The 57,671-nt window shown below is 60.0% G+C and carries 49 protein-coding genes (2 of these 49 cut by a window edge); 32 read left to right on the top strand and 17 right to left on the bottom strand.

Annotated features, from left to right (window positions below):
• On the top strand, window positions 1-1,648 hold the 3' portion of the coding sequence (locus ACQZ5G_RS22320) for a M14 family metallopeptidase (protein WP_448742681.1). It extends 86 nt beyond the left edge of the window; 1,648 of the gene's 1,734 nt are visible here — the last part of the coding sequence; its start codon lies beyond the left edge, outside the window; it ends in the stop codon at window positions 1,646-1,648.
• A 26-nt stretch (window positions 1,649-1,674) separates the two neighbouring features.
• Here the strand turns inward: ACQZ5G_RS22320 and ACQZ5G_RS22315 are convergent, their stop codons facing one another.
• A complete protein-coding gene (locus ACQZ5G_RS22315; RefSeq protein ID WP_220319315.1) occupies window positions 1,675-2,046 on the bottom strand; it encodes a hypothetical protein in 372 nt (123 codons plus the stop codon).
• Between the two features lie 378 nt (window positions 2,047-2,424).
• Between ACQZ5G_RS22315 and ACQZ5G_RS22310 the strand changes: the two genes are divergently transcribed.
• The 11 genes from ACQZ5G_RS22310 (at window position 2,425) to ACQZ5G_RS22260 (ending at window position 15,338) form a co-directional block, all read left to right on the top strand.
• A complete protein-coding gene (locus tag ACQZ5G_RS22310; RefSeq protein ID WP_448738535.1) occupies window positions 2,425-3,597 on the top strand; it encodes an ABC transporter substrate-binding protein in 1,173 nt (390 codons plus the stop codon).
• Between the two features lie 92 nt (window positions 3,598-3,689).
• A complete protein-coding gene (locus ACQZ5G_RS22305) occupies window positions 3,690-4,553 on the top strand; it encodes a branched-chain amino acid ABC transporter permease (protein WP_448738534.1) in 864 nt (287 codons plus the stop codon).
• Between the two features lies 1 nt (window position 4,554).
• Window positions 4,555-5,562, top strand: coding sequence for a branched-chain amino acid ABC transporter permease (locus ACQZ5G_RS22300; protein ID WP_448738533.1), 1,008 nt, complete (start codon window positions 4,555-4,557; stop codon window positions 5,560-5,562).
• Window positions 5,559-6,323 (top strand): ABC transporter ATP-binding protein, encoded by a 765-nt coding sequence (locus ACQZ5G_RS22295; protein WP_020809643.1) that lies wholly within the window; start codon window positions 5,559-5,561, stop codon window positions 6,321-6,323. The genes ACQZ5G_RS22300 and ACQZ5G_RS22295 overlap by 4 nt, the downstream gene beginning before the upstream one ends.
• The gene (locus tag ACQZ5G_RS22290; RefSeq protein ID WP_448738532.1) at window positions 6,304-7,020 is read left to right on the top strand and encodes an ABC transporter ATP-binding protein; all 717 of its coding nucleotides are present in this window, start codon (window positions 6,304-6,306) and stop codon (window positions 7,018-7,020) included. Before ACQZ5G_RS22295 ends, ACQZ5G_RS22290 begins: the two co-directional genes overlap by 20 nt.
• 274 nt (window positions 7,021-7,294) lie before the next feature.
• Entirely contained in the window at window positions 7,295-8,110 is an 816-nt protein-coding gene (locus ACQZ5G_RS22285) for a MurR/RpiR family transcriptional regulator (RefSeq protein ID WP_003519830.1), read from the top strand.
• A 208-nt stretch (window positions 8,111-8,318) separates the two neighbouring features.
• Window positions 8,319-10,235 carry a bifunctional 5-dehydro-2-deoxygluconokinase/5-dehydro-2-deoxyphosphogluconate aldolase gene (locus ACQZ5G_RS22280; RefSeq protein WP_448738531.1) on the top strand — a complete coding sequence of 639 codons (1,917 nt, stop codon included), beginning with the start codon at window positions 8,319-8,321 and terminating at the stop codon, window positions 10,233-10,235.
• Window positions 10,232-12,058: a 3D-(3,5/4)-trihydroxycyclohexane-1,2-dione acylhydrolase (decyclizing) gene (iolD, locus tag ACQZ5G_RS22275; RefSeq protein ID WP_448738530.1), complete on the top strand. Its 1,827-nt coding sequence runs from the start codon at window positions 10,232-10,234 to the stop codon at window positions 12,056-12,058. Before ACQZ5G_RS22280 ends, iolD begins: the two co-directional genes overlap by 4 nt.
• Before the next feature lies 1 nt (window position 12,059).
• Entirely contained in the window at window positions 12,060-12,968 is a 909-nt protein-coding gene (iolE, locus tag ACQZ5G_RS22270) for a myo-inosose-2 dehydratase (RefSeq protein ID WP_448738529.1), read from the top strand.
• Window positions 12,969-13,159: 191 nt separating this feature from the next.
• On the top strand, window positions 13,160-13,972 hold the full coding sequence (iolB, locus tag ACQZ5G_RS22265; RefSeq protein WP_003519834.1) for a 5-deoxy-glucuronate isomerase: 813 nt from the start codon (window positions 13,160-13,162) through the stop codon (window positions 13,970-13,972).
• 238 nt (window positions 13,973-14,210) lie between these two features.
• The gene (locus ACQZ5G_RS22260; RefSeq protein WP_003519835.1) at window positions 14,211-15,338 is read left to right on the top strand and encodes a Gfo/Idh/MocA family protein; all 1,128 of its coding nucleotides are present in this window, start codon (window positions 14,211-14,213) and stop codon (window positions 15,336-15,338) included.
• A gap of 208 nt (window positions 15,339-15,546) precedes the next feature.
• Here the strand turns inward: ACQZ5G_RS22260 and ACQZ5G_RS22255 are convergent, their stop codons facing one another.
• Window positions 15,547-16,905: an amidase gene (locus tag ACQZ5G_RS22255; RefSeq protein ID WP_003519836.1), complete on the bottom strand. Its 1,359-nt coding sequence runs from the start codon at window positions 16,903-16,905 to the stop codon at window positions 15,547-15,549.
• A gap of 342 nt (window positions 16,906-17,247) precedes the next feature.
• Here ACQZ5G_RS22255 and ACQZ5G_RS22250 point away from each other — a divergent pair, with 342 nt between their 5' ends.
• The 3 genes from ACQZ5G_RS22250 (at window position 17,248) to ACQZ5G_RS22240 (ending at window position 21,464) form a co-directional block, all read left to right on the top strand.
• On the top strand, window positions 17,248-19,566 hold the full coding sequence (locus tag ACQZ5G_RS22250; RefSeq protein WP_448738528.1) for a putative bifunctional diguanylate cyclase/phosphodiesterase: 2,319 nt from the start codon (window positions 17,248-17,250) through the stop codon (window positions 19,564-19,566).
• Window positions 19,567-19,596: 30 nt separating this feature from the next.
• Window positions 19,597-20,490 carry an amino acid ABC transporter substrate-binding protein gene (locus tag ACQZ5G_RS22245; RefSeq protein WP_020809472.1) on the top strand — a complete coding sequence of 298 codons (894 nt, stop codon included), beginning with the start codon at window positions 19,597-19,599 and terminating at the stop codon, window positions 20,488-20,490.
• A gap of 71 nt (window positions 20,491-20,561) precedes the next feature.
• On the top strand, window positions 20,562-21,464 hold the full coding sequence (locus tag ACQZ5G_RS22240; protein WP_142780394.1) for an amino acid ABC transporter substrate-binding protein: 903 nt from the start codon (window positions 20,562-20,564) through the stop codon (window positions 21,462-21,464).
• Window positions 21,465-21,505: 41 nt separating this feature from the next.
• On the opposite strand, the gene minE is transcribed toward ACQZ5G_RS22240, so the two are convergent.
• Genes minE through minC form a run of 3 tightly spaced genes read right to left on the bottom strand, consistent with a single transcriptional unit; the run spans window position 21,506 to window position 23,341 of the window.
• Window positions 21,506-21,766: a cell division topological specificity factor MinE gene (gene minE, locus ACQZ5G_RS22235; RefSeq protein WP_020809474.1), complete on the bottom strand. Its 261-nt coding sequence runs from the start codon at window positions 21,764-21,766 to the stop codon at window positions 21,506-21,508.
• Window positions 21,763-22,578, bottom strand: a complete 816-nt coding sequence (gene minD, locus ACQZ5G_RS22230) for a septum site-determining protein MinD (protein WP_003506498.1) — start codon at window positions 22,576-22,578, stop codon at window positions 21,763-21,765. Before minD ends, minE begins: the two co-directional genes overlap by 4 nt.
• A gap of 34 nt (window positions 22,579-22,612) precedes the next feature.
• The gene (minC, locus tag ACQZ5G_RS22225; RefSeq protein ID WP_448738527.1) at window positions 22,613-23,341 is read right to left on the bottom strand and encodes a septum site-determining protein MinC; all 729 of its coding nucleotides are present in this window, start codon (window positions 23,339-23,341) and stop codon (window positions 22,613-22,615) included.
• 407 nt (window positions 23,342-23,748) lie between these two features.
• On the opposite strand from minC, the gene ACQZ5G_RS22220 reads away from it, so the two are divergent.
• The 7 genes from ACQZ5G_RS22220 to uxuA all read left to right on the top strand — a co-directional run bounded on the left by ACQZ5G_RS22220 (window position 23,749) and on the right by uxuA (window position 30,960).
• Window positions 23,749-24,435, top strand: a complete 687-nt coding sequence (locus ACQZ5G_RS22220) for an HAD family hydrolase (RefSeq protein ID WP_127755856.1) — start codon at window positions 23,749-23,751, stop codon at window positions 24,433-24,435.
• Between the two features lie 385 nt (window positions 24,436-24,820).
• Window positions 24,821-25,537: a FadR/GntR family transcriptional regulator gene (locus ACQZ5G_RS22215; RefSeq protein WP_448735804.1), complete on the top strand. Its 717-nt coding sequence runs from the start codon at window positions 24,821-24,823 to the stop codon at window positions 25,535-25,537.
• Window positions 25,538-25,599: 62 nt separating this feature from the next.
• On the top strand, window positions 25,600-26,574 hold the full coding sequence (locus ACQZ5G_RS22210; protein ID WP_448738526.1) for a sialic acid TRAP transporter substrate-binding protein SiaP: 975 nt from the start codon (window positions 25,600-25,602) through the stop codon (window positions 26,572-26,574).
• A gap of 60 nt (window positions 26,575-26,634) precedes the next feature.
• Window positions 26,635-27,207, top strand: a complete 573-nt coding sequence (locus ACQZ5G_RS22205; RefSeq protein WP_448738525.1) for a TRAP transporter small permease — start codon at window positions 26,635-26,637, stop codon at window positions 27,205-27,207.
• A gap of 4 nt (window positions 27,208-27,211) precedes the next feature.
• Window positions 27,212-28,618, top strand: coding sequence for a TRAP transporter large permease (locus tag ACQZ5G_RS22200; protein ID WP_035220793.1), 1,407 nt, complete (start codon window positions 27,212-27,214; stop codon window positions 28,616-28,618).
• Window positions 28,619-28,688: 70 nt separating this feature from the next.
• Entirely contained in the window at window positions 28,689-29,735 is a 1,047-nt protein-coding gene (locus tag ACQZ5G_RS22195; RefSeq protein WP_448738524.1) for an L-idonate 5-dehydrogenase, read from the top strand.
• Window positions 29,736-29,751: 16 nt separating this feature from the next.
• Window positions 29,752-30,960 (top strand): mannonate dehydratase, encoded by a 1,209-nt coding sequence (uxuA, locus tag ACQZ5G_RS22190; protein WP_448738523.1) that lies wholly within the window; start codon window positions 29,752-29,754, stop codon window positions 30,958-30,960.
• Window positions 30,961-30,987: 27 nt separating this feature from the next.
• Here uxuA and ACQZ5G_RS22185 read toward each other — a convergent pair whose 3' ends face one another.
• Window positions 30,988-31,341 (bottom strand): antibiotic resistance protein VanZ, encoded by a 354-nt coding sequence (locus tag ACQZ5G_RS22185; protein ID WP_448738522.1) that lies wholly within the window; start codon window positions 31,339-31,341, stop codon window positions 30,988-30,990.
• 244 nt (window positions 31,342-31,585) lie between these two features.
• Between ACQZ5G_RS22185 and ACQZ5G_RS22180 the strand changes: the two genes are divergently transcribed.
• Both ACQZ5G_RS22180 and aztD read left to right on the top strand, forming a co-directional pair.
• Entirely contained in the window at window positions 31,586-33,097 is a 1,512-nt protein-coding gene (locus ACQZ5G_RS22180; RefSeq protein ID WP_065655639.1) for an aldehyde dehydrogenase (NADP(+)), read from the top strand.
• A gap of 279 nt (window positions 33,098-33,376) precedes the next feature.
• Window positions 33,377-34,627, top strand: coding sequence for a zinc metallochaperone AztD (gene aztD / locus ACQZ5G_RS22175; protein WP_448738521.1), 1,251 nt, complete (start codon window positions 33,377-33,379; stop codon window positions 34,625-34,627).
• A gap of 67 nt (window positions 34,628-34,694) precedes the next feature.
• Here aztD and ACQZ5G_RS22170 read toward each other — a convergent pair whose 3' ends face one another.
• Genes ACQZ5G_RS22170 through ACQZ5G_RS22155 form a run of 4 tightly spaced genes read right to left on the bottom strand, consistent with a single transcriptional unit; the run spans window position 34,695 to window position 39,547 of the window.
• Window positions 34,695-35,693 (bottom strand): TRAP transporter substrate-binding protein, encoded by a 999-nt coding sequence (locus tag ACQZ5G_RS22170; protein ID WP_448738520.1) that lies wholly within the window; start codon window positions 35,691-35,693, stop codon window positions 34,695-34,697.
• Between the two features lie 16 nt (window positions 35,694-35,709).
• The gene (locus ACQZ5G_RS22165) at window positions 35,710-37,542 is read right to left on the bottom strand and encodes a TRAP transporter large permease (RefSeq protein ID WP_448738519.1); all 1,833 of its coding nucleotides are present in this window, start codon (window positions 37,540-37,542) and stop codon (window positions 35,710-35,712) included.
• Between the two features lie 29 nt (window positions 37,543-37,571).
• Window positions 37,572-38,699 (bottom strand): LLM class flavin-dependent oxidoreductase, encoded by a 1,128-nt coding sequence (locus tag ACQZ5G_RS22160; protein WP_448738518.1) that lies wholly within the window; start codon window positions 38,697-38,699, stop codon window positions 37,572-37,574.
• Window positions 38,696-39,547, bottom strand: coding sequence for an ABC transporter substrate-binding protein (locus tag ACQZ5G_RS22155; RefSeq protein ID WP_448738517.1), 852 nt, complete (start codon window positions 39,545-39,547; stop codon window positions 38,696-38,698). Before ACQZ5G_RS22155 ends, ACQZ5G_RS22160 begins: the two co-directional genes overlap by 4 nt.
• A 211-nt stretch (window positions 39,548-39,758) precedes the next feature.
• On the opposite strand from ACQZ5G_RS22155, the gene ACQZ5G_RS22150 reads away from it, so the two are divergent.
• A complete protein-coding gene (locus ACQZ5G_RS22150; RefSeq protein ID WP_003519863.1) occupies window positions 39,759-40,124 on the top strand; it encodes an ArsR/SmtB family transcription factor in 366 nt (121 codons plus the stop codon).
• Between the two features lies 1 nt (window position 40,125).
• A complete protein-coding gene (locus ACQZ5G_RS22145; RefSeq protein ID WP_448738516.1) occupies window positions 40,126-40,755 on the top strand; it encodes a glutathione S-transferase family protein in 630 nt (209 codons plus the stop codon).
• Here the strand turns inward: ACQZ5G_RS22145 and ACQZ5G_RS22140 are convergent.
• Window positions 40,752-42,587: an ABC transporter ATP-binding protein gene (locus ACQZ5G_RS22140; protein ID WP_448738515.1), complete on the bottom strand. Its 1,836-nt coding sequence runs from the start codon at window positions 42,585-42,587 to the stop codon at window positions 40,752-40,754. The two genes, ACQZ5G_RS22145 and ACQZ5G_RS22140, sit on opposite strands and share 4 nt — an antisense overlap.
• A gap of 217 nt (window positions 42,588-42,804) precedes the next feature.
• On the bottom strand, window positions 42,805-44,001 hold the full coding sequence (locus ACQZ5G_RS22135) for an aminotransferase class V-fold PLP-dependent enzyme (RefSeq protein ID WP_448738514.1): 1,197 nt from the start codon (window positions 43,999-44,001) through the stop codon (window positions 42,805-42,807).
• Window positions 44,002-44,089: 88 nt separating this feature from the next.
• On the opposite strand from ACQZ5G_RS22135, the gene ACQZ5G_RS22130 reads away from it, so the two are divergent.
• Window positions 44,090-44,926, top strand: a complete 837-nt coding sequence (locus ACQZ5G_RS22130) for an IclR family transcriptional regulator (RefSeq protein ID WP_003519867.1) — start codon at window positions 44,090-44,092, stop codon at window positions 44,924-44,926.
• 6 nt (window positions 44,927-44,932) lie between these two features.
• Here ACQZ5G_RS22130 and ACQZ5G_RS22125 read toward each other — a convergent pair whose 3' ends face one another.
• From ACQZ5G_RS22125 to ACQZ5G_RS22105, 5 genes are all read right to left on the bottom strand, one after another.
• The gene (locus tag ACQZ5G_RS22125) at window positions 44,933-45,427 is read right to left on the bottom strand and encodes a RidA family protein (RefSeq protein ID WP_448738513.1); all 495 of its coding nucleotides are present in this window, start codon (window positions 45,425-45,427) and stop codon (window positions 44,933-44,935) included.
• An 82-nt stretch (window positions 45,428-45,509) separates the two neighbouring features.
• Complete coding sequence (locus ACQZ5G_RS22120) at window positions 45,510-46,733, bottom strand: amidohydrolase/deacetylase family metallohydrolase (protein WP_448738512.1); 1,224 nt, start codon at window positions 46,731-46,733, stop codon at window positions 45,510-45,512.
• A gap of 1 nt (window position 46,734) precedes the next feature.
• Window positions 46,735-47,610, bottom strand: a complete 876-nt coding sequence (locus ACQZ5G_RS22115) for an ABC transporter permease (RefSeq protein ID WP_448738511.1) — start codon at window positions 47,608-47,610, stop codon at window positions 46,735-46,737.
• The gene (locus tag ACQZ5G_RS22110) at window positions 47,610-48,551 is read right to left on the bottom strand and encodes an ABC transporter permease (RefSeq protein ID WP_448738510.1); all 942 of its coding nucleotides are present in this window, start codon (window positions 48,549-48,551) and stop codon (window positions 47,610-47,612) included. Before ACQZ5G_RS22110 ends, ACQZ5G_RS22115 begins: the two co-directional genes overlap by 1 nt.
• Window positions 48,552-48,760: 209 nt before the next feature.
• Window positions 48,761-50,287 (bottom strand): ABC transporter substrate-binding protein, encoded by a 1,527-nt coding sequence (locus ACQZ5G_RS22105; RefSeq protein WP_448738509.1) that lies wholly within the window; start codon window positions 50,285-50,287, stop codon window positions 48,761-48,763.
• A gap of 504 nt (window positions 50,288-50,791) precedes the next feature.
• Between ACQZ5G_RS22105 and ACQZ5G_RS22100 the strand changes: the two genes are divergently transcribed.
• The 5 genes from ACQZ5G_RS22100 to ACQZ5G_RS22080 form a co-directional block, all read left to right on the top strand.
• Window positions 50,792-51,916, top strand: a complete 1,125-nt coding sequence (locus tag ACQZ5G_RS22100; protein WP_003519874.1) for a glycosyltransferase family 4 protein — start codon at window positions 50,792-50,794, stop codon at window positions 51,914-51,916.
• A 55-nt stretch (window positions 51,917-51,971) separates the two neighbouring features.
• Window positions 51,972-52,979 carry an acyltransferase family protein gene (locus ACQZ5G_RS22095; protein WP_448738508.1) on the top strand — a complete coding sequence of 336 codons (1,008 nt, stop codon included), beginning with the start codon at window positions 51,972-51,974 and terminating at the stop codon, window positions 52,977-52,979.
• Between the two features lie 522 nt (window positions 52,980-53,501).
• Entirely contained in the window at window positions 53,502-54,698 is a 1,197-nt protein-coding gene (locus tag ACQZ5G_RS22090; RefSeq protein ID WP_448738507.1) for a polysaccharide biosynthesis/export family protein, read from the top strand.
• 289 nt (window positions 54,699-54,987) lie between these two features.
• Window positions 54,988-56,265, top strand: a complete 1,278-nt coding sequence (locus tag ACQZ5G_RS22085) for an efflux RND transporter periplasmic adaptor subunit (protein WP_448738506.1) — start codon at window positions 54,988-54,990, stop codon at window positions 56,263-56,265.
• Window positions 56,262-57,671 carry the beginning of an efflux RND transporter permease subunit gene (locus tag ACQZ5G_RS22080; RefSeq protein WP_448738505.1) on the top strand. Its footprint extends 1,731 nt past the window's final position, so 1,410 of the gene's 3,141 nt are visible here — the first part of the coding sequence; its start codon is at window positions 56,262-56,264; the stop codon falls past the right edge of the window. Before ACQZ5G_RS22085 ends, ACQZ5G_RS22080 begins: the two co-directional genes overlap by 4 nt.

The following is a 57,671-nucleotide window of genomic DNA, read 5'->3' as shown; positions in this document are numbered from 1 at the left end:
GAGCTTCGATGACGCCAAAAGCCGCCGCGAAGCCGAAAACCGGCTGAAGAAAAAAGGCGTCAGCGCCCGCATCCGCAGCGCCTACAAGCCGCTTCTCTTCACCTTTCTGGAAGAGATCAACCTTGATGGCGTCGATACCATCGAGGTGCGTTACCCGGTGCATGCCAACGCACCCGCCAATCGTTTCCGGCTGGAGGCCTATCCGTTGGCGGCGCTGGTGGGCGATGCGAAGCTGGATTTCATCGCCCGCGAGGACGATGCCTTCCACTATGATGTTACGCTGAGCCGCGACGGCAAAACGGAAACTCTCAAGGTTCTCGCTCCAAACCGGGTCCATACCGATATCGTGGGTGAAACCAATGTCTCCCCCACCGGCTGGTTCCGGCTTGCCGGTGATGCCTCGGGCGAGCGGCTGGAGACGGAATACGAGCAGCTTTTCCATGCGGCAATCAACGCCGTCGCCAATCACGGCTGGGGCAATGATGAGCCCTATTTCGAAGAGCTGAACATCCGCGTCGCGCATCCGGCCGAGGACTTGGCCCTCTCCGTTGGCGATGAGGTCGTCAGCCTGCGCGAGGCGCTGCATGAGGATTTTTACTTCTCGCTCCTGGAGTTCTTCCAGAAGAAGTCAGGCCGTCCATTGGGTGACAGGGGCCTGAAACCCGGCCAGATCGTGCCGGAAATCGTGAAAAGTGAAGGCGAAGTCTCCGTTCGCATCGAGACACGTCCGCTCACCACAGCCTTCCTTGATGGCGGCGAACAGCTGATCGATGAGGCACGCGAACCGATCGCTGCGGGCCAGATCGCAAAACTGCTCTCAGGCATCGGCGGCGAGGCTTTCGAGGCGCGTTCCCGCTCCGGCCGCACCCTTGCCGCCCGATATGTTACCGGCAGCGATGCTGCCGTGATGATCAGCGGTGGCCAGCATCCGAACGAAACCACAGGCGTCGTCGGCGCGATCCGCGCGGCCCGCAAACTCGTCGCACGCAAGGGCGCGCATTTCACGATTTCTCCGCTGGAAAACCCTGACGGTTATGCCCTGCACCAGCGCCTGCGCGTCGACAATCCGCGCCATATGCACCATGCCGCGCGCTACACGGCACTCGGCGATGACCTCGAATATCGCACGCTGGAAAATTCAGGCAGCCATCTCAACGAGAAGGAAATCCGCTTCAAGGCGCAGGAGATAAGCGGCGCGAAGCTGCATGTGAACCTGCACGGTTATCCCTCGCATGAATGGACCCGGCCGCTTTCCGGCTATGTCCCGCGCAATTTCGCCATGTGGACGCTACCGAAGGGTTTCTTCCTCATCATCCGCCACCATGCGGACTGGGAAAGGCAGGCCGAAGCCCTGCTCGACCGGGTAACCCGCCATCTCGGCGCCATTCCCGGCCTGCTCGATTACAACAACCGACAGATCGCTCTTTATGAAATCCACGCCGGCGAAACCGGTTTCCGCATCATCAACGGTTTCCCGTGCCTGTCCTCCGTCGACGACCGCCACACCGTGCCGATGACGCTGATCACCGAATATCCGGACGAGACGATCTACGGCAACGACTTCATCACCGGCCACACCGCGCAGATGGAAACGGTTCTCTCCGCCTATGATGCCTGGCAGGAGATTCTCGTCAGGGAAGTGGCCTGATATCGCGGCCGCCCTCGATGGGCGGCCTATTTTCCCGCCGAACCGGCGAGTTTTTGGTCCCGCTGCTTCTGCAAAAGCCTCTTGCCCTTGCTCAGAATATGCAGATTAGCGGCATCAAGCTTGTTGTACCCGGCCTGAATAATATCAAGATCGGCAACGTGACCGATTGCTGCCAGTTCATGCATCACGTCGCCAATAGCGACATCGACACTCGGCTTTTGCAGGTTGACCACATCCTCCACCGCAGCGTGCATGCCTTGCGCGTCTCCGCCCATGACGTGATACAGCGCCAGCGCCTTGCGAAGAAATGCTTCGCGGCGCTCGATCTTGTTGTTGAGTATACTTTCGCCAACGCGATCCCGCATCAACTCAACAACTCTATTTTGATATTCGCCCATCAGACACCAAATAAAGTTCACAATATGCTTCGCGAGGCTACAAACAATCCCCTTAGAACTGGTTAAGGCACGAGGCTTGCGCGGGTATGACCGTCATTTTCGAAACATGTCACAAAAGCTGGTTTTCATGAGGAAGCATTTCGATACCACGTGCCCGCGAAAACACCGGGCGTGATGGCTGCGGCGGCGCTATATAGTGAGAATCACGGGATGATCACTATTGTGCGATCTTATATGAGACAAAGCCGGTGAGACGGGCATTGATAACCGTCAGGTTATTTATCACCCCCCTTATTTCATTTTACTTTGGCCACCGCACTCATCAATCTGGCAGTCTGGATCGGTGGATGGGAGCCACGGATCAATTGGGAGGAAATCATGAAATTACGGATCACCGCCGCCATCGCGGCCATCTGCTTCAGTACTGCCGCTTATGCCGATACAATCAAAGTAGGCGTGGTCGGTCCGTTCTCCGGCCCCTTCGCGCTGCAGGGCAAGAACTTCAAGGCCGGCATTGACGCCTGGTTCGCGCTTCACGGCAACAAGGTCGGCGACGATACGGTGGAGGTCGTCTATCGCGATGTGCCGCAGGCCGATCCGGCGCAGTCCAAGGCGCTGGCGCAGGAACTGGTGGTCAAGGAAGGCGTGCAATATCTCGCCGGCTTCTATTTCACCCCGGATGCGATGGCCGTCACGCCTTTGCTGAAGCAGGGCAATGTGCCGATGGTTATCATGAATGCCGCCACTTCGGCCATCGTGACCAAGAGCCCCTATGTCGTACGCACCTCGTTCACCACCTGGCAGACCTCCACCCCCATCGCCAAGGTGGCCTTTGATGGCGGCGTTAAAAAGGTCATTTCGCTGGTCAGCGATTACGGCCCCGGCGTCGATGCCGAGAACGCCTTCAAGGCGGCCTTCACCGCCGCCGGCGGCGAGGTTGTCGAAAGCATCCGCATGCCGCTTTCCACCAATGATTTCAGCCCGATCATGCAGCGCGTGAAGGATTCCGGCGCGCAGGGCGTTTTCGCCTTCCTGCCGTCGGGCCCAACGACGCTCGGTTTCGTCAAGGCCTTCAACGACAACGGGCTGAAATCATCGGGCATCAAGCTTTTCGCACCGGGTGATCTGACGCAGGAGTCCGATCTGCCGGCGCTCGGTGAAGCGGCGCTTGGCATGCAGACGACCTTCCACTACGCCGTCTCGCATGATTCGCCTGAAAACAAGACTTTCGTGGAAGCCGCGACCAAGGCCATCGGCAACCCCAAGGAACTCTCCTTCCCCGCAGTCGGCGCCTTTGACGGCATGTATGTCATCAGCAAGATGATAGAGGCCACCGGCGGCAAACAGGATGCGGAAAAGGCAGTGGCGGCTGTGAAGGGTCTTTCCTGGACAAGCCCGCGCGGCCCTGTCAGCATCGATCCGGAAAGCCGACACATCACGCAGAACATCTATCTGCGCGAAGTGGCCAAGGCAGATGACGGCAGCTACTACAATAAGGAAGTCCAGACGTTCGAAAAACAGGGCGATCCGGGCCTCGCCGCAGCAAAATAACAGCGGCCATTCAAAGCGGGTCGAACCGTCCTTGCGGCGGTTCGGTTCCGGCCCGGTTCGGGCATTGCAGCACCGGGAGGAGCTTTTTCAGCATGCAGACGGTCTTCAGCATCCTTATCGATGCGCTTGCCTATGGCATGGTCCTGTTCATTATCTCCATCGGCCTTTCGGTGACGATGGGGCTGATGCGGGTGGTCAATCTGGCGCATGGCGCCTTCGCCATGATCGGCGGTTACCTCGCCTCCTATGCCGCCCATGGCCTCGGTCTCGGTTATGCGGCGGCGATCCTCGTCGCCATTGTCGGCACCATCGTCATCGCCATTCCGCTTGAGCGTTTTCTCTATCGCCGCATCTATGGCGCGCCGGAACTGACGCAGGTGCTGATGACCATCGGCATCACCTTCTGCATCATCGGCATCGCCAATTTCGTCTTCGGCCCGACGCTAAAGACCATTCCGCTGCCGCAGCAGCTTGCCGGCCCCACCGATCTCGGCTTCCGCACCATCGCCACGCATCGCATCTTCGCCATTGCCTGCGGTCTGGCTGTTGCCGGCGCATTGTGGTTTACCTTCGAAAAGACCGCCTTCGGCATCAAGCTGCGCGCTGCTGTCGATAATGCCGCCATGGCGGCCGCACTCGGCGTTCGCACCGAGGTTATCTATGCCGTCAGCTTCGCCATCGCCGTCGGCCTTGCCGCCATGGGCGGCGTCATCGGCGCGGAATTGCTGCCGGTCGAACCCTATTATGCGCTGCGCTACATGGTGACCTTCCTCGTGGTGGTCTCGGTCGGCGGCGCGGGCTCCATTCCCGGCGCGCTGATCGCCTGCCTGCTGCTCGGCGCCATCGATACGACCGGGCGCTACCTCGCCCCCGAATATGGCGAATTCTTCTTTTATCTGGCGGTCATCGTGATCATCACGCTGTTCCCGCGCGGCCTTCTCGGAAGGACGAAATGAGATGGCGGTGCTCATGAACGACGTAACCGAAACGGCCAGGATCCCGAAGGCGCGCTCGCCGCTGCGCGCGTTGGGCGGGCCCCTTGTCATCATCGCCGCCGCCATCATCGGTTACTTCCTGTTTCCGGATAATCTGGCGCTTCTGACGCGCATCATCGCAATTGCGCTTCTGGTGCTGTCGATCGATCTCGTCACCGGTTATTGCGGCGTCGCCACGCTCGGCCACGCCGCGCTGTTCGGCGCAGGCGCCTATGCATCCGGTATTGCCGCTGCTCATTTCAACATTACCGATCCGCTGCTGATGACCGCCATCGGCGCGGCTGCGGGCGGCCTGGCCGGGTTGCTGTCAGGCACGGTTCTGCTGCGCGCGCATGGACTGCCGCAACTGGTCCTCTCCATCGCCGTCATCCATCTGTTCCATGAGGCGGCCAACAAGGCGTCGAACTGGACCGGCGGCAGCGACGGCCTGTCAGGCGTGTCGCCCGATGCGCTGTTCGGCACCTTCGAATTCGATCTTTATGGCCGCACCGCCTATATCTATGGCGTCTGCCTGCTGCTTGTCGTTTTTCTGGCGCTTCGGGTCGTTGTCAATTCGCCCTTCGGCATGTTGTGCCGCGGCGTCAAGCAGGACAGCATCCGCATTCAGGCCATGGGCGGCGCGGTCAACGGTACGATTTTGAAGATGTTCGTCATATCAGGCATCGTCGCCGGCATTGGCGGCGCGTTGAACGCCATCTCCACCCAGGTGGTCGGCCTCGACAGCCTCTCCTTCACGCTGTCCGCCGAGGGGCTGGTCATGCTGGTGCTCGGCGGCGCGGGCTCGCTTTACGGCGCGCTAATCGGCACCGTCACCTTCATGTGGTTCGAGGATGTCGTTTCCGCCGCCAATCCGTTTCACTGGCTTACCATTGTCGGCCTGCTGCTGATTGCCGTCGTGCTTTTTGCGCCGCGCGGGCTTTATGGCGCGGGTGAGCAGATCATTGCGCGCATCCGTGGAGGTCGCAAATGAGCGCCATTTTCGAAGTCTCCGGCCTCAAGAAGAATTTCGGCGGCCTCGTCGTCACCAACAATGTCTCGCTGTCGCTTTCGCCGGGAGACCGCACGGTGCTGATCGGCCCCAATGGCGCCGGCAAGACCACCTTCGTCAATCTCGTCACCGGCAATATCAAGCCCTCGGCCGGCACTGTGCGCATTGCCGGCGAGGATGTGACCGGCCTCAGCGCCAGCCAGCGGGTGAAGCGCGGCCTCGTGCGCTCCTTCCAGGTCACAAGGCTGTTTCAGGACATGACGCCGGAGGAACATGTGGCGCTTGCAATTCTCCAGCGCGAAGGCAAGACGGGCCGGATTTTCGGCCGTTACCGCGCCATGCCTGCGGTGATGAGCGAAGCCCGCGATATTCTCGGCACGCTTGGCCTTCTGGCACTTGCCGAAACAAAGGTGCGCGAAATCGCCTATGGCCAGCAGCGGCTGATCGAGATCGCGCTTGCCATGGCGCTTCGCCCGAAAATCCTGCTGCTGGACGAACCGGCCGCCGGCGTGCCTTCCACGGAAACCGCGCGCATCGAACAGGCGCTCGACCGGCTGCCGGCCGATCTCGCGATATTGATGATCGAGCACGACATGGATCTGGTCTTCCGTTTCGCCAAACGTGTGGTGGTGCTCGCCGCAGGCGCGGTCATCTTCGACGGTTCGCCGGAAGACGTCACCAGCAATGCGGAAGTCCGCCAAGCCTATCTGGGAAGTTACGCCGATGCCCGCAGCGCCGCTTGAAATCGTCAACCTCACCGCCGGTTATGGCCCCACCCGCGTCATCGAGGGCCTGTCGCTTTCCGTGCCGTCGGGCTCGCGTTTCGCGGTTCTTGGCCGCAACGGCGTCGGCAAGACCAGCCTCTTCGCCACGCTGACCGGCCAGACGAAACGCTTTGCCGGCGATATCCGCATCGGCGGGCAGGACATCGCCGCCCTGCCGAGTGCCGCCCGCGCCAAGGCCGGCCTCGGCTACGTGCCGCAGACCCGCGATGTGTTTCCCACCCTCACCGTCGAGGAAAACCTGTTCGTCGGCCTCAAGGCCCGCCCGAAATCGGCCATCGAGGAAGCCTACACGCTGTTTCCGCGCCTGAAGGAGCGCCGCCGCAATCTCGGCTCGCAACTTTCCGGCGGCGAACAGCAGATGCTCTCCACCGCCCGCACGATTCTCGGCCAGCCGCGCGTGCTGCTTCTCGACGAACCGCTGGAAGGCCTCGCCCCCGTCATCTGCGAGGAGTTGATGGCGGCCTTCTCCAAACTGGCGCAATCCGGTGAAATGACCATTCTCCTCGTCGAACAGCGCATCCAGATGGCCATCGACTTCGCCGATCATGCCATCATCATGGAACGCGGCCGCATCGTCTGGGAAGGACCGTCGAGCGATCTTGCGGAAAACCCGGATATTATCGATACGCATCTTGGGGTTGGCGGGCTTCACTGAGCCAACATATCGTCGTTGCGCGTTCATATATATAATCTCCTTCATACCGGCCTTGAGCCGGTATCCAGCCACCCCAAGTCCTTGCGGTGAAAAGACTCTTCGCGCCGCGCGGACGCGCGCCTACAGGATTCCGGCTAAAGGCCGCAATGACGGAGGGTGACCGATCACACAAAGCCCCCGCCGTCTCATTTGCCCTTCCTCAAAAAACCCAATGGAATAAAAATTCCACTGCAGTTAAAGTGCACACGATTTCAGTCTGCACAAAGGAACGACAATGACGGCAATCGAGGCGCCAGAATCCGTAAAGGCTTTTGAGGAGCGGCTGCTCCAGGTCGCGGAGGGTTTGCCGAAACGATTGCGGCAATGCGCCGATTATGTCGCCTCCAATCAGGATCGCATCGCCGTTTCCACCGTCGCCGAAATGGCGGAAGGTGCTGGCGTACAGCCTTCTGCCTTCATGCGTTTCTGCCAGATCATGGGCTTTTCCGGCTTTTCGGAAATGCAGCGGCTGTTCCGTGATTCCTATGTCGGCGGTTGGCCGGATTATGCCACGCGACTCGACCATCTGCGGGAGAAGGGCGATGAAAGCGCATCCGGCCTGCTTGCCGAATTCGTGGAGGCTGGCCGTTCCTCGCTGGAAATGCTGCTGAAATCGGTCGATACCCGCCAGCTTGACGAGGCGGTTTCGGCGCTGGCGAAGGCGCGCACCGTGCATATCATCGGTCTGCGACGGTCCTTCCCCATTGCCAGCTATCTCGCCTACGCCTTCGAGAAGATGAAGGTGCCGGCGGTGTTGCACAGTGCGGTCGGCGGGCTCGGCAATATCAGCGCCATTTCCCGTGACGACGCGCTGATCGCGATCACCTTTTCCCCCTATTCCGCAGAAACGCTGGAGCTGGCGGAAAACGCCCGCGCCAACGGTATTCCGGTCGTGGCGCTCTCCGATTCCGCCGTCAATCCGCTGCGCAAATCCGGCGCGACGCTGCTGACCGTCACCGAGATCGATTTCGGCGCGTTCCGCTCGCTTTCCGCCACGCTCTGTCTGGCCATTACGCTGGCCGTGGCTGTGGGAACTCGCAAAACAGCCTGAATATTTTTATTGAAAACGGAAAAAATAGAATTTATGATCCAAATCCATGAAACGGGCATTCCATAATCGTCCGTCTCGTGACGAACGAAAATGAGCGGAGGAGGCTCATCGGAGCGGGATGGCGAAAGATGCGGGCGATCGTCGCCTGAATGCCGCTCCAGACATGTGAGGCAGACCGTACCGAGGTGCGGTGCTAAGGAGGAACCTTTTGAAAAAACTTGATCTCATCACGATCGGGCGCTCGTCTGTCGATCTGTACGGTTCGCAGGTCGGCGGCCGTCTGGAGGACATGGCCTCCTTTGCCAAATATATCGGCGGCTCTCCCACCAATATCGCAGCCGGCGCTGCGCGCCTCGGGCTCAATAGCGCCGTCATCACCCGTGTCGGCGATGAGCATATGGGCCGCTTCATCCGCGAACAGCTGGTGCGTGAAGGCGTCGACGTACGTGGCGTGAAAACCGACCCGGAGCGCCTGACCGCGCTGGTGCTGCTCGGCATTCGCGACCAGAACCAGTTCCCGCTGATTTTCTACCGCGAAAACTGCGCCGACATGGCGCTCAGCGAAGACGATATCGATCCCGCCTTCATTGCCGAGGCCGGCTGCGTCTGCGCCACCGGCACGCATCTGTCGCATCCGAAGACGGAAGCGGCCGTGCTGAAGGCACTGAAACTCGCTCGCGAAAATGGCGCGAAGACCGCGCTCGATATCGATTACCGCCCCAATCTCTGGGGTGTGGCCGGCCATGGCGATGGCGAGAGCCGTTTCGTCGAATCGCAGAAGGTCACCGCCAAGCTGCAATCCACCCTGCATCTCTTCGACCTGATCGTCGGCACGGAAGAGGAGTTCCACATTGCCGGCGGCTCGACCGATACGCTGACCGCACTGAATGCCGTGCGCAAGGTTTCGAATGCGACGCTGGTGTGCAAGCGCGGCCCGATGGGTGCTTCGGTTTTCGCCGGTGAAATTCCTTCCAGCCTCGATGATGGCGAGACTGGCGAGGGTTTCCCGATCGAGGTCTTCAACGTTCTGGGGGCCGGCGATGGCTTCATGGCCGGGCTGTTTCGCGGCTGGCTGCGCGGCGAAGACTGGCCGACGACGCTGAAATACGCCAATGCCTGCGGCGCTTTCGCCGTCTCCCGCCATGGCTGCACGCCCGCCTATCCGAGCTGGGAAGAACTGCAATATTTCTTCAAGGCCGGCATTCGCAACAAGGCGCTGCGCAAGGACGAGGCGCTGGAGCAGGTGCACTGGTCGACCAACCGCAAGGGCGACTGGGACACGATGCGCGTCTTCGCCTTCGACCACCGCATGCAGCTGGAAGCCATCGCCGACGAGCTTGGCGTCAAGCACGAGCAGATCGGCGCCTTCAAGAAACTCTGCCTTCAGGCCGCACAGCATGTTGCCGGCGACAGGCCGGGTTACGGCATTCTCTGCGACGGCCGTCTCGGCCGTGACGCCCTGTTTGCCGCCAGCGGCTCGGGCCTATGGATCGGCCGCCCGGTGGAATGGCCGGGTTCGCGCCCACTGACGCTGGAACCCGATCTCGGCAAGGATTTCGGCGGTCTCTCCGAATGGCCGCTTGAAAATGTCGTCAAGGTTCTGTGTTTTTATCATCCCGACGATACGGATGAGATGCGCACCACGCAGGAAGAGACCGTCATGCGTCTGTTCCAGGCGACACGCCGCAACCGGCTGGAAATGCTGCTCGAGGTCATTCCCTCCAAGGTCGGCCCGACCGACGATTTGACCGCCGCCCGCATCATCGAACGCTTTTACGAAATCGGGGTCTATCCCGACTGGTGGAAGCTGGAGCCGATGAAGACCCGTGCTGCGTGGAAAAACGCCTGCGACGCGGTGCATCGCAACGATCCTTACGTGCGGGGCATCGTCGTTCTCGGTCTCGACGCACCGCAAAGCGAACTGGAGGAGAGCTTCCGCCTTGCCGCCGGTTTCGATCTGGTCAAAGGTTTCGCCGTTGGCCGCACGATTTTCGCGGATGCCGCCCGCAGCTGGCTCGGCGGCAAGATGACCGATGAGGAAGCGGTAAAGGATATGGCGCAGCGCTATACTAGCCTGTGCCGCATTTGGGATGAGGCGCGCGCCAAAAAGGGAGAGGCAGCGTGAAGACAATCAGAATGACGGCTGCGCAGGCCATGGTTCGTTACCTGGCAGCGCAGATGAATGAACATGGCGAAACCTATATCGCCGGCATGTGGGCCATTTTCGGCCATGGCAATGTCGCCGGCATCGGCGAAGCGCTTTATGGTATCCGCGACGAACTGCCGACCTATCGCGGCCAGAACGAGCAATCCATGGCCCATGCGGCTATTGCCTATTCGAAGCAGTTGCGTCGCAGACGCGCCATGGCGGTCACCTCCTCCATCGGCCCCGGTGCCGCCAATATGGTAACGGCGGCAGCCCTTGCGCATGTCAACCGCCTTCCCGTGCTGTTGATCCCCGGCGACGTCTTCGCCAATCGCGGCCCCGATCCCGTGCTGCAGCAGTTGGAAGATTTCGGCGATGGCACGATGACGGTGAATGACTGCTTCCGCCCGGTCAGCCGTTATTTCGACCGCATCATGCGGCCGGAACAATTGCTGACAGCGCTTCCCCGCGCCATGCGCACCATGACGGACCCGGCCGATTGCGGCCCCGTCACGCTCGCCTTCTGCCAGGATGTGCAGGCGGAAGCCTATGATTACCCCGAGAGCTTCTTCGAAAAGCGCGTCTGGCGTCAGCGCCGCCCGGAACCGGACGTTGTGGAATTCGATGAAGCCGTCGCTGCGCTCAAGGCGGCGAAGAACCCCATCATCGTTGCCGGCGGCGGCGTTCATTTTGCCGGCGCAACCGAAACCCTGAAGCGCTTTGCCGAAACCCATTCCATTCCCGTCGTCGAAACGCAGGCCGGTAAATCGGCATTGGCGTGGGATCACGATCTCAATTTCGGTCCTGTCGGCGTCACCGGTGCGGAAAGCGCCAATATCATCAGCGAAAAGGCCGATCTGGTCTTCGGCGTCGGCACCCGTTTTCAGGATTTCACCACCGGCTCCTGGGCGCTGTTCAAGAACCCGAACCGCAAGATCCTGGCGCTGAACGTTCAGCCCTATGACAGCGCCAAACATGATGCGATCAGCCTGACGGCGGATGCGAAGATCGGGCTTGAGAAACTTTCCGCAGCGCTTGGCAGCCACCGTTTTGCGGCGCCGGATGCCGGTCTCAAGGCTGCATGGTTCGAAAAGGCCGATGCCGATACGGCAGCGCCGGGCGAAGACAATGCCAACAGCCTGCCCACCGACATGCAGGTCATCGGCGCGGTGCAGCGCCAGTCGCGTGACAATACCGTCGTCATGTGCGCGGCCGGCACCATGCCGGGCGAGCTTCACCAGCTGTGGAAATCCAAGCTGCCGCTCTCCTATCACATGGAATACGGCTTCTCCTGCATGGGTTATGAAGTGGCCGGCGGCCTCGGCATCAAGATGGCGGAACCGGACCGCGACGTGATCGTCATGGTCGGCGACGGCTCCTACATGATGATGAATTCCGAGCTTGCGACCTCGGTTGCCATGGGCGTGAAGATCACGCTCGTCATCACCGACAACAGGGGTTACGGCTGCATCAACCGCCTTCAGATGGAAACCGGTGGCGCGGAGTTCAACAACCTCTACGCCCACACCAACGTCAACCCGATCGCCATCGATTTCGTGGCCCATGCCGGCTCGATGGGAGCGGATGCACGCAAGGTTTCCACCATTACCGAGCTGGAAGAGGCGCTTGCCGCGGCCCGCGCCTCCAGCCGCACCACTGTCATCGTCATCGATACAGATCCTTACCCGACGCCGCAGGCTGGTGGTCACTGGTGGGATGTCGCGGTGCCTGAAACCTCTGATCGCGCTGAAGTCGCCGATGCGCGCGCCCGTTATGAAAACCATCTCAAGGAAAGACAGTAAGATGATCCGTTACGGAACCAACCCGATTGCCTGGTCCAACGACGACGACCGCACGCTGGGCGCGCATATCAGCCTCGAACAATGCCTCGATGAAACCGCCAAGATCGGTTTCGACGGCATCGAGAAGGGCCACAAGTTCCCGACCGAGCCGGAAGGCCTGAAGGGCGTGCTTTCGCCGCGCGGTCTCTCCTTCGTCTCCGGCTGGCATTCGCTGAACCTTCTGACCGACGACATCGAATCCGAAAAGAAGGCGATGCAGCCGGCGCTTGACCTGCTGAAAGCCATGGGCTCGAAGGTTATCATCGTCTGCGAGACCTCCAATGCCATCCATGGCGATGACAACAAGGCGCTGGTCGACCGTCCGCGCCTTGCGGCCGGGGACTGGGCGAAATTCGGTGCGGGTGTCGAAGCGCTGGCCGCCTTTGCCGCAGAACAGGGCATCACCCTCGTTTATCACCACCACATGGGAACGGTGGTCGAGAGCGAAGAGGAAATCGATCTCCTGATGAAGCATACGGGCCCGAAGACGCATCTGCTGCTCGATACCGGCCATTGCCTGTTCGGCGGCGGTGATCCCGTGCGCGTCGCGCAGAAATATATGGGTCGCGTCGGCCATATCCATGCCAAGAACGTGCGCCCTGCCATTGCCGATCAGGTTCGGGGTGAGCGGCTCTCCTTCCTCGAAGGCGTTCGCCGTGGCGTGTTCACCGTTCCCGGCGACAGCGAAGGCGGCGTGAACTTTCCGCCGGTGCTGAAGGTGGCGGCCGAGCGTGGTTACAGCGGCTGGCTGGTGATCGAGGCCGAACAGGACCCGGATGTCCGCAACCCGTTCGAATATCAGAGCCTCGGGCTGAAATCGCTGAAGGCTTTTGCGCGTGAAGCGGGGCTGGACAAGGCTCAGGCTGCTTGAGCTGGACTGACAGCGGGCGGCACACCCCGCCCGTCATACCGGCCTTGAGCGGGTATCCAGCCAGCCCAAGTCCTTGGGCTGAAAAGAGTTGTCCCCGCCGCGCGAACGCGCGTCGGCTGGACCCCGGCTCAAGGCCGGGGTGACGAGACGGCAAGAACCGACGAACGACTGATCAAAAAAGGAACACCACCATGACCTCACTTCTGCGCAAGCCGGTCGCGACCAGCGGCAAGGTGCACGATATCACGCCCCAAAGCGCGGATTGGGGTTATGTCGGTTTCGGCCTCTACCGCCTGAAGCCGGGCGAGACGGCGGCGGAAAACACCGGCGATACCGAAGTCATCCTCGTACTGGTCGAAGGCAAGGCGACGATTTCCGCAGGCGGTAAGGATTTCGGTGAACTCGGCGACCGCATGAATGTGTTCGAGCGCAAGCCGCCGCATTGCGTCTACGTCCCCGCAGGTTCCGAATGGTCGCTGACCGCCACGACCGATTGCACTGTGGGTGTCTGCACGGCGCCCGGCGAAAAAGGCAGCCGCGAGGCGCAGCAGATCGGCCCGAATGGCGTGCAGCTGACCGAGCGTGGCAAGGGCGCCAATACGCGTTATATCTTCCCGATTGCCATGGAAGAGCGCGATGTGGCCGACAGCCTGCTGGTAACGGAAGTCTTCACGCCATCCGGCAACTGGTCCTCCTATCCGCCGCACCGACATGACGAGGATAACTACCCCGATATGACCTATCTGGAGGAGACCTATTATCATCGCCTCAACCCCGCGCAGGGTTTCGGTTTCCAGCGCGTCTTTACCGAAGACGGTTCGCTGGACGAAACCATGGCGGTGTCGGACGGCGATGTCGTGCTGGTGCCCAAGGGCCACCACCCCTGCGGCGCGCCCTATGGTTATGAGATGTATTATCTGAACGTGATGGCGGGGCCGATGCGCAAATGGCGGTTCAAGAACCACCCGGATCACGACTGGATTTTCAAGCGGGATAATCCGTAAGGCATTTCAGGCAAACACCGCTGCCTCCTCATCCCTGTGCTTGTCACAGGGATCCAGCCAGCCCAAGTCCTTGGGCTGAAAGGAGTCTTTCCGCCGCGCGAGAGCCGCGTCGGCTGGATTCCTGTGACAGGCACAGGAATGAGGGAGTGCGCGAAGATATGTCTCGAGACTGTCTTGGCACACAACAAACGCAATTAACGAATTGAATTAATTCAAATAATTTCGGGAGGAGAATACCATGGCCGCTCTTGGCGTGGGCCTTATCGGCACCGGTTACATGGGCAAATGCCACGCGCTGGCGTGGAACAACGTCACCAGCGTCTTCGGCGATGTGGAACGCCCCCGCCTCGTGACGCTCGCGGAAGTCAATCCCGAGCTTGCCGCGAAGAAAGCCGCCGAGTTCGGCTTTGCCCGCTCGACGGGCAACTGGCGCGACCTGCTGTCCGATCCCGAGATCGACGTCATCTCGGTCACCACGCCCAACGCCTTCCACCCGGAAATGGCGATTGCCGCCCTTGAGGCCGGCAAACATGTCTGGTGTGAAAAGCCGATGGCGCCCGCCTTTGCTGACGCGGTGAAGATGCGCGATGCCGCCCGCCGGTCCGGCAAGGCAGCGGCGATGGGTTACAACTATATCCAGAACCCCGTCATCCGCCACATCCGCCGCCTGATCGACGACGGCGCGATCGGCAAGGTCTATCATGTGCGTGCCGAAATGGACGAGGACTTTATGGCCGATGCCACCCAGCCCTTCTACTGGAAGAGTGAGGCGTCTTCCGGTTACGGCGCACTGGATGATTTCGCCGTGCACCCGCTATCGCTGCTTTACGCCCTCTTCGGCCATGCAGAAAGCGCCATTACCGATATGGTGAAACCTTACGAGACCCGTCCGCTTGCCGGCGGCGGCGAGCGGGCCGTCGAAACGCATGATCTTGCCAGCGTCCTCCTGAAGCTCGAAGGCGGCATTTCCGCGGTGCTCATCGCCAACCGTTCCGCCTGGGGCCGCAAGGGCCGCATCGCCATCCAGATTTATGGCTCCACCGGCTCGATCCTGTTCGATCAGGAGCGGATGAACGAGTTCCAGCTTTACAACACGGATGGACGCCCGGAAGAACAGGGGTTCCGAACCATCCTCACCGCCCCGCACCACAAGCCCTATGACCGCTTCATCCCCGCCCCCGGCCACGGCCTCGGCTTCAACGATTTGAAGGTGATCGAATGCCGGGAACTGATCGCGGCAATCGAGGGGAAAAAGGCCCATATCATCGATTTCGAGGAGGGGCTGAAGATCGAGCGCAGCATCCACGCCATGGCCCGGTCGTTTGCCGAAGGGCGCTGGGTTGGAAGCGCCGAGATCGCGGAATAGGAACAGACGCACGCGCGAGGTTGACCGCCGTCGTCACAAACTTCTCTTCCGTCATGGCGGTCCCCGGAACTAGCCCGAGGATGATCCGCATCCAGCCACGGCGCGTCTGCACCGTGAAGGGAGTCTTTCGTGGTCAAAGACTTGACCACGCCGGCATCCCGGCTCGGGGGGCGGAATGACGGTGTATGGCTGTGCGGGCCGCCTCTCCTCAACCCCGAACGATTTCTTCCGCCGCCATCGCCACGCTGAGAACATGATCGTCCGTGCCGTGCAGGCCGGAAAGCAGCAGGCCGACCGGCATGCCCGTATCGCCCGTTCCGCAGGGGATTGAAACACCGCAGAGATCGAAAAAATTGCCGATCTGGGTGTTGCGCAGGATCTTCGCATTCATGGCGAAAAAGACATCGTCACTCTCGAGAAGCGGCGCGACCTTGGCCGCGACATGCGGCAATGTCGGCGATACCAGCAGCTCTTGCCTGCCAATCATGCCGGAAAACGCCGCCGTCATGCGTTCGCGCGCCTCGATGATGGCGATATAATCAGGCATGGAAATATTCGCGCCGAGCCCTGCTCTGGCCACCACGCGCGGGTCCATGCGGGCGGCGTCGGCACCTTCCAGCCGGGTCTTGTGCAGGGCGAAGGCCTCCGCCGTCACCAGCGCACCCTTTTCCCTGATAAGATCGAACAGTTCCGAAAAAATCGGGAATGCCTGCCGCCGCACCGAAGCGCCGGCGCGGACGAGACGTTCCACCGCCTGCTCGAAAGCATCGGCGACGCCATCCTCGATGCCATCGAAAAAGACCGTTTCCGGCACCACCAGCGACAGGCCGGAAAGGGGTGCGCGCGTGAGATCGGCAGCCGCCTTGCCGCGCATGGCGGCGTCCACCCAGACGGCGTCCTGTACGGTGTGCGTGAGCGGGCCGAGCGAATCGAGGCTTTTCGCCAAGGGATAAACGCCGCGCATCGAATAACGGCCGCGGCTTGCCTTATAGCCCACCACGCCGTTGAAGGCGGCCGGAATACGCACCGATCCGCCGGTATCGGTGCCTATCGCCACCGGCACCAGACCGGCAGCCACGGCGACGCCCGCACCCGACGAAGAGCCGCCCGGCAGACGGTGACCATCCGTAGAAGCAGGATTGCGGGGCGTACCGTAGTGCGGATTGATGCCGAGACCGGAGAACGCGAACTCGCTCATATTGGTGCGGCCGATGCAGATCATGCCCGCCTGTTTCAGCGCCGTCACCACATCTGCGTCGCGAGACGCAGGCTTATCGTTGGCAAGCACCGTCGATCCGGCCGTGGTCGCCATGCCTTCGAGGTCAAACAGGTCCTTCCAGGCCACCGGAATACCATCGAGCACACCACAGGAACGGCCCTCACCAATGCGTTTTGCCGCGGCTTCCGCCTCCGACATCGCCCGCGCTGCCGTCAACTCGACAAAAATCGCCTGATCGTCCTCTCCGCCAACCGCATCCAGCGTCTCTTCCACCAGGGCACGCGGATCGAGATGGCCGCTCTGGAGGAGAACGGAAAGCTGCGCGATGTTTTTGCCTTTATGAGCCATGATATCTTCCCTGAAAGTGGCATGTTGCGCACAACATGCCGTTTATCGGCCAGTTGGCAAGGCCAATCGCCGCGCTATCGATCACCGGCATGCCGGATCGGGAAACATGGCGGAGATCGCAGAATTTTGGAGTTTATCCTGACGATTCATTTCTAACCTCCGATTTTTTCAACCTGAGGTGCAGGAACGCCATCTCTTATATAAGCTACGACTATAAAAAGACGGATTAATTCTTAATCGCATCTAAACTTTGTTGAATTATTTAGCAGACAGCATTGAAATGCATGCCCTATAAAATTCCATAAAACAATTATAACGCGACATCGCGGGGGACTATCGCGAATGGAAGATACTGCCTATCGCGGGACAGATAGACAGGTTGAACCGGGCCACACGCTTCGCTCGCCAACGCAGCCGGAAACAAGCCGGTTTTCGCGGCGGCGCTCGCTCGCCAGCAAGATAACCCTGATATTCCTCGGCGGCGTGATCTTTTCCTACAGCATCGGCGCACTTGTCGGCTGGTATATGTTCGTCGCCGCCGCCAGCGAGCAATGGCTCAATCAGGCGCGCGTCAATTCGCAGATCGCCAGCGCCACGCTTCGCAGCATCTATACCTATGTCAGCGTCACCGCCGATGCCGACGGGCAGGTCAACGGCATATTGACCGACAAACCCATCGGCGACGACGAATCCATTCTCGTTACCGGCTTCAACCCCAGCGACGTTCTCGCGCTTATCGGCGCGCAGACCAAGAATGCCGTCTGGCTTTTCCGTTATGACGAGGCGGATTCCGGCTTCCGGCAGATCGCGGCGGCTTTCGACAACGCCACCGATGACGATGAAAAGCCGCTCGCCACCGATCCAATCTTTTCCCGGGATGCGGTCGCCGCGCGTTTTTCCACCGGTTTTGCGACCATCGGCGAATCCAGCCATTATATCGGCCTGCTGCCGATCATCAGCACGGAAACGAAGAAACCCATCGGCGCGGTCGCCGTCAGCATCGGCGGCTCGGACGCGCTTTATGGCGCGCAGCGCAAGCTCATCTATAATTCGCTCGCCGCGCTGATCGTGGTCTTGACTGTCACCGGCGCGCTTGTGACCGTCATCGCCCGGCATTTCCTGAAACCGGTCCCGGCGCTGGTGCAGGCGACGCTTCGGATCGCCCGCGAGGAAACGGATGTCGCCACGCCGTTTCAGGAGCGGCGGGACGAGATCGGCGACATGGCCACCGCCATCGAGACGTTGCGTGAGGCGGTTCTGGAACGCGGACGCCTGCGGCAGATACGCGATATGGCGCAGCAGCTGGAACATATGGCCCATCACGATGCGCTGACCGGGCTGCCCAATCGCGTATTGCTGATGAAGACGCTGGAAAACCGTCTCGAACAGCTTGCCGCGTCAGGCCAGCCGTTCAATGTCATGCTGCTCGATCTGGACCGCTTCAAGGCCGTCAATGATACACTCGGACACGCCGCCGGCGATGCCCTGCTGGTGGCGGTGGCCTCACGGATTTCCGCCGTGCTGGGTGAAAACGACATGGTGAGCCGTCTCGGCGGCGACGAATTCGCGATCATACAATCGGCAAACGGCGACTGCGAGAGCGATGCGGCGATGCTGGCCGCGCGGGTGGTGCATGCCGTCTCGCGCAGTTTCAGTCTCGAAGGCAGCGATATCAGCATCGACACCAGCATCGGCATTGCCTGCGCGCCGGGCCACGGCACATCCGCAACGCAGCTTCTGCAACATGCCGATCTCGGCCTTTACCGGGCGAAATCCATGGGCTGCGGTTATTTCGTCTTTTATGAGCCCGGCATGGACATGGCGGCGCAACACAAGCATGCGCTGGAAATAGACATGAAATCCGCGCTCGAAAACCAGGAATTCGAGCTGCACTACCAGCCGGTTGTCAATCTGCAGAGCGGTCGCATCGTCGCTTATGAAGCGCTGGCCCGCTGGCGGCACAGCAAGCTTGGCCTCATCGCACCGGACCGCTTCATCGCGCTTGCCGAAGAAAACAACTTCATCAAGCCGTTGGGCGAGTGGGTTCTGGCGCAGGCCTGCAGAGACGCGATGACATGGCCGAAGGATATCAGGCTCGCCGTCAATCTATCCGCCGTTCAGCTCAGCAATGACGACATCGTACCGATAGTGGACCGGGCGCTTGAAACATCCGGCTTCCCGGCGGAACGGCTTGAACTGGAAGTGACGGAAACGGTCATGCTGGAGCGCGACAACAGCGCCCGAGCCCTGAAGCTACTGAAGGAAAGGGGCGTTCGCCTCGCGCTTGACGATTTCGGCACCGGCTATGCGGGCCTCAGCACGCTCACCCATGTCGCCTTCGACAAGATCAAGATCGACCGGGAATTCGTCTCCGGCCTGCCATCCAATCCCATGTGTTCCGCCATCGTCAACACCGTCATCGACATGGCTGAACAGATCGGCCTGAAGGTCACCGCCGAGGGCGTTGAAAACAGGGAGCAGGTCGAAGCGCTCAAGCTTTCCGGCTGCGACGAAGCGCAGGGCTATTATTTTGCCGAGCCCGCGCCGCTTGCCCGCATTCTCAAGAACCGCGCCGTCATCGCGCCGATTGCGAAGGATGAATTCGGCGATATCGTTCGACCGACACAGGAAACCTATTGCCCGCCACAAAAAGCCATTTGAGAAACCGGCCGCCGGCCCAGAGGACATAAAATGCGTCTTTCAGTATTTTGCCTTTTCCTCACATGCCTTGCTCCCATCACGCCTCTCCAGGCTGCCGGCGAAGGCGATACGCTTCAGCAGATCGCCAAAACCGCAAAGATCCGCATCGGCTATCGCGAAGCCGAACCGCCCTTTTCCTATCAATTGCCGAATGGGGAGGTTACCGGTTTCTCGACCGATCTTTGTCGGGCGATCAGCGAAGATATTCGCAGGAAGCTGAAGCTCGACAGGATCGAACTCGAATATGTTAAGGCGACGCCCGCGACCCGTTTCATCCTTGTCCGCGGCGGCCAGATCGACATTGAATGCGCGGCCACGACCAATAATAGCGAACGCCGCAAGATCGTGGATTTCTCCTATCCCAATTTCATGACCGCAACGCAGTTTCTCTCCCGCAAGCAGGACAATCTGAAAAGCCTTGCCGATCTTGCCGGGCGGTCCGTCACATCCGCTTCCGGCACGGTCAATATCGAGCAGCTCAATGCCGTGAACCGGGCAAAGAACCTCAATATCTCTGTGATGCCGACGAAAACCAATGAGGAGGCCTTCGAACTCGTGGTTTCCGGCAAGGCCTCCGCCTTTGTCATGGATGGCATATTGCTCGCAGCGCTGGCGGCGACATCAGAGAATCCGGACCTCTATGCGCTCTCTGAGGAAACGCTGAGCGCCCCCGAACCCTATGGCCTGGTTTTCCGGCGCAACGACCCCGGCTTCAAGGCGGCGGTCAATGAAAGCCTTCGGCATATTTTCACCGGGCCGGTCATTCATGGCCTTTATGAAAAATGGTTCACCAAGCCCATTCCCCCAAACGGCATGAACCTGAACCTGCCGATGGCCGCCTCTCTGAAACAGGCATACGAACATCCGAGCGAATACCAGGACTGAGAGCGCAAGCCGTCCACCCGTATCGATTTTCATGAGAATGTTTTGACAGATTATTTGGCTGGAGATGCGCGATGCAGAGATCGACACTATGGCTTATGCTCGTTTTTTCAAGTCTTCTTCCCGCCCAGGCGGTGAGCGAGGATGCCCAACCGCCGACACTTGAAACCATTGCCAGAACCGGCACCATCAAGCTCGGTTACGCCGATCGCAATATTCCCTTTTCCTATCTCGGCGCCGGGCCGGAGCCTATTGGCTACAGCATCGAGCTATGCCTGAGAGTGGCGGATTCCATCAAGAAAAAGCTCGGCCTGCCGGAACTGAAGGTCGAGTTCGTCAAGCGCACGCCCAGCAACCGCATCATGCTTCTCAATGACGGCACGATGGACATGGAATGCGTGGCGAGCACGAATACGGAAGAGAGACGCAAGGCCGTGTGGTTCTCCTACAGCCACTTCATCACCGGCACCCGTTATGTGGCGCTGAAATCGAGCGGCCTGAACACCGTCGCCGATCTCGCCGGGCGAACGGTGGTGGTGACGACGGGAACCATCAACATCACCCAACTCAACGTGCTCAATCGCAAACTGGGGTTGAACGTCGCGGTTCTGCAAAATGACAGCACCGAGGGCAGTTTCGACATGGTGACGGAAAACCGTGCCTCGGCCTTCGTCATGGACGATATACTTCTGCGATCCTTCGTCGCCGAGACCGGCAAGCCGGAAGACTACGTCATCTCCGATGAATATCTCGCTCCGCCGCAACCCTATGGTTTGATGCTCCGCCACGGCGATACCGGCTTTCGCGACGCCGTCAACGAGGCGCTCGGCCAAATTTATGAGAGCGGCGAAATCGATAAAATCTACGACAAATGGTTCAACGCGCCGATCCCGCCAAACGGCATCAACCTGCAGCGCCCGCTGCCCGGCGATCTGGCCGAGGCATTTCGAAAACCCGTCGATACGACAGCGGAATAAAAACGCCGCCCGGTGGCGGGCGGCGTTTTTCGACACGTATCTTACGCGGCGCGCAGATCGGCACCCAGAGGAATCTCGACATCGATCTCCAAGATGGAGACATGCTCGTCGCGATCCATCTTCACATGCACCCGATCATTGTCGATCTGCACATGTTTGGCGATGACGCCGAGAATTTCTTCCCTGAGGATGGCGACCAGATCGGAGCCGGAGGATGCCCTTTCGTGGGCGAGCAGCACCTGCAGGCGTTCACGCGCAAGCGGTGCCGACTTCTGTTTGCGGAAAAGACTAAAGATGCTCATGCAGCCCTCCTTGCGAAGATCTTGGAGAAGATGCCACGCTTCTCGCCCGGAATGACCACCGGAATATCCTCACCGGACAGGCGGCGGGCGGCGTCGAAATAGGCCATGGCCGGCGCGCAGCGGGCATCCGCCAGCGTAACAGGCGCACCGACGTTCGAGGCCCGCAGCACATCCGTGCTTTCCGGAATGATGCCGAGCAGCGGAATGGAAAGGATTTCCAGAACGTCGTCGACCTTCAGCATGTCGCCACGCTCGGCGCGGGAAGCGTCGTAACGCGTCAGAAGCAGGTGCTTCTCCATGCGCTCGCCGCGTTCCGCCTTCAGCGTCTTGGAATCCAGCAGACCGATGATGCGGTCGCTGTCGCGCACCGAGGAGACTTCCGGATTGGTGACGACGACGGCCACATCCGCATGGCGCATGGCCAGCGTCGCACCGCGTTCGATGCCGGCGGGGCTGTCGCAGATCACCCAATCGAAATGTTTCTTCAGCTCGTTGATGACCCATTCGACACCTTCCGGCGTCAGATTGTCCTTGTCGCGCGTCTGCGAGGCAGGCAGGAGGAACAGCGTCTCGAGGCGCTTGTCGCGGATCAGCGCCTGAGTCAGCTTGGCATCACCCTGGATGACGTTGACGAGATCGTAAACCACGCGGCGTTCAGCACCCATGACGAGATCGAGGTTGCGCAGGCCGACATCGAAATCGACGACCACGACCTTCTCCTTGTTCTGCGCCAGTGCGGCGCCAAGCGCTGCGGTCGAGGTGGTCTTTCCCACCCCGCCCTTGCCGGAAGTTACAACGACTACCTTCCCCATATGGCTCTCCTGTTCCTGTGTTGTTTCTCTGTTATCAGCCAAGCTTTGCGGCCTTGATCGTATCGTTTTCCAGCCAGAGCTGAACGGGCTGGCCGCGCAGCCTGTCGTCAATGTCCTCGGCCACCTTGTAGACGCCGTCGATGGCCAGAAGCTCGGCTTCGAGCTTGCGGCAGAAGATGCGCGCCGAAACATTGCCGAGCGAACCGGCCATGGCGCGACCGCGCAGGGCGCCGTAAATATGCACCGAACCGCCGGCGATGATTTCCGCCCCCGAGGCGACCGAACCGATGACGGTCACGTCACCCTCGGGAAACATGATCGACTGGCCGGAGCGAACCGGCTCGTTGATGACCAGCGACGGCACGACGGCCCTGACCTCACCGGCAGCGCGCGGCTTTTCCTCCGGCAACTCGGCAGCGATGGCGACCGGCTCAACCTCGACATCGGAAGCGGGCTTTCCGCCCTTCAGCGACGGCGGCATGCCCGGCTCGATCATCGAGGGGCGAACGCCCTCGATACCCATGATGCCGACATTGCGCTCCGTCAGCGCCGCCAGCAGCTCCTTCAGCCCCGCCTTGTCGAGCGACAGCTCAGACACATCCAGAACCACCGGACGCGACAGGAAGAAGCCCGCCGAACGGGCGGCGAGATCATCGAGCCTTTCCAGCCATTGATCGACCGGAGATTCGGGGGACAGGACGACTGCGAGGAAGGAGCGGCCTTTGATACGGATCGAACGCTGGTCTGTTAGCACTTTGGTCATCTTGGTAAACAAATCGTTGACAATTAGGTACCTCGAATATGGTTAACAAATGGTTAACGCGACCCCTGAAGCGGCGGATTCGTTAAGAAAATTCCGCCCCAAAAAACTTCATGCGAAGCATTCAAAACCCGTCATTACCTTTTGATTTAACGCGTTTCCGGCACTCGTGAAAACTCACGATAGCAGCTCATCCTTGCTGCAACCTGACGCCCGGCATCGCGCGATGGGCACGCCTTCTCCCCTACCCCAACCCGGCGAGTCGCGGAACACGCGAACGTCCGATTCCGGGACAATATCCGCCTTCGGCCAGATGAGCGCATTATGCCTTCAAGGTGGAAAAGCGATTCCGTTATCTCCGCCGATGCTGTAGAGACAGGCGGTCCCGACAGCTTCAACGGAAGAATGAGATGCACAGCAAAGTCCCGCCGCAGAACCAGATATTTTCGCAAGACTACGCGGCCTTCCTGTTCGACATGGATGGAACATTGCTCAACTCGATTGCGGTGGTGGAGCGGGTCTGGCGCGAATGGGCCGTGGACAACGGCATTGAGCCGAACGCTTTCCTGCAGCGCATCCATGGCATGCGCGCGTCGGAAGTGGTGCGCCGCGAGGCCGTTCCCGGTCTCGATGTCGCGGAACAGGCGGCGATGCTGCTGCAGAAGGAAATGGACGATGTCGACGGCATCCTCCAGATTCCCGAGGCTGCGGCATTTCTCGAAAAATTGCCGGCCGGCAAATGGGCCATCGTCACCTCCGCCGCCCGCGCGCTCGCCGAGCGCCGGCTGGCCGCCGCAGGCCTCACCCCGCCTCCGGTAATGATCTGCGCCGAGGATGTGGTGAACGGCAAGCCTGATCCGGAAGGATATAAAAAGGCGGCAGAAAAGCTCGGCGTCGCGCCTGAAAACTGTGTCGTCTTCGAGGACGCCCCCGCCGGCATTCAGGCAGGGGAAAGCATGGGCGCAACCGTGGTCGTCATCAACGCCACCCACTCCCATCTCATCGAAACGCCGCATCTTTCCATAGGCGGCTATGGTGAGCTGGATGTTGTCATCGGTGAGAATGGCGCTCTGAGGCTCGCGGGCAATAGAGGCTGAAGAAGGCTGCTTGCGTTTAAGGCCTCGGCACTATTTTCAACCTTACAGCGGGTAAGTCAGTCGCTTCAGACTGTCCGGCGCAACCTTTTCCCGTCATTCCGGCCTTGAGCCGGAATCCAGCCGACGCGGCTCGCGCGCGACGAGAAGAGTCCTTTTAGCCCAAGGACTTGGGCTGGCTGGATTCCGGCTCACGGCCGGAGTGACGGGAGTGGTAAAAGCCCCGGAATAAGACAACACCCGGCCTGCTGAACCGCCTCAAACTCCTCCCACACACTTTTCCACCAGCGGCCAATTGACAGCACCGCATAAATGCGTCCTAATAAAATTGGTAAGACCATCTTACCGCTTGCGCGATCGGGGGAGACTTTCGCGCTGGGAGGATATCATGTTTGTGGCTCTGGAGCCGCGCCGCCTTTACCGGCTGGTCGCGGAACAAATTCGTTTGCTCATCGAAAGCGGGGAACTGACCGAAGGCCAGCGCCTGCCGGCGGAACGGGATCTTGCCGAACGCTTCGGCGTATCGCGGCCGACCGTCCGCGAAGCGCTTATCGTTCTGGAAGTGGAAGGCCATATCCATATCCGCATGGGTTCGGGCGTCTATGTCAGCGCAGCCGGCAAGCAGGCCAAGGAAAAGCCGCCGGTGCCGGATGCGCATGGGCCATTCGAAATCCTGCAGGCGCGCTGCATCATCGAAAGCGCGATTGCGGAGGAAGCCGCACGGCTTGCCACGCCGGAATGCATCGCCAAGCTCGATGATATCATCGAACGCATGGCCGGCGCGCTCAACAGCTCGCCACAGGCGCTCAATTTCGACCGGGCCTTCCACACCGCGATTGCCGATATCATCGGTAATTCGGCGCTGAACCGCTTTACCGGCCTGATCTATGACGAGCGCAGCCTGTCACCCTTTTTCGAAAAGCTCGCCAGCTATTTCGAGGGTCCGCATACATGGAACCTTGCCGTTCAGGAACACCGCGCAATCCGTGACGCCATTGCTGCCAACGACCCGGAAGGTGCGCGTGAGGCGATGCGGCAGCATCTGACGCTGTCGCAAAAGAGATTTTCCGAAAGTTTCGGGGAGGAAACGATCGGAGAAGAGTGACCGCGCCGCAACCGGCGACGGGAAAAATGAGAAATCTGGCTTTAATTCGGGAGGAGTTAAGAATGAAAATCAGATTGTCGACTTTGATGGGCGCAACAGCCGCCATCCTGCTTTCCGCCATGGCGGCACAGGCGCAGACCACGCTGAAATGGGCGCATGTTTACGAGACCTCCGAACCTTTCCACACGGATTCGGTCTGGGCCGCGGAAGAAATCGCCAAGCGCACCGACGGCCGTTACAAGGTGGATGTTTTCCCCGCCTCGCAGCTCGGCAAGGAAGCCGATATCAATCAGGGCCTGAAGATCGGCACCGTCGATATCATCATTTCCGGTTCGAGCTTTGCCGCGCGTGACTTCAAGCCGATCGGCGTCACCTATTTCCCTTACATCTTCCGCGATCCGAGCCATCTGATCGCCTATACCAAGAGCGATATCTTCAAGCGTCTCGCCAAGGGTTACGAAGACAAGACCGGCAACCACATCGCCGCCGTCAGCTACTACGGCACGCGTCACACCACGTCGAACAAGCCGATTGCCGCCTGCGCCGACATGACGGGGCTGAAGATGCGCGTTCCTGACGTTCCGGCCTATCTGGCCATGCCGCGCGCCTGCGGCGCCAACACGACCCCGATTGCCTTTGCGGAAGTCTATCTGGCGCTCCAGAACGGCACGGTCGACGCCCAGGAAAACCCGCTGACCACCATCGAGGCGAAGAAGTTCTTCGAAGTGCAGAAGAACATCGTCCTGACCGGCCATATCGTCGACCACCTCAACACGGTGATCTCGAAGAACCTTTGGTCGCAGCTCTCCGATGAAGACAAGAAAATCTTCACCGAAGTCATGCAGCAGGCCGCCGAGCGCACCACCAAGACCATCGAAAGCCGCGAAAAGAGCCTCGTCGAAGACTTCAAGAAGCGCGGTCTCACCGTCGCCGAGGTCGACAAGGCCGACTTCGAGAAGAACGTCCTCGAGAAAGTGAAGTTCGAGGACTTCGGTTACGACAAGGCCGACTGGGAAGCCATTCGCGCCGTCAAGTGAGCCAAGATCCGGTGCGGCCCCGTTGCCGCACCGCCCTTTCTCTCCAGACGGGATATCTCAATGTCGCAGGAAATTCATACTCAGGTCACGCCTGAGGAACTCGCCCATACGTTCGACGAGGCGCCGCCGGAGGTCGATCTCAAGGTCTATTCATTCGAAGACTGGGTCACGCTCGGCCTCTTCTGGCTGATGACGGGCTGCGTGTTCCTTCAGTTCTTCACCCGCTACGTGCTCAACGACAGCTACGCCTGGACGGAAGAAATCGCCGTCAACTGCCTGATCGGCGTCGTCTTTTTAGGCTCGGTCATGTGCGTGCGCATGTCGCGCCACATCCAGGTGGATGTACTTTATCACTATGTCCCGCCGCAGGTGGCCCGTATCATGTCGATCCTTGTCGATGTGCTGCGTATCCTGTTCTTCGCCTACACCTCTTGGCTGATGTGGCGGTATATGGAAATCGTCGCGGATGAGGAGATGGTCACTGTCGCCCTTCCCCGCAGCATCGTTTTCTATACGGTTCTGGCCGCTTTCGTTCTGATGTTCTTCCGCTCGGTGCAGGTCTTCATCGCCAATATGCAGCGCGGTTACTCCGTTCTGGAACGGCCCGAAGAATTCCAGAGCGCGGGGGATTGACCACATGCTGCTTCTTATCGGCTCCTTTCTTCTGCTGATGCTGATCGGCCTGCCCGTCGCCATTTCCATGGCCTCGGCCTCGCTGCTCTATATCGTCTTCTACAATGTCGCGCCTGATATCATCGCGGCGCAGCGCCTGATCGCCGGTGTGGAAAGCTTTCCGCTTCTGGCCGTTCCCTTCTTCATTCTCGCCGGCAACCTGATGAATACGGCGGGTGTGACGGGACGCATCTATTCCTTTGCCGTCGCGCTGGTCGGCTGGATGAAGGGTGGTCTCGCACAGGTCAACATCATCGGCTCGGTGATCTTTTCCGGCATGTCCGGCACCGCACTTGCCGATGCGGCTGGTATCGGCACCATCGAAATCAAGGCCATGAAGGATCACGGCTATCCGGTCGAGGCGGCCGTCGGCGTCACCGCCGCCTCCGCGACGCTCGGGCCGATCTTCCCGCCGTCGCTGCCCTTCGTCATCTACGGCATGATGGCGAATGTCTCCATCGGCGCGCTGTTCATGGCCGGCATCGTGCCCGGCGTCGTGATGACGCTTCTGATGATGATCACGGTTGCGGTCTTCGCCTATATCAAGGGCTGGGGCTCCGATACGCCCTTCAGCCTCAGAACCATCTTCGGCGCATCGATCGAAGTCTTCGTGGTGATGATGGTGCCGCTCGGCATCTATATCCTCACGGCGTTCGGCCTGTCGCTCAATCTGTCGATCCTGATCGTGCTGGTGATATTGCTCGCCTGCGACTGGTATTTCGACTTCTCCGCCGTGATGGCGCTGATGACGCCTGTCATCCTGATCGGCGGCATGACCATGGGCTGGTTCACACCGACGGAGGCGGCTGTCGCGGCCGTGTTGTGGTCGCTGTTCCTCGGGCTCGTCCGTTACCGGACGATGACCTTCAAGACGCTGGCGAAATCGACCTTCGATACGATTGAGACGACCGCTTCGGTTCTCTTCATCGTCGCGGCGGCATCGGTCTTCGCATGGCTTCTGACGGTGAGCCAGGCGGCGCAGCTTCTGTCGGCGGCGATCCTGACGATCACGGACAGCAAGTGGATTTTCCTCGTGCTGGTCAACCTCCTGATGCTGTTCGTCGGCTGCTTCCTCGATACGATCGCGGCGATCACCATCCTCGTGCCGATCCTGCTGCCGCTGGTGCTGCAGTTCAATATCGATCCGGTGCATTTCGGCCTCATCATCACGCTCAACCTGATGATAGGGCTGCTGCATCCGCCGCTCGGCATGGTGCTGTTCGTGCTCTCGCGCGTGGCGAAACTCTCCGTCGAACGCACGACGATGGCCATTCTGCCCTGGCTGGTGCCGTTGTTCGTGGCGCTGCTGCTGATCACCTTCGTTCCGGCCATCACGCTGTGGCTGCCGACCGAAATGGGCCTGATCCGCTGATGCAAACACCATCGCCCGCGCGGTTCCCCGCGCGGGCTTCTTCATCCCATACACATATGAGGGCATCGTCATGCAGACACGCGTGGCACGTCTATACGGCCAGAAGGACATTCGCGTCGAAACGCAGGACCTTCCCGCACCGGGACCCGGCGAAGTGCTGCTCGCCATGGCAGCGGGCGGCATCTGCGGCTCCGATCTGCATTATTATCAGGATGGCGGCTTCGGCCCCGTTCGTGTGCGAGAGCCGATCATCTGCGGACATGAGGCATCCGGCCATGTGCGGGCGCTGGGAGAAGGCGTCAGCGGCCTTGCCGTCGGCCAGCTCGTTGCCGTCAATCCGTCCCAGCCCTGCGGCCATTGCCATTTCTGCCTGAAGGGCCAGCCGATCCATTGCCTTGAAATGCGCTTCATGGGCAGCGCCATGCGCCTGCCGCATGAACAGGGTATGTTCCGCGACCGGCTGGTGGTTCCCGCCAAACAATGCGCGACATTTTCAGAGGATACCTCACCCGCCGAAGCCGCCTGTACCGAGCCGCTCGCCGTCTGCCTGCACGCTGTGGCCCAGGCCGGCGACCTGAAAGGGGCAAACATACTCGTGACGGGCGCTGGCCCCATCGGCCTACTGACCATCGCCGCCGCCCGCCATGCCGGTGCGGCCACCATTGTCGCCACCGACCTCACCGATGCGGCGCTGGAACGCGCTCCCGCCATGGGTGCCGACCGCACTATCAATGTCGCGAAAGACGCCGAGGCGCTTTTGCCCTATCAGGACAATAAGGGTTACTTCGACGTCATTTTCGATTGCTCCGCAGCCGGTCCAGCGCTTCGCACCGCCTTTGCCTGCGTCCGCCCGCGCGGCACCATCGTGCAGGTCGGCGTCACCGGTGACATCACCATTCCGCTCAACGCGCTGGTGGGCAAGGAAATTCTCTGGCGCGGCTCGCAACGCTTTCATGACGAATTCGCCATCGCTGCCGGGCTGATCTCCACCCGCAAGATCGATGTGCGACCGATCATTTCCCACAGCTTCCCGCTCGGCGAGGCGACAGCGGCATTCGAACAGGCCGGAGACCGCTCCGCCGCCTGCAAGGTGCAACTGACATTTTCCGCAGACTGATATTTGAGGATTTAAGATGAGACATACATGGCGCTGGTTCGGCCCGGTCGACAAGGTCACGGTTCAGGATGCGGCTCAGGCGGGCGCGGAAGGCATCGTCAGCGCGCTGCACCACATCGCCACCGGCGATGTCTGGCCGTTGGATGAAATCACCAAACGGCATGAGGCGATCAAGGCCGGCGGGCTTTATTGGGACGTGGTGGAAAGCGTGCCGGTCTCCGAAGATATCAAGACCCAGACCGGTGACTGGAAAACCCACATAACCAACTGGCAGGAAACGCTGCGCCGCCTCTCCGCCTCCGGCATCCGCACCGTCTGCTATAATTTCATGCCCGTGCTGGACTGGACCCGCACCGACCTGCGCTGGGAAACCAGACACGGCGCAAAGGCGATGCGCTTCGACCTTACCGATTTCGCCGCCTTCGACATCCACATCCTGAAACGCCCCGGGGCAAAGGCCGATTATCCGGACTGGCTGGCGGAGGAGGCGGCAAAACGTTTCGCCGACATGCCGGACACGAAAATCGCCGCCCTCGGGCGCAATATCGGCGCGGGCCTGCCCGGTTCGGCGGATGGTTATACACTTGCCCAGCTTCTGGAAAAGCTGCGGTCCTATCACGGCATCAACCGCGAAAGGCTGCAACAGAACCTCATCGACTTCCTCTGCGAGGTGACGCCGGTTGCCGAAGAGGTGGGTATCAACATCTGCGCCCATGGCGACGATCCGCCATGGCCGCTGCTCGGCCTGCCGCGTATTCTCTCCACCGAAGCCGACTACGCCCATATGCTCTCAAACGTCGATAGCCGCGCCAATGGCGTGACGCTCTGCACCGGTTCGCTGGGCGCGCGGGCGGACAATGACCTGCCCTTCATCGCCAGCCGTTTTGCAGATCGCATTCATTTCGTACATCTGCGCAATGTGACGCGCGACACCGACACCGTGCCCTGCTCTTTCTTCGAGGACGAGCATCTGGAAGGCGGAACCGACATGGTCGCCGTCATCGCCGCACTCCTCACCGAAGAGGCGCGCCGCCGGGCCGAGGGCCGTGAAGACCACACCATTCCGATGCGGCCCGATCACGGCCAGGAAATCCTCGACGACCTGACGCGCGGCGCACAACCCGGTTATCCCGCCATCGGCCGGCTGAAGGGGTTGGCTGAGCTGCGTGGCATCGAACGCACGTTATCGCACAGCCGTTTCGGGCTGGCGGGTGGGACGCGCTGAACAATGTTCCCGGCTGCGGGCGTTCCGTCAGCCTGCAGCCAGCCTCGCCCTGAACAGCAGGTAGGAAAAGGTCGTAAGCCCGCCGGCGACGACGCCGGCGGCTTTCACGGCGGCGTCCATCAGATGCGGATGGCGGGTGGGCGACAGGAATTGCAGCGCCTCGATGCCGAAAGCCGCCGCAATGCCTGCCACGATGATCGCCAGCCAGTAACGCGGATAGGCGAGCACGAAGGCGGCCGAGCAAAAGGCGAAGGCCGCGGCGCGGTCCAGGCCCACCGTCGTCAGCGTGTGCGGACGAAAGCCGATAGGGCAAACTGTAACGATCACGATCAGCAGAAAAACCGACCAGGCGACATATTTCGGGAGTCTATTTGTCATCATGGCGTCACAATAGAGCGCCGTGCGCGTAAACGGAAGCGGGTCTTTTTCACGCCTCGCCCAATTAATCACACTTTTCGGTCAGATAGTTGAAAAACCGGCTTTCGCTCAGGCCCCACACGGGCTAAGGCAGAAGGCAACCGGGCGAGGATCGCGGCTGATGGCTTTTGCGCTGTCGCCTTTCGGTGCAACGTCACGGTGTCGGGTGGATTTTCCACACAGGATCAGATTTTCAGGGAAGAGCACAATGAGTTTCAAGCCGCACGGCAAACATCTGGTTGCAGGAGAATGGGTTGCAACGGAAGCAAAATTCCGCAGCGAGCCTGCACATGGCGAAGCTTTCGATTTTTCGGTCGGCACCGTCGATCTGGTAAATGCAGCCTGTGAAGCAGCTGAAGAAGCCTTCTGGAGCTACGGTTACACCACCCGCGAAGAGCGCGCCGCTTTCCTCGACACCATCGCCGATGAGATCGAAGCCCGCGCCGACGCCATCACCGAAATCGGCTCGTCCGAAACCGGCCTGCCCGCAGGACGCCTGCAGGGCGAACGCGGCCGCACCGTTGGCCAGCTGCGCCTTTTCGCCTCGCATATCCGCAAGGGCGACTATCTCGACCGCCGCCATGACGAGGCGCTGCCGGACCGCCAGCCGCTGCCGCGCCCGGATATCCGGCTGATGCAGCGTCCGATCGGCCCCGTCGCGGTCTTCGGCGCCTCCAACTTCCCGCTCGCCTTCTCCACGGCCGGCGGTGATACCGCTGCCGCTCTGGCAGCCGGCTGCCCGGTCGTCGTCAAAGGCCACTCCGCCCATCCCGGCACCGGCGAAATCGTTGCCGAAGCCGTTCTCGCCGCCGTCAAGAAGCACAATCTGCATCCCGGCGTCTTCTCGCTGATCCAGGGCGGCCGCCGCGATGTCGGTTCCGCGCTCGTGCAGCATCCGCGCATCAAGGCAGTTGGTTTCACCGGTTCGCTCGCCGGCGGCCGCGCACTGTTCGATCTCTGCGCCCAGCGCCCCGAGCCGATCCCCTTCTTCGGCGAACTGGGGTCAGTCAACCCGATGTTCCTGCTGCCGGAAGCCGTTGCGGCTCGCGGCGAAGCCATTGCCAAGGGCTGGGCCGGTTCGCTCACCATGGGTGCTGGCCAGTTCTGCACCAACCCCGGCATCGCCGTCATCCTCTCCGAGCAGGCGGATGCGGTTGCTGAAACCGCACGTGCGGCCCTTTCGGAAGTCGGTCCGCAGGTCATGCTGACTGACGGCATCGCCGCTGCCTATCGCGACGGCCGCGACCGTATCGCCGCCGGCAATGGCGTGCGCGACGTTCTGACCACCACCTGCAACTTGCGCAATGCAACGCCTTATCTGTTCCGGGTTTCGGGCAAGGACTGGGTTGCCAACCACGCGCTTGCCGAAGAAGTCTTCGGACCGCTTGGCCTGATCGTGACTGTTGATAGCACCGAGGAAATGCTGGAAGTTGCCAAGAGCTTCGAAGGCCAGCTGACGGCAACCATGCATCTCGATGCCGGCGATGCCGAGCTTGGCCGCAAGCTGCTGCCGATCCTTGAGCGCAAGGCTGGCCGCGTTCTCGCCAATGGTTTCCCGACCGGCGTGGAAGTCTCCGAAGCCATGGTGCATGGCGGCCCTTACCCGGCATCGACGAACTTCGGCGCAACCTCTGTTGGCACCATGTCGATCCGCCGCTTCATGCGTCCGGTTTCCTACCAGAACATCCCTTCGGATGTTCTGCCTGACGATATCCGCTAAAACTGATCGGGGCAGGCGTAGCGCTGCGTCTGCCCTTTTTATTCGGCTTTACCGCCCTTCGGGAAATACGGCCTGACGCTGAAGCGTCGCCAGCCTCCCCTTCTCCCACCTCACGGCCCCCATCCAGATTTTTCCGCGCCAGTACGTCGGCATCGGTTGACATCGCCCCCGCACGTAATGCTAATACGCAATCTCGTAACGTAATAACATTACAATCATCCTTCAGAACCGATACCGGTTCGTATCCGCACGGGGATGATAACGTCTGGAAGGAACACCATGAGATTTTCCCTTCAACAGCACCTTGGCATGAGCGCGCTTGCAACATGCCTTGCCCTCGCCATCCCCCTTGCCCCAGGCATGGCGCTGGCCGAAGAAAGCGGCGACAGCGTCAAGGAATGGCGGCTGTTCGTCGCCGATCACAGCCAGCCGGTGGTGCGCGCAATTGATTTCGAAACCGGCAAGGAACTCGGACGCTACGATCTCAAGGGCTATGCGGCGCTGACCGCCAGCGCCTCCGGCAAGACGGTCTTCGCGACGCAATCGGATGCCGACATGGTGCATGTGATCAAGACCGGCATCGTTTTCTCCGATCATGGCGAACATCGCGATCTGGATGTGGAAGATGCAGCGCTTTTGCCCGTCACCTTCGAAGGCAAGCGCCCTTTCCACGTCGTGCCGCATGACGATCATGCCATTCTTTTTTATGACCGTGGCGGCAAGGCTGAGATCATCGATGAAGCAGCCCTGCTGGACGGCAAGGCCAAGGTCCGCATCGTCGATACAACTGCCCCGCATCACGGCGTGGCGGTGACGATGGGGCGTTACGTTCTGGTTTCCGTACCGAATACCGAGATCGAAACGAAACCCGATACGCTGCCGCCACGCACCGGGCTGCGTGTTCTCGACAGGGAGGGCAAGCAGGTCGGCGAACAGGCGGCATGCACCGATCTGCATGGCGAGGCGACATCCGCGCGGCTTGTCGCTTTTGGCTGCAAGGAAGGCATTCTCGTTGCCCGCCCCGGCGACACGGATGGCCCGAAGCTGGAAATGCTGACCTATCCGGAAGATTTCCCGAAAGCCTATACCGGCACGCTGCTTGGCGGCAAATCCATGCAGTTTTTCCTCGGCAATTACGGTGAGGACAAGGTTGTCCTGATCGATCCGGATAGCAAGGACGCCTTCCGTCTGGTGGAACTGCCGACCCGGCGCGTCGATTTCATTCTCGATCCCGCCAATCCGCGCAACGCCTATATTCTGACGGAAGACGGCGACCTGCATGTGCTTGACGTGCTGGAAGGCGCCATCACCCGCAAGGCGAAGGTGACCGAGCCCTACAGCAAGGACGGCCATTGGCGCGATCCGCGTCCGCGCCTCGCCGTTGCCGATGGGCAGGTCGCGATCTCCGATCCGCGCCATTCGCTGATCCGCGTGGTGGACGCAGAAAGCCTGAAGGAAACCCGCACGGTTGCGGTGGAAGGCCAGCCGTTCTCCATCGTCGCCGTCGGCGGTTCCGGCGCTTCGCACTGATCCCGAATAAAGAAAACCCCGTGCGCCGACTGGTGCACGGGGTTCTTCAATTTCAAAGACCCTATCCTCAAGCGGACTGGATCGCCTCGATCTTGTCGATGCCGCCGACGATGCCGGCAAAATCCTGCCAGACGCCCTGAGCCCCCTTGCGCCATTCATCCAGCGCTTCTGGCTGCAACACCTTGCCGCCCTTGGAGAGCGCGAGCTCAACAGACTTCGTTTCGTCTTCGACGATCAGCTGGTTGAAATATTGTGCGCCCTCGCTGGAAGCTTCCGAAAGAACCTTCTTTTCTTCGTCGTCCAGCTGGTTCCAGAAGGTCGCCCCGTAATAGACGACGCCCGAGGCCCATATATGGCCGGTCTCGGTCATATAGGGCACGACCTCGTAAAGCTTGAAGCCGGCATAGGCGGACTTGGTCAGGTCCATGGCGTCGGCCACGCCGGTCGCCAGCGCATTATAAGTCTCTGTGATCGGAATACCGACCGGCGTGGTGCCGAAGGCGCTCCAGAGCTTGGTGTGCAGCGGGCTCTGGATAACGCGGATCTTCTTGCCCTCCAGCTCAGCCGGCTTGGTCACCGGTTCCTTGGTCAGAAGATGACGTGCGCCGTAATTGATGAAATCGGCGGCGACGAATTGCTGCGCACCGAGTTTCGTCTTCAGCTCGTTGCCCGTCTCGCCCGTCACCACCTTGCGCACATGCTCGGCATCGCGAAACAGAAAGGGCAGATCGAGGATCTGCAATTCCGGCACCCAGCCGGAAAGCGAGGAGACGGTGGAAAGGCTCGCCTGAACCGATCCCAGACGGATATTTTCCGCCACTTCCTTTTCGCCGCCTAGCGCGCCGCTCTTGACGATGTTGAAGCGGAAGCGGCCGGGCAGCTTCGCCTCCACCAGCTCGCTGATCTTCACCCAGATTTTCGTCTCCGGCTTGTCGTCGGCGAAAAGCGACGCGACGGTGAGGCTGCGGGTTCTGGCATGTGCCGTCCGCACAAAGGCGGGTGCGGCAAGCGTTACCGCGCCAATGGCGGAGAGTTTCAGAAGATTGCGGCGATCGATAATAGTCATGAATAAAACCCCGGATTTAGAAGAAAATGGCCCAGGCGCACAGAATGGCGAGGGAAACGAGAAGAGAGACGAGATAGGGAACGACGGCCCGGAAAAGCGCGGTCGCCGGAATGCGGGTAACGCCGCTGACCACGAAGATCAGCATGCCGAGCGGCGGCGTCAGGCCATGGATCATCAGATTGACCACGAGGATGACGCCGAAATGGATCGGATCGATCCCAGCCGCCACGGCGGCGGGCAGCAGGATCGGCCCGAACAGCAGGATGGCCGCGCCGATATCCAGCACCAGTCCCACCACGAGCAGGATGAGGTTGGAGAGCAGCAACACAGCGATCTTGCTGCCGCCGAGCAAAGTTACGAAGTCGGTGACGAGGCCCGAGACATTGTCGACCGCCAGGAGAAAGGCGAAAGGCCCCGCCGTGCCGATCAGAAGACCAATGGCCGCCGCCTCACCAGCCGATTGCCGGAAGGTCGCGAAAATGCGGCCTGCCCCCAGCCGGTAACCGAAACCGAGAAACAGCGTGTAGAGGGCGGCAAGAGCCGCAGCTTCAGTGGTGGTGACAACGCCGATGCGGATGCCGACCACCACGATGACGCCAAGCCCGAAGGCAGGTATCGCAGCAATAGCCGAACGCCAGCGTTCGCTGCCTGTGGCGCGCGGCAAGGTATCGACGCTGCGCACGCTGAGATGGATCGCCACCGCAAGGCAGATTGCCATAAGCCCACCCGCGAAGAAGCCGCCGACCAGCAACGAGCCCACCGACAGGTTGGTGGCCGTGGCGAGGATGAGAAAGGCGATGGAAGGCGGAATGACATTGTCCAGCACCGAGGTAGCGGCAATGATCGCGCCTGCCTGCGCCGGCGGATAGCCATGTTTCACCAGTTCCGGCTGGAAGGTGGAGGCGCCGAAGGCGGCATTGGCGACCGATGAACCGGACGCGCCGGAAAACAGCACGCTGGTCAACAGCGTCGTCTGCGCCAGACCTGCCCGCCGGTGCCCGACCATGGAGGCGGCGAAACGGACCAACTGGTTGGCGACGCCCGATTCCGTCAGCAGGCTTCCGGCCAGCAGGAAGAAGGGAATGGCAAGCAGCAGGAATTTCGACATGCCTGTCACCGTCGAGGAAACGATGGCCGGTTCCGGCAAAGTGCTGCCGAAGGCAATCGCCACATAGGCGGCGGCAAGGAAAGCATGGGCAAGCGGCGCGGCGAGCACCAGCCCCACGGCGGCCGTCAATGCCAGAAACAGGCTCGGCGGCAGGTTCGTATCGACGAAAATTTCCGGCAGGCCGACATAGGCCACAATGGCGATGGTGAGAGATGCGAGAACGGCAAGCGCCTTGCCTTCACTGACGCGCTGAAGGGCCAGATAAAGAAGGATAAGCGCGCCGCCTGCGCCGAGAAAGCCGAAACGCACCCATTCCGGCAGGCCGAGTGTGGGCGAGGTGCCGCCCAGCATCGCCGCGATCTCCACTCCGCCGAAAGCGAGGATAAGCGCTGCGACGAAAGAGAAGGCATCGGCCAGAATTTCGGTCGCCGCGTGAAATCGTTGCGGGAGGAACCGCACGAAGACATCGAGCCGCATGGCGAGCGCGCTTTTGAGACTGAGCGGCGCACCGACAGCGATCATGGCCACATGCAGCCAGATGCCGAGGTCTTCCGCGCCGATGAAGCCTGTGTGAAACAGATAACGCAGCGTGACATTGACCAGCACCACCACGAGCAGCGCCGCAAGGATTGCTGCCGCGACCGCGCCGAGCACCGTGTCCAGAACGGCGAGCACCCGCTCGGCCACGCGTTGCGGGCCGATGCGTCTTTGTGCGATTGTCGTTGCCGGACTTGCCGTCATGTCTTTCTTCTCCACTCCCAAAGCCATGCTCAGGAGGCCTTGGCCGAGAGGTCACGGTCGAACAAAGTCGACCATGTGAATTGTTTTGCCGCCGAGACCTCACGCGATACGTCGAGCCGCGGCAGAACCTTTTCCCCGAAGCGGAAAGCCTCTTCCAGCAATGGCATGCCGGAAAGGATGAAGGTATTCACGCCCGCCTTCTTATAGGCCTCCAGCGTGCGGATAACAGTATCCGGCGAACCGACAATCGCGGTTCCCGGGCCCGGCCGCACAAGGCCGATGCCAGCCCAGAGGTTGGGGGCGATTTCAAGATCGCGCAGGTTCTCCGGTTTCTGGCCACCGTGCATCGCCGTCATGCGCTGCTGGCCGACGGAATCGGTCTTGCCTACGAAACGCTGGTTTGCGGCAATGGCCCGCTCATCCATGCGGCCGTATAGATCGGCCGCAGCGGCCCAGGCCTCTTCATCCGTATCGCGCACGATGACATAAAGGCGAATCCCGTATTCCAGCTCGCGACCGAGCTTCTCCGCCCGCGCCTTGACGAGATCGACCTTCGCGCCGATCTGATCCGGGGTTTCCCCCCAGGAAAGATAGGTCTCGACATGTTTGGCCGCGACGTCGATGGCCTTGTCCGAGGAACCGCCGAACCACAATGGCGGCGGCTCTATGCCCTGCCCAACCGGAAGGGCGAGTTTCGCACCGTCCGTCTGGAAATACCGGCCCTTGAAATCGACCGTTTCGCCGGCAAAAAGACGGTGCCAGATCTGCAGATATTCATCCGCCATATCGTAGCGCTCATCATGCGGCATGGTCATGCCGTATGCGCCGAGCATCTTCGCATCGCCCGAGACGACATTGATCAGCAGGCGGCCGCGCGAAAACTCCTGAAGCGTTGCCGCCATCTTGGCAAGCAGCGTCGGCGCCACAAGGCCCGGATGAATGGCGACCAGAAACTTCAGCCGCTCGGTATAGGAAAGCAGCGCGCCCGCCAGAACCCAGACGTCATGCGCACCGGTGGCAAACAGCGCACCGGTATAACCCAGCTGGTCGTAAGCCAGAGCCAGCTGTTTGTAATAACCGAGATCGACCTTGCGGGACCCTTCCGGCTGCCAGGGATAAGCGCCATCGGGCGCGCACATGTACCAGAAAACATTCATCTGCCGCCTCCCGTGCTGGCTGACTGCCCGGTCAGAACCGGTAAAGAGAAATGACCGTGCCTGTAAAGCGTATCGGCCTCCTCCTGCTGTTCGGCAAGGATATTTTTGGCAGCGGCCAAGACCGAAAGGTCACGCGACCTCAGCACCTTGGCCCAGGACTGTGCATCACCTTCGCTGCCCGGTTCCGCAGCGAGAAGGGCGGCGGCTTTGTCGATATCCGCCATCACGGCCCGGCCGACGCGATCCAGTTCGGCCGCAATTGCCTGCCCTGTCTCGCCCCCTATGTTGTGGCGCGCAAGCGTCCAGAATAGCGAACGGTTGGGAATGGTGGAGCCACAGCGAACCAGAAGGCTTATCTCCTCATGGGTCAGAGCCTTTTCCAGTCGCGGCGACATCGTCACCCAGGCATCGACGCGGCCTTCCACGAGATCGCGCAGGCTATCGCTGTCGCCGCTTTCGATACGGGTCACATCCGCAAGGCCAAGCCCCGCCCCTTCCAGGCTGCGGGCCAGAAGATAGGTGTGAAACGATCCATCGATCAGCGAAATGCGCTTTCCCGAGAGATCAGCGGCTGAGCGGATCGGGCTATCGCGCCGCAGGAGGATTGCGCCATTGGCGGGCCTCGGCGCGGAAGCAGCGATATAGACCGCTGAAAGCCCGCGCGCATCCGCTTCTATGGGCGGCGTCGAGCCGGTGCCACCGAAATGGATGTCGCCCTTTTCCAGAAGAGCTGCCGTATCGCGGCCTTCACGATAGGCCACGAATTCCGGATCGAATTCTTCAAAGGCGCCGGGCCAGAGCCGGGCGAGACGTAAATGCAGATTGTTGGGATGAACCCCGATTTTCATGTCGACACCTCATTTCGCAATCAATCTACTTTTTTATAGAATGTTTTCGAGAAACGTTTTGGCGATCCTCGGCCGGAAAATGAAAGAGAAATCTACCAATCCTGTAGATTTTAAAAAATGCCGGATAGAGCTGAGATAAGACTCATCAAGCCATTGAAATTTATCGTCACACAATCTACTTTTTTGTAGTTTGAAAAATGGACCTATAGTCGTGACGAAACCGGTTTCCAATCTCATCTGCCGCAGCGTGGTGGAAGCGAGCGAGCTTTTGAAGCTTGTCGCCAACGCCAATCGTCTGGCCATCGTCTGTTATCTCATGGAAACGGAAGCTTCGGTTTCCGCGCTGGAATATGAACTCGGCATCCAGCAGCCTACACTTTCGCAGCAGCTTGCCGAATTGCGCGACGCCGGTGTGATCGAAGGATCGCGGGAAGGCAAAGCGGTGATCTATCGTGTCACCGATCCGCGCATCGTCCAGCTGGTTCTGACATTACGCGGTCTTTATACGGACCTTTCCGATGTGACCGGCAAGAAAGGCAGACGGGCTTTGCCGCTGGATGAGGCAATGTTCGACTAGCATGATCGACCTTTACACCTGGATCACGCCCAACGGCCTTAAAATCTCGATTGCGCTGGAGGAGTTTGGACTGCCCTATACCAGCCACGCCATCGACATCGAAAAAGGCGAACAATTTGCCGCCGATTACGTCCGCATCAATCCCGGCTCGAAAATCCCTGCGATCGTCGATGATGAAAACGGCACCGTCCTGACGGAATCGAACGCGATCCTCATCTATCTCGCCGAAAAGGCGGGCCGGCTTCTGCCCGCCTCCGCGACCGAGCGACTGGTCGTCACCGAATGGCTGATGTGGCAGGCCGCCAATTTCGGCCCGACACTCGGTTATGCCCATTATTTCCTGACCTACCATGCCGGACAGGCCCCCTTTGCCGAGACACGTTTTGCGACGGATGTGGAGCGCCTCTATCGGACATTGAACGACCGTTTAACGGGGCGGGAATATGTGGCGGGAGATTTTTCAATCGCCGATATCGCCGTCTGGCCATGGGTCTCGCGTTTCGCGCGCCACAAAATCAATCTCGATGATTTTCCGGCGGTACAGCGGTGGTATCGCCAGCTTGGACAGCAGGAGAGTTTTAAGCGCGGTTATCGCGTACCCTTCGCAACGTCGGATGTACCGGGACTTTAACTGGCGACGAGATGGCCGGGTGAAACCTCACGATATTCACGCGGCTTGACGAGATAATCGACCGCGCGGATCGGGCTTTTCAGCTCATCATTCGCAGCATCCCGCCGGGTGTTGCGGCGATCCGGGTCCGGCACCGGAACGGCGGCCATCAGCTTGCGGGTATAGTCGTGCTGCGGATTGTCGAAGACAGCAGCACGCGGACCGATTTCGACGATCTCGCCGAGATACATCACCGCCACCCGATGGCTGACGCGTTCCACCACCGCCATGTCATGGCTGATGAACAGGAAGGCAAGGTCGAGGCTCTGTTGCAGATCCAGCATCAGATTGATGACCTGCGCTTTGATGGAAACATCCAGCGCCGAAACGCTTTCATCCGCGACAATCACCTTGGGCTGGAGCGCCAAAGCACGGGCGATGCAGATGCGCTGGCGCTGACCACCGGAAAATTCATGCGGGTAACGCGACGCCATGTCCGGTGAGAGACCGACCTTTTTGAGCATGTCGGCCACCACATCCTTCGCCTCGCGGGCGCTTCCCATTCGATGCTCCAAAAAAGGTTCGGCAATCGCCGCACCCACCGTCATACGCGGATTGAGCGAGGCGAAAGGGTCCTGAAAGATCATCTGAACCGTCTTGCGCATGTCCCGCATGCCCGTCTTGTCGAGCGCAAGAATGTTCTCGCCGTTGACCACGACCGAACCGGCGTCCGGCTCGATCAGCCGCATGATGGCGCGTCCGGTGGTGGATTTGCCGCAGCCGCTTTCGCCAACCAATGACAATGTTTCGCCGGCCCTCAGATCGAAGGACACGTTTTCCACCGCGTGGACGCGGCCACTGAGACGCCCCAGAAGACCGGAGTGGATATCAAAACGCTTGGTCAGCCCCTCCACCTTGAGCACGGGCTGCGCGGCGGCATTGACGGTATCGGCCGGACGCGCCGGCTCCTGCGTTTCTCCCGTGGTGGTGTTGACGATGGGAAACCGGAACGGTCTTTCCTCGCCCTTCATCGACCCCAGAACCGGAACGGCGGACAAAAGTGCGCGCGTATAGGGATGTCTGCCGCGATGGAAAATATCGGCCGTCGCGCCGACCTCCACCTGCTCGCCGCGATACATGACGACCGTGCGGTCGGCGATTTCGGCGACCACACCCATGTCATGGGTGATGAACAGGACGGACGTGCCCTCCTCTTCCTGAAGCGTCTTGATGAGATCAAGGATCTGGCCCTGAATAGTCACATCGAGCGCCGTCGTTGGTTCGTCCGCGATCAGCAACTTCGGCTTTGAAGCAAGCGCCATGGCGATCATCACGCGCTGGCGCATGCCGCCGGAAAAGCGGTGCGGATATTCATCGAAACGCGAGGCGGCAGACGGAATGCGGACCTTTTCGAGAAGGCGGATCGTCTCTGCGCGCGCATCGGCTTTCGACATCGGCTGATGGCACAGCAGGGCCTCGGAAATCTGGTCGCCAATGGTGAAGAGCGGGTTGAGGCTGGTCATCGGCTCCTGAAAGATCATCGCCACTTCATTGCCCCGCACCCGCCGCATGGCGTCTTCGGAAAGGGACAGCAGGTTGCGACCACCAAGCAGGATTTCACCCTGAACCCTGCTGCTCTCCCGATCCAGCAGCCGCATGATGGAAAGCGAGGTAACGCTCTTGCCGGAGCCGCTTTCGCCGACGATCGCGACCGTCTCTCCCGGTCCAACATCGAAGGAAATATCACGCACCACCGGCTTCCAGCCGCCATCCACGTGAAAGGACGTGGTGAGATTGCGGACGGAAAGCACGGCGTCTTCGGCACCAAACGGTGCTGCCTGCGGCATGGTCATGATCGTTCCCTTTTCTTTATTCTGGTTGCAATGCTTTAGGGCACAGCGTCGCGGCTTGTTTCTTCTCCCCGACCGGGGAGAAGGTGGCCCGAAGGGTCGGATGAGGGGGCTAGCTCTCCGGATATCTCTACCCTTGCCCCCTCATCCCGCTGCCGCGGACTTCTCCCCCTCGGGGAGAAGAAGCTCGCGCACCCGCTCGTTCCATATGCAGTCGTTATTAGTCCGGCCAGCGCAGCATGCCGTCGAAACGGTGGCGGCTGCGGTCTTCGAACGGTGTCGCAATCACCTCGTTGGAGGCGCGCGCCTTGTCCAGTTCCTCGGCAAGCCGGGAGGCAACGATGGTTTCCTGGCCGGGATGAAGATTGCAGGGGTCGAGATAGAAATAGCGGTGCTCCACCTCGTGATCGCGGGCAACGATCGGCGGGTTGCCTTTGGCCAGCGCCGTCGTCAGGTCCCAGGCGGTGATATGCGCTTCCTCGGCATCGATGATGACACGCAGCCGGTCGAGCGGGTTATTGGTCGGGTCGGGCTCGATCAGCGCCGTTACACCCGGGCGTCCATCCAGCGTCTTTTTCCAGAGGTTGAGGTAGCCGGTTTCACGCTCGCGAATGCCGGCATGGTCGCGCTTTTCCCAGGCTTCCAGCGCCGCCATCACGCCGTAGATGCTTTCCTTGCCGACCTTCATGCCGCGGCCGACGCCCATATTCTGCAGGAAGGCGCTGCGCACCAGCTCCTTTTTGCCGGCGACGATGCCGGAAGTCGGGCCACCGAGGAACTTGTGGCCGGAATAAAGCACCACATCCGCGCCCGTTGCCAGAAACAGCTTCAGATCATATTCGGAAGCCGCATCCACGATGACAGGCACGCCCTTGGCATGGGCGATCTCGACGAATTCGGAAAGATGCAGCAGGCCGTAATCCACCACATGGTGCGAGACGACATAGACCGCTGCCACCGTCTTTTCGGTGATGGCGTTTTCCATGTGGAAACGGTGGGTCGATGTCGCCTGCCCGATCAGCACCACCTTGCCGCCGCCGAGGCGGATCGCCTGATCCACCGGCGCGCCGTAGCTTACCACATGGCCCATCTGCACCAGAACCTCGTTCTTTTCCGGGGTCACGTCGGGCAGCTTTTCGATGGCCAGCAAATTGTTGCCGGTGATCGCACCCGCAACCGCAAGGCTGATGCCCGCGGAGCAGGAGGCCGTGACGAAACCGGCCTCGCCGCCCGTCAGCCTTGCAATGATCGCGCTCGCCTTGCGTTGCAGATCGTTGATCTCGACGAATTGCGGCAGGATGGCCGCCATGGCCTCGACCGCTTCCGGAACGACAATGGAAGCACCAAGCGAGGTCATGGTGCCCGAGACGTTGATGACCGGGCGAAGGCCGATCCTGCTTCTGATATCCTCGGTCATGTCTTTCTCCTGTCTTTGCGATGCAACGGGCATCGACATATATGCCATAATAATGTAATAGCTTCTCAAAACCCGTGAGGAGCCAAAATTGGACGCCCATAAACTGGACGAAACGCCTTCAACCGCCCTTTCCGACGCCGCCGAAAACGCGGAGACGAAGGCGGCCAAGCGCTCGCGCGTCAGCGGCATCGACCGCGCCCTTCAGGTTATTGATTATCTTTACGAAACCGGATCGCCTGCCGGCGCTTACGCGATTGCCAAGGCCATCAAGGCGCCGCTTTCCACCGTTTATGTGATCGTCGACGATCTCGTCGAAAAGAACATGCTGGCGCGCAATGCCGATGGCAATATCTGGCTCGGCGCTAGGCTTTACCATTATGGCCTCGCCTATGCCCGCTCGCTGGATTTTATGGGTGTCGCCACCCACGAAATGCACGATCTGTGCCGCCATGCGGGCGAGACCGTGCAGCTTTGCGGCCGCGATGGCGACCATATGCTTGTTCTGGCCATGGCCGATGGTCCGAGCCATTTTCAGGTCGCCTCGCGTGTCGGCACCCGTGTTCCCCTGAACTGGACGGCCTCCGGCCGCCTGCTCGTTGGCCATCTGCCGGAGGCGGAACGCGTCGAGCTTTTCCGGCGCTGCGCCCGCACTTCTCCCACTGGGCGTGCGGAAATCAACCCGGAGACCCTGTCGCAATCGGCAGGTGCGGCCTTCCATGACCGGCTGTCGATACAGGTTGCCGAATCCGATTACGCCGTCGCCTGCATCGCCTCGCCGATCTGCGACAACAGGGGCGAATGCGTTGCGACGATTTCCATCGTGCTGCCGGAGCAGAAGGTGCTGGCGGACGAGAACCATTATACCGAACAGGTCAGGGTTTCGGCGGAACGGATCGAAAAGCTGATGGGCTGGCGCAACCATTGAACGGCCTCAATCCTTCAGCGCGACGATGGCTTCTATCTCAACGGTGATGTTGCCCGGCAGTGAGCCGAAACCAACGGCGGAGCGGGCGTGCTGTCCCGCATCGCCGAACACATCGATGAAGAGATCGGAGCAGCCGTTGATGACGCTCGGGTGATCGCGGAAATCGCTGACGGCATTGACCATGCCGAGCAGCTTGACCACCTTCTTCACCCGCGACAGGTCCCCCAGCGCCTCATGCATGACGGCAAGCAGGTTGATGCCGGTGAGCCGCGCATGGTTATAGGCCTCCTCCAGCCCGATTTCCGCCCCCACCTTGCCGGCATAAAGATGGCCGTTTTCCTCCCGCGGCCCCTGCCCCGAAAGATAAAGCATGTTGCCTTCCACCACATGCGTGACGAAATTGGCAATTGGCGGCGGCGGCGGCGGCAGGGAGATGCCGAGCGCGGCGAGCCGGTCATAGGGCGAAAGATGCCCTTCTGCGTCGAGCGAAGACTGTTTCACGCGAATTCCTCATAATGCCGGGAGGGGTATCCCGTAATGCCTGCGGAAGGCGGAGGACGGACCTCCGCCGTTCCAGTCGAGTTCAGCGCCAGGAATAACCATGGCTGTGGCGCACCAGCTTGCGCGCCCTTGGAATGTAACGGCTGGCAGCAATCGCCTCAGCGCCGATGACCGCGTAACGCGGCTCGAACAGGCGCTTCAGGCGCGAGACGTCGCCATTGGAATCGGTCGCTTCCAGATCGGCATCGACAAGATCGAAAACCGTGAAATCGGCGCGCTGGCCGACATCGAGACGGTTTTCCATATCGAGGCGGATGATGGAGGCCGGATTGCGGGTAACGGCCTCGACGACATTTTCGAAGGGCATATCGACCGACAGCAGCTTCGACATGGTGGTCGCCAAATCCCAAACCGGGAAATTCATCGAATGGCCATGCAAATCCGTGGAAATCGAGAAGGGCAGCAGCCCGCGTGCAATCGCCGCTTCCGCCACCTTGAAGGAGAAGGAGGCGCCGCCATGGCCGATATCCAGTCGGATGCCTTCACCGGCGCAGCGTTCGGCAAGGTTGAACAGGTCCTCGTCTTCCATGATGCTGGAGCCCGACTTGCCGTTGAAGCAATGGGTCACGACATCGCCGGGGCCGAGAATTTCCAGCACCTCATCGTAAAGTGCCGGCGGTTCGCCCACATGCACCATCATCGGCACTTTCAGGATCTTGGCGATCTTCTTGCCGAGCTTGACCGGTGTGACGCCCCAGGAGCCGGTGATGACATGGCTCGCCCGCACCTTGAGGCCGACGATATGTTCGCTGTTTTCGGCATAACATTCGAGGATACGATCGAGATCGATATCCTTGATGTCGCGCAGTTCCGGCACGCGGTTACAGGCGACGAGACCGATGGAGCCGAGATTGAGGAAGGCCTTGATGCGCTCTCTCGAGGGTTCGATGATATATTCGCGGAAACCGTGGAAATTCGCCTCGCCCGCCGAACCGGCATCCACCAGCGTCGTGACGCCGCGTTCCGCCCCGCATTCGGAGGGGCGGATGGAGATATCGGTGCCGCCGTGCCAGATGTGCACGTGCAGATCCACCCAGCCGGGCGAGATGAAGGCACCTTTGGCATCAATTCGCTGCGCATCCGCAGGCGCCTGCAGGGCAGAGCCTACCGCGGCAATCTTGCCGTCGCCGCCGATCAGAATATCGGTCGAGGCCTGGGACGCCCCCTTTCCGAAACCGATAGGTTTGACATTGGTGAGGAGAATGGGAGCTTGAAGAGGCGCTTTCGCCTGTTCGCCGGATGTCATCTTACAAATCCCTTCGCAGTCTTGGGTCGAGCATGTCCCGCAGCCCGTCGCCGACCATTTGCAGCGACAGCACGGAAAGAATGATGGCAAAGCCGGGGAAATAGGTCATCCAGTCGGCCTGACCGATATATTGGCGGCCGGCGGAGATCATGGTTCCCCAGGTGGGTATCTCGGGGCTGACACCGAGACCCAGAAAGGAAAGGCCCGCCTCTGCCAGCATGGCGCTGGCGAAAAGGAAAGTGCATTGCACGAGGATGGGCGAGACCAGATTGCGAAGCACATGCCGCGTCATGATGTGGAAGGTGGAAATGCCGAGCGCCTTCGCCGCCTCCACATAGGGCAATTCGCGGATCACCAGCGTCGAGGCGCGCACGATGCGGGCAAGGCGCGGCGAATAAACCACGGCAAGCGCGATGATGACTGTCGTCAGCGACGGGCCAAGCGCGGCTACCAGCGCGATGGCCAGCAGAATATCCGGAAAGGCCATCATGGCATCGATCAACCGCGCAATCGGCGTATCCAGTTTCTGGAAGAAACCGGCGAGCAAACCGAGCGTGATGCCGATCAGCGCCGAAAGCGCTACTACGGCGGCACCGACCAGAAGTGACAGTCTTCCGGCATAGATGGTGCGCGAGAAGACGTCGCGACCGAACTCGTCGGTGCCGAACGAGTAAAGCTCGCTTGGCGGCTTCAGGCGGTTCACGATCGACAGTTTCGACGGCGAATAAGGCGCGATCATCGGCGCGAAAACCGCGAGCAGCACAAAGACGAGCAGCACGATGAGACCGGCAGCGACCGTCTTGCGCTTCAACAGGCGCCGAATGAACAGGATGGTCGGGTTGCGCGCCGGCGGGGTGGTGGAAACAATATCGGCCATCAGTAACGAACCCTCGGATCGACCAGCAGGTAAAGCATGTCGATTGCAAAATTGATGAGCACGTAAAGCCCGGCGATGATGAGAAGCGCGCCTTGAATGACCGGATAATCCCGCCGCAGCACGGCTGAGACGACAAGATTGCCGACCCCCGGCAGGCCGAAGACGGTTTCCGTTACCACTGCACCGGAAATCAGCACGGCGGCGGTGAGGCCAAGCACGGTGAGGATGGGAATGAGCGCATTCTTCAGCGCATGTTTCATCACCACCCGGCGCTCCTTGACGCCCTTGGCTCTGGCGGTGCGGACATAATCGTCACCGAGAACATCCAGCATCGAGGCGCGGGTGAAGCGCAGGATAAGGGCTGAGGAGACAAGCCCGAGCGCGATGGCCGGCAAGGTCAGGTGATACATGCGCTCCATGAAGCTCGCACCCGGCCCGCCATAACCCGACACCGGAAACATATCGAGCCGCACGGCGAAGACCTGCATGAGGATGAGGCCGAGCCAGAAACTCGGAATGCTCGCCGCCAGCATCGCAATGGTGGTCGCGGCCTGATCCACGAAGGAACCACGCCGGTAAGCGGCGTAGATGCCGATGGGAAGTGCGATGACACTGGCGATCAAAAGCGAAAAGATCGTCAGGAAGAAAGTCGGTTCCGCCCGGTCCAGCAGGGCTGATCCAACAGGCATGTTGAGAAAGATCGACTGCCCGAGATCACCCTTCAGCAATTGGCCGATATAATAGACATATTGCACGCCGAGCGACTGATCGAGACCGAGCCGGCTGCGCAGCTCAGCAATATCCTGCGCCGTGGCATCTGGCCCAAGCATCACGGCGGCCGGGTCTCCGGGAGTGACGCGCAGGATGACGAAAACGATGGTGACGACGAGGAACATCACCACGATCATTCCTGCAAGTCTTTGGAAAATATACCGTATCACGTATCAAGGCTCCGAAGCGGGTGATAGGCCGCGACCAGGCGACGGTTGAACTGAGTTGCTTAAAGATCGACTGCTCACTTCCGTCATGCCGGACTTGATCCGGCATCCAGCCACCACGCGTCCGCGTGGTGAGAGAATCTTTTGCGATCAAGGACTTGATCGCGCTGGACCCCGGCTCAAGGCCGGGGTGACGGCGTGCGGTGCCGGCCTTATTTCGTGACCGAAGCGTTCCAGAAGTAAGGCCATGGAGCCGGATCGACGCCTTCCAGCTTGTTGGACTTGGCCGCCACGGCATTGAAGTCGCCGATCTTGATGAGCGGCAGCTCGGCATAGATCGTTTTCTGCACATTGGCCCAAAGCGCGATACGCTTCTCCGGATCGGCTTCCGAGGTGAAGGCGTCAACCGCCGCCTTGCGCGCCGGCGTATCCCACCAGCCCGGCGACCCGGTGGAGAGCGCGCCGATCAGCGCCGGCTCCGGCAGGAAGGGGCTGTGAGTGATGTAGATATCCCAGAGCTTCGGGTCGGCGCGGCGCTGCGTCAGCGTCGCCCAGTCCACCACCTGCATATCCACCTTGAAACCGGCAAGCTTCAGATATTCCGCCGCGACCTGCGCCATCTTGTAATGGAACTCATACTGGCGGCTGGTGAGGATGCGCAGCGGCTCGCCGTTGTAGCCGGCCGCCTTCAGCTTTTCGGCGGCGGCTTCCGGGTTGCCGAGATTGTAATTGCCCTCGACGCCCTCTTCCGAATGCCAGGAGAAATTATCGGGATAATAGGCGCCATCGAGCGCATAGAAATCCGTGCTGCCGAAAGCGGCCGCCAGCATATCCTCCATGTTCAGCGCTTCGGTCACCGCCTTGCGGACCTCCAGCTTGGAAGAAAGCCCCTCCTTCGTGTTGAACACGAAGACCGGATAACCGAAAGGCTTCAGCATCAAAGGCTGGGAGGCAGACGACGACTTCACCTTGTCGAAGGATTCCACCGGAATGGAATCGACGTAATCATATTGCCCGGAAACGGCGGCTTCGACGCGGGTATTCGGATCGGGCACCGGAACGAAGCGGATTTCATCGAGATACTGATGGCGTGCACCGCCATAACCGTCGCTTTCGCCATCGCGGGACTTGTAGCCATCGAAACGGACGAGCTGGATATACTGGTCGGCCTTGCGTTCCTTCAGCATATAGGGCCCGGTGCCGATGAATTCGGCCATCGGCTCCGCCTGCTTTTCGGCCGGCAGGATGATGGCTGCGGAATTGTTGAAGGCGAGCAGCGAAGCAAGCGGCGCATAGGGCTGCTTGAGGGCGATCGTGACCGTTCCGGCATCCGGCGCGGAGATATTCTCGATAAAGCCGGCTGCCTGTTTGCCGCGCGAGGCGATCTTCATCCAGCGGCCGAGCGAGGCGACGACATCTTCGGATGTCATGTCGCTGCCGTCATGGAACTTGATGCCCTGCCTGAGCTTGATCGTGTAGGTTTTGCCGTCCGCACTGATCTCGGGCAGGCTTTCCGCCAGAAGCGGTGTCACCTTCCAGCCCTTGTCGAAGGTATAGAGCGTTTCGAAAATATGCTGCGTGACGATGCCGACGAGATCGGCAGTAGACGCCATGGGATCGAGGGTCGGCGGCTCGCCGATGGTGGCGACATTGATGACGCCGCCCTTCTCCGCAGCCATCATTACACCCGGCGCAAGCAGCAAAGCGGCGGTGGCGAGAAATGCAAGTTTACGTCTCATGGTCAAGCTCCCAGCTCTTATGTGTTCCATTATTATGTTATATGCATCTTTATAACAGAATATCTCGATAAGACGCCTTGTCAATGACAATGCGGCACGATGATGGGTCTCCATGATCGGCGAAACGCAAGAGAAGTCTTCGGGAGAGGTGGCAGCACCGTTTAAGGCAATGAAAAAACGGGAGTTTCGCCAAAAAAGCGGTGTGCCGTGATATCCATCTCTTCCGGCTGGGAAAGCGGGAATGACGACCGGCGTTTGACTGCACAGGAAGAAAAGGGAATTAAGAAGGTTGGATATTTCGCATTTGCGAACAAAGTGCTATTAAAGAGCGGACTAACGCTAGGCCACCCCAGACATACCCGCATATTCTTATTAATCGTTACGCTATTTGACGCCGCCAGCCGTATTTTCAAGGGCTGCAGACAGACCTGATATTCTACACCGCCAAACTTTATTCCATGGCGGAACATTAATTTTTATTACGTTGAAATTATTGAGGAAATTATGAAGACGGCAATCGTGCATGACTGGCTCACCGACAGAGGCGGGGCCGAAAAAGTGCTTCACAACCTTCTTGAGATTTACCCTCACGCGGATCTGTACTGCCTTGTCGATTTCATGAGCGAGCGCGACCGGGGATTTCTCGGCGGCCGCCCCGTCAACACCTCCTTCATCCAGAAGCTGCCTTTCGCCCGGAAAAAATACCGCTCCTATCTGCCGCTAATGCCGCTCGCCATCGAACAGTTCGATCTGAGCGGCTACGATCTCGTTATTTCCTCGAGCTATGCGGTCGCCAAGGGTGTCATCACCGGCCCGGGCCAATTTCACGTCTCCTATATCCATAGCCCCATCCGCTACGCCTGGGACCTGCAGCACCAGTATCTCAAGGAAACAAGACTGACGCGCGGCTTTACCTCATGGATCGCGCGCGCCATTCTTCACTATATCCGCATGTGGGACATCCGCACCGCCAACGGTGTCGACCTGATGACGGTCAACTCCAAATTCATCCGTAACCGGGTGCGCAAGTGTTATGGCCGCGATTCCACCGTGATCTATCCGCCGGTGGACACATCCCATCTTTCCCCGTCCGAGCTTAAGGGTGACTATTTCGTCACGGCATCGCGGCTCGTGCCCTACAAGAAGGTGCACCTGATCGTGGAAGCCTTTGCAAAGATGCCCGACAAACGGCTGGTCGTCATCGGCGACGGGCCGGACATGAAACGCATCCGCGAAATCGCCACGCCGAATGTCGAAATCCTCGGTTTCGTCGGCAATGACGAGCTTCACAAATACATGGCCGAGGCCAAGGCCTTTGTTTTTGCAGCGGAAGACGATTTCGGCATCGTGCCCGTCGAATCCCAGGCGCTCGGCACACCGGTCATCGCCTATGGCAAGGGCGGCGTGCTGGAAACCGTCGTTCCGCTCGGCGCCTCCAACCATCCGACCGGCCTTTATTTCGGTGAGCAGACACCGGAGGCGATCTGTGCCGCCGTACAGGAGTTCGTCGACAATTCCGACCGCTTCGACAAGAACGCCTGCATCAACAATGCCGCCCGCTTCTCACGCGAGCGTTTCCTGCGGGAATTCGCGGATACCGTGAATTTCGCACTGGCTGAGCGGGCGTAATAAAGAAATGCCTTCGGCCAACATCTACGCAAGAAAACTTCCATTGAGTGCTTGGATGAAACCTAAGAATCCGCGTGACTATAGTTATGATGTCGCCAAAGGCCTGTGTATATTCCTTGTTGTTTTCGGCCATGCGGAAAGAGGCCTAAATGGTTCTGTCGCGCCGCCGCACTTCGGCCTTATGGGCTTCGCCGACTATGCAATTTACACCTTCCATATGCCGTTTTTTTTCTTCGTGTCGGGACTGTTCTTCTCTGGACAAGATACCGCACCTAGAGATTTTTTCGCCAAGCTCGTAAGAAATATCGCTTATCCCTATCTATTCTGGTCAGTCCTGCATGGCAGCCTGATGGTGGTGATGGGGCGTTTGGGTCTTACAAACACGACCATTGATTTTACCAGAGTCCTGGAAATTCTATGGAGCCCGATCAGCCCCTTCTGGTTTCTTTACTCACTATTTTTTTGCCAACTTGCCTCTCATGTACTCGTTCGGGTGCCTGCCCTCGTCCGAGCGGCATTCGCGCTTATTCTGTTCATTTTCTTTTATCTGCAGGGCCAGCAGGTCCCATGGGACATTACGTACGGCTTGATCTATTTCACACTCGGCATTGTCGCAAAACAATACGGCTTTCAGCAGAAGCGATACACTATGCCCTCATTTCTCGCGCTTCTGGCAGCCTTTACGATTTCCACCTATGTCTCGTGGCAAATTGAAATCCCCGAACGGTTTCCTTTCTTATCGGCGGGTCTCGGCATAGTCTTGATGATCGCAATTTCGCAGGCACTAGTTATTCGTGAAAGCCCTATTTCATTGATGTTCAAGACACTCGGCCAGTTGTCCGTTGGAATTTATGTGATGCATATCATCGCCATCGGTTTTGGCCGGGCTGTCGCGGTCAAGTTGTTTCATGTAACGGACATAGCGAGCCTGTTGGTAATCACGACAATCATTGGCGTTGCCCTGCCGGCCATTGTTCAGATGGCCGCAATACGTTTCGGGATACATGAATGGATGGCTCTGCCCGCTTCGGCATATCGCCGACATAATGCCAGTGCTGCATAGCAATCGAAGGGTCTGACGAATAGCGTGGACGCGAACCTAGCGATTCCGGGAGTTAAAGAACGACTTGAAGTCGCGGGCAGGCTCTTTATTTCAGAAGCATTTATACTGAAATAGGAAAAATTATTTTACAAAACAATTGATTAGTCTTCACGTCAGTCAACAGCAAAAGAAACCGCGCAAGCGTGACAAAACTGCACTAGCGCAATGCAGCAATCAAAGAGATTATGGCATCCAACTGAATATTGAAGCGCAACAATACTGACACCATTAGTGGACTCGAACATCGTGCCTCGCCCGGAAATTTTCGGCGCAGTTGAGCGATGATGAACTTGAAGCATCGTCTGAAATTGGGCATATGCCTGATAGGGGACGTAAACATCCCGGGATGCGATTCCGCTGAACGGATGTAATGCCGGTTTGGATTTCCTTTACCGGTGTCATTTATGAAGTGCTTATTTTTAAAAACTTATACGATGTCCGGATTATTTCAGCTTTTCGGACGGCATTCATTTTGAGGACCAAATGCGTTTATTGAATGTTTCGATTCTGCTTGCCTCCGCAGCACTGGCGGGTTGCACGGTGACTTCGGCCTCCGGCCCCGATGCAGCCTCGATCGAATCTAACGCTTCGGTGAAATTCGCCTCCAAGGACAAGCAGAAAACCGCCGGTGTCGACTACGCGCTGCTCGACATCAACAGCTCCGTCCTCAATTACGTCGGCGACACCACAACCACCACCCTGCTCGGCAGTTTCGGCGGCGGCAAGGGCGGCGTCCCGGCGTTGCCGATGGGTGTCGGCGACGTGGTGCAGGTTGCAATCTTTGAAAGCCAGGCCGGCGGCCTGTTCATTCCGAACGACGCGGGCAGCCGTCCCGGCAACTTCATCAGCCTGCCGAACCAGACCGTGGACCGGGAAGGCAATATCAGCGTTCCCTATGCGGGCAAGATTCGCGCCACCGGCCGCAACGTCGAGGATGTACAGAGCGAAATCGAGGAACGGCTCGCCAACCGCGCCATCGAACCGCAGGTTCTCATCACCAAGATTTCCAGCCGCTCCGCACAGGCCTCCGTGCTTGGCGACGTCAAGGAGCCGACAAAGGTTCAGCTTTCGGAAGCGGGCGATCGGGTTCTCGACGTCATCTCCTATGCAAAGGGCCTCAGCGCCCCGAATATCGAATCCTATGTCACGCTGATCCGTCGCGGCAAGACCGCCCGCGTCAACTACAACCACCTCGTCAGCACGCCGTCCGAAAACATCTATGTGGTTCCGGGCGACACGATCATGGTGGAGCGTGAGCGCCGCACCTACCTTGCTTTCGGCGCTTCGGGCCTCAACGGACGTTTCGAGTTCGAGGATGCCGATCTCAAGCTTTCGGACGCACTCGGCAAAGCGGGCGGACTGCTCGATTCCCGTGCCGACCCGGCTCAGGTCTATGTCTATCGTATCGTCAAGCGCGATCTTCTCGTGAAGCTCGGTATCAATACGTCGAAGTTCCCCGGACAGGACGTTCCGGTCATCTTCCGCGCCAATCTGCGCGATCCGTCGACCTTCTTCGCCGCCACGAAGTTCCCGATGCAGGATCGCGACATCATCTATGTCACCAACTCGCAGGCCACCGAACTTTACAAGTTCCTGGATCTCGTCGGCTCCGTACCGGCGACGACGGGCAATGTCGCCGAGGACGTGCTTGCGACCCGCAACGCCATCCGGGCCTTCTAATCGGCGGCTTCTCGCCGTTCATGACAAAGCCGCCCCGGAAACGAGGCGGCTTTTTCTTTGGCCGGAACCAGCGGCGAACGGGAACATGGTCAAGCATTGCATGGGGCAGGAACCGAAACCGTCTGTCCCCTGAAAGACAGGGCGTATAGCGACAGTCATTGTCGCCGCCATTACAAAAGTTTAAGGTGATTTCGCAGCGCATTGGGTGTCTTGTGGGGGAAAGCTGCTCCCAAGGCTTACCGCACATGTTCGGGAAACATGTATCGCTCTCATTACGCGGAATCGTCAGATGAAACGTTTCTGGACCGCTCTCAGCGTTCTTGCCATCGCAGCCGCCGGTGCCTGGTATTTCAAGGACCGCCTGCCGCTCGATCAAGTCCCCTATCTCAAGCAATTTGCCAGCGTATCTCCCAGGGCCGACGCCGAAACGGCGGCGCAGTCCTCCCAAGGCGGCCAACCAGCCCGGCAGCAGGGACAAAGACAGGGTGGAGGGCGGCGCAATGGCGGGCCACCCACCATCAGCACCATCGCCGTCGGCAAGGCGACGCTGCCGATGGATGCAACGGCGACGGGCTGGGCGGTTGCGGCCGACATCACCAATATCGCGCCGCTTCAGGCCGGCCTCGTCATGGAAATCGAGGCGAAGGACGGTCAGCATATCAAGGCGGGCGACCTTATCCTCAAGATGGATGACCGCATCGCCCGCGCCGCTGTCGACAAGGACAAGGCCAATATCGCCGCCGATCAGGCAACGCTGGAGCAGACGGAGGCCGCCTTCCAGCGCGCCGCCAACCTCGTCAAGCAGAGCGCGGAATCCCAGCAGGTGCTGGATCAGGCAAGGGCGGCGCGGGATAGCGCCAGCGCCAAGATCGATGCCGACAAGGCAACACTTGCCTCCGACCAGGTGACGCTCGAGCACATGGAAATCCGTGCCCCCTTCGATGGGCGGCTCGGCGATATCAGCGTCAGCCCCGGCGCCTATCTCAGCGCCGGCGTCAATATCGTGACGATCACCAAATACGATCCGATTTCGGTCAGTTTCCGGCTCTCACAGCGCTATCTACCGCAATTGCGCGAAGGTGTGGCGAAGAATACCGCAGTCGATGTCGATCCCGCGGCGACGGGGGGCGAACCGATGAGCGGCGTGCTGCGGTTCTACGACAATACGGTGGATCAGACCTCCGGCACGGTGCTGGCCAAGGCGGAATTCAAGAACGATCGCGGTCTTTTATGGCCCGGCCAGTCCGTCAATGTCACGGCGCACTTCGTTTCGGACGATGAAATGATCGTCGTGCCGACGGTCGCCGTGCGGCCGGGGCCGAGGGGCAATTTCGTCTATACCGTCGATAGCGAGCATCATGCCCATATGACACCGGTGGAAGTCGCCCGCTCGAATGGCGATCTTACCGCCATCGCAAGCGGCCTGAATGGTGGCGAGCATGTGATTATCGAGGGTCAATCCGAACTTGCCGACGGCCAGTTCGTGGTCGAGCAATTTTCCGACAAGGGCGGCGCGGCCGGCAATCTGGCCGCCAATATTCCGCAGGAAAAGGTTGGCGACCAATGATCCCCAATTTCTGCATCAACCGGCCCGTCGCCACCACGCTTCTCGCCATCGGCCTGGTGCTGGCCGGGCTTGCCGGCTTCCGCCTGCTGCCCGTCGCCGCCCTGCCGAAGGTGGATTTCCCGACGATCAACGTTTCCTCGTCGCTGTCAGGCGCTTCGCCGCAAACCATGGCCACATCGGTCACCACACCACTGATCAAGCAGTTCGAGACCATTCCCGGCGTCAGCGAAATCAGCGCCACCAATACGCTCGGCAACAGCTCGATCGTGCTGCAGTTCGATCTCAACCGCGATATCGATGCAGCGGCGGCCGATGTACAGGCCGCGATTTCCCGCGCACAGCGGCAATTGCCGAGCAACATGACGACGACGCCAAGCTATCGCAAGACCAATCCGGCCGATGCGCCGGTGCTGCTGCTGGCCGTCAATAGCAAAGAGATGCCGACCAGCAAGGTCGATGAAATCGCCGAGAACATCATCTCGCCGCTTCTTTCCACCATATCGGGCGTCGCGCAGGTGAGCATCTATGGCGCGCAGACCTATGCCGTGCGTATCGGCCTCGATCCGGCCCAGCTTCAGGCAAGAGGGCTTGGCGTCGACACCGTCACCACCGCCATCGCCCAAGCGAATAATCAGGTGCCCGTCGGGGCGTTGCAGAACGACAATCAGCGCCTGACGATCGAGGCCGATACCCAGCGCACCAATGCGACCGCCTTCCGCTCGCTGGTCGTCTCGACGAATAATGGCGCGCCGATCCATCTCGGCGATATCGCCAATGTCACCGACAGCATCGACAACACCAATGCCGGCAGCTGGTTCGACGGTGAACAGGCCATCGTTCTCGCCGTGCAGCGTCAGCCGGACGCCAATACGGTCGACGTAGTGGACGCCATCAAGGCCAAGCTGCCGGCGCTTCACCAGCAGTTGCCGCCTTCGGTCAATATCAACGTCATGAATGACGCCTCGACCGCCATCAAGGACGCGATTTCGGACGTCCAGTTCACGCTGTTTCTCACCATCGGGCTGGTGGTTGCGGTTATCTATCTCTTCACCGGGCACCTGACGGCGACGATCATTCCGGGTCTTGCAGTCCCCCTGTCTCTCATCACCGCCTTCGGCATGATGTATGTTCTGGGCTACAGCATCGACAATATCTCGCTGCTCGGCCTGACGCTTTCGGTGGGACTGGTGGTGGACGACGCCATCGTCATGCTGGAAAACATCCTGCGCCTGCATGAAAAAGGCCTGCCCATGCGCGAAGCGGCCCTTCAGGGCGCGGCGGAGGTCAGCAGCACCATTCTCTCCATGTCCATCTCGCTGGTTGCCGTCTTCATTCCCATCCTGTTGATGGGCGGCGTCATCGGCAGGCTCTTCAACGAATTCGGCATGGTTGTCACGCTCGCGATC

The organism is Agrobacterium sp. 22-214-1, assembly GCF_053522465.1.
Note: the sequence above shows the minus strand (reverse complement) of the source record. Positions and strands in the feature narration are given on the sequence as shown.

Bases quoted from the DNA above. Each gene is read 5' to 3' on its own strand.
- ACQZ5G_RS22315 (WP_220319315.1), bottom strand. From the start codon at position 2,046: ATGGGCGAATATCAAAATAGAGTTGTTGAGTTGATGCGGGATCGCGTT.
- ACQZ5G_RS22310 (WP_448738535.1), top strand. From the start codon at position 2,425: ATGAAATTACGGATCACCGCCGCCATCGCGGCCATCTGCTTCAGTACT.
- ACQZ5G_RS22305 (WP_448738534.1), top strand. From the start codon at position 3,690: ATGCAGACGGTCTTCAGCATCCTTATCGATGCGCTTGCCTATGGCATG.
- ACQZ5G_RS22300 (WP_448738533.1), top strand. From the start codon at position 4,555: ATGGCGGTGCTCATGAACGACGTAACCGAAACGGCCAGGATCCCGAAG.
- ACQZ5G_RS22295 (WP_020809643.1), top strand. From the start codon at position 5,559: ATGAGCGCCATTTTCGAAGTCTCCGGCCTCAAGAAGAATTTCGGCGGC.
- ACQZ5G_RS22290 (WP_448738532.1), top strand. From the start codon at position 6,304: ATGCCCGCAGCGCCGCTTGAAATCGTCAACCTCACCGCCGGTTATGGC.
- ACQZ5G_RS22285 (WP_003519830.1), top strand. From the start codon at position 7,295: ATGACGGCAATCGAGGCGCCAGAATCCGTAAAGGCTTTTGAGGAGCGG.
- iolE (WP_448738529.1), top strand. From the start codon at position 12,060: ATGATCCGTTACGGAACCAACCCGATTGCCTGGTCCAACGACGACGAC.
- iolB (WP_003519834.1), top strand. From the start codon at position 13,160: ATGACCTCACTTCTGCGCAAGCCGGTCGCGACCAGCGGCAAGGTGCAC.
- ACQZ5G_RS22260 (WP_003519835.1), top strand. From the start codon at position 14,211: ATGGCCGCTCTTGGCGTGGGCCTTATCGGCACCGGTTACATGGGCAAA.
- ACQZ5G_RS22255 (WP_003519836.1), bottom strand. From the start codon at position 16,905: ATGGCTCATAAAGGCAAAAACATCGCGCAGCTTTCCGTTCTCCTCCAG.
- ACQZ5G_RS22250 (WP_448738528.1), top strand. From the start codon at position 17,248: ATGGAAGATACTGCCTATCGCGGGACAGATAGACAGGTTGAACCGGGC.
- ACQZ5G_RS22245 (WP_020809472.1), top strand. From the start codon at position 19,597: ATGCGTCTTTCAGTATTTTGCCTTTTCCTCACATGCCTTGCTCCCATC.
- ACQZ5G_RS22240 (WP_142780394.1), top strand. From the start codon at position 20,562: ATGCAGAGATCGACACTATGGCTTATGCTCGTTTTTTCAAGTCTTCTT.
- minE (WP_020809474.1), bottom strand. From the start codon at position 21,766: ATGAGCATCTTTAGTCTTTTCCGCAAACAGAAGTCGGCACCGCTTGCG.
- minD (WP_003506498.1), bottom strand. From the start codon at position 22,578: ATGGGGAAGGTAGTCGTTGTAACTTCCGGCAAGGGCGGGGTGGGAAAG.
- minC (WP_448738527.1), bottom strand. From the start codon at position 23,341: ATGACCAAAGTGCTAACAGACCAGCGTTCGATCCGTATCAAAGGCCGC.
- ACQZ5G_RS22220 (WP_127755856.1), top strand. From the start codon at position 23,749: ATGCACAGCAAAGTCCCGCCGCAGAACCAGATATTTTCGCAAGACTAC.
- ACQZ5G_RS22215 (WP_448735804.1), top strand. From the start codon at position 24,821: ATGTTTGTGGCTCTGGAGCCGCGCCGCCTTTACCGGCTGGTCGCGGAA.
- ACQZ5G_RS22210 (WP_448738526.1), top strand. From the start codon at position 25,600: ATGAAAATCAGATTGTCGACTTTGATGGGCGCAACAGCCGCCATCCTG.
- ACQZ5G_RS22205 (WP_448738525.1), top strand. From the start codon at position 26,635: ATGTCGCAGGAAATTCATACTCAGGTCACGCCTGAGGAACTCGCCCAT.
- ACQZ5G_RS22200 (WP_035220793.1), top strand. From the start codon at position 27,212: ATGCTGCTTCTTATCGGCTCCTTTCTTCTGCTGATGCTGATCGGCCTG.
- ACQZ5G_RS22195 (WP_448738524.1), top strand. From the start codon at position 28,689: ATGCAGACACGCGTGGCACGTCTATACGGCCAGAAGGACATTCGCGTC.
- uxuA (WP_448738523.1), top strand. From the start codon at position 29,752: ATGAGACATACATGGCGCTGGTTCGGCCCGGTCGACAAGGTCACGGTT.
- ACQZ5G_RS22185 (WP_448738522.1), bottom strand. From the start codon at position 31,341: ATGATGACAAATAGACTCCCGAAATATGTCGCCTGGTCGGTTTTTCTG.
- ACQZ5G_RS22180 (WP_065655639.1), top strand. From the start codon at position 31,586: ATGAGTTTCAAGCCGCACGGCAAACATCTGGTTGCAGGAGAATGGGTT.
- aztD (WP_448738521.1), top strand. From the start codon at position 33,377: ATGAGATTTTCCCTTCAACAGCACCTTGGCATGAGCGCGCTTGCAACA.
- ACQZ5G_RS22170 (WP_448738520.1), bottom strand. From the start codon at position 35,693: ATGACTATTATCGATCGCCGCAATCTTCTGAAACTCTCCGCCATTGGC.
- ACQZ5G_RS22165 (WP_448738519.1), bottom strand. From the start codon at position 37,542: ATGACGGCAAGTCCGGCAACGACAATCGCACAAAGACGCATCGGCCCG.
- ACQZ5G_RS22160 (WP_448738518.1), bottom strand. From the start codon at position 38,699: ATGAATGTTTTCTGGTACATGTGCGCGCCCGATGGCGCTTATCCCTGG.
- ACQZ5G_RS22155 (WP_448738517.1), bottom strand. From the start codon at position 39,547: ATGAAAATCGGGGTTCATCCCAACAATCTGCATTTACGTCTCGCCCGG.
- ACQZ5G_RS22145 (WP_448738516.1), top strand. From the start codon at position 40,126: ATGATCGACCTTTACACCTGGATCACGCCCAACGGCCTTAAAATCTCG.
- ACQZ5G_RS22140 (WP_448738515.1), bottom strand. From the start codon at position 42,587: ATGACCATGCCGCAGGCAGCACCGTTTGGTGCCGAAGACGCCGTGCTT.
- ACQZ5G_RS22135 (WP_448738514.1), bottom strand. From the start codon at position 44,001: ATGACCGAGGATATCAGAAGCAGGATCGGCCTTCGCCCGGTCATCAAC.
- ACQZ5G_RS22120 (WP_448738512.1), bottom strand. From the start codon at position 46,733: ATGACATCCGGCGAACAGGCGAAAGCGCCTCTTCAAGCTCCCATTCTC.
- ACQZ5G_RS22115 (WP_448738511.1), bottom strand. From the start codon at position 47,610: ATGGCCGATATTGTTTCCACCACCCCGCCGGCGCGCAACCCGACCATC.
- ACQZ5G_RS22105 (WP_448738509.1), bottom strand. From the start codon at position 50,287: ATGAGACGTAAACTTGCATTTCTCGCCACCGCCGCTTTGCTGCTTGCG.
- ACQZ5G_RS22100 (WP_003519874.1), top strand. From the start codon at position 50,792: ATGAAGACGGCAATCGTGCATGACTGGCTCACCGACAGAGGCGGGGCC.
- ACQZ5G_RS22095 (WP_448738508.1), top strand. From the start codon at position 51,972: ATGAAACCTAAGAATCCGCGTGACTATAGTTATGATGTCGCCAAAGGC.
- ACQZ5G_RS22090 (WP_448738507.1), top strand. From the start codon at position 53,502: ATGCGTTTATTGAATGTTTCGATTCTGCTTGCCTCCGCAGCACTGGCG.
- ACQZ5G_RS22085 (WP_448738506.1), top strand. From the start codon at position 54,988: ATGAAACGTTTCTGGACCGCTCTCAGCGTTCTTGCCATCGCAGCCGCC.